Annotated in this window: 42 protein-coding genes and 6 pseudogenes; 22 read left to right on the top strand and 26 right to left on the bottom strand. The window is 58.9% G+C overall.

Going from position 1 to position 57,671, the window contains the following annotated elements:
* Window positions 1–221 precede the first annotated feature (221 nt).
* Together D3M70_RS22825 and D3M70_RS22820 are read left to right on the top strand one after the other, a co-directional pair.
* Window positions 222–659 (top strand): phasin family protein, encoded by a 438-nt coding sequence (locus D3M70_RS22825; RefSeq protein WP_120127888.1) that lies wholly within the window; start codon window positions 222–224, stop codon window positions 657–659.
* A 10-nt stretch (window positions 660–669) separates the two neighbouring features.
* On the top strand, window positions 670–1,575 hold the full coding sequence (locus D3M70_RS22820; protein WP_120127887.1) for a phasin family protein: 906 nt from the start codon (window positions 670–672) through the stop codon (window positions 1,573–1,575).
* A gap of 188 nt (window positions 1,576–1,763) precedes the next feature.
* Here the strand turns inward: D3M70_RS22820 and D3M70_RS22815 are convergent, their stop codons facing one another.
* The 10 genes from D3M70_RS22815 to D3M70_RS22770 all read right to left on the bottom strand — a co-directional run bounded on the left by D3M70_RS22815 (window position 1,764) and on the right by D3M70_RS22770 (window position 15,124).
* Window positions 1,764–2,378: a TetR/AcrR family transcriptional regulator gene (locus D3M70_RS22815; protein WP_120127886.1), complete on the bottom strand. Its 615-nt coding sequence runs from the start codon at window positions 2,376–2,378 to the stop codon at window positions 1,764–1,766.
* A 160-nt stretch (window positions 2,379–2,538) separates the two neighbouring features.
* Window positions 2,539–4,221: a class II poly(R)-hydroxyalkanoic acid synthase gene (gene phaC, locus D3M70_RS22810; RefSeq protein WP_120127885.1), complete on the bottom strand. Its 1,683-nt coding sequence runs from the start codon at window positions 4,219–4,221 to the stop codon at window positions 2,539–2,541.
* Window positions 4,222–4,386: 165 nt separating this feature from the next.
* Window positions 4,387–5,241, bottom strand: coding sequence for a poly(3-hydroxyalkanoate) depolymerase (phaZ, locus tag D3M70_RS22805; RefSeq protein ID WP_120127884.1), 855 nt, complete (start codon window positions 5,239–5,241; stop codon window positions 4,387–4,389).
* A gap of 230 nt (window positions 5,242–5,471) precedes the next feature.
* Window positions 5,472–7,151 (bottom strand): class II poly(R)-hydroxyalkanoic acid synthase, encoded by a 1,680-nt coding sequence (phaC, locus tag D3M70_RS22800; protein WP_120127883.1) that lies wholly within the window; start codon window positions 7,149–7,151, stop codon window positions 5,472–5,474.
* A 350-nt stretch (window positions 7,152–7,501) separates the two neighbouring features.
* Complete coding sequence (locus D3M70_RS22795) at window positions 7,502–7,879, bottom strand: gamma-butyrobetaine hydroxylase-like domain-containing protein (protein ID WP_120127882.1); 378 nt, start codon at window positions 7,877–7,879, stop codon at window positions 7,502–7,504.
* A gap of 162 nt (window positions 7,880–8,041) precedes the next feature.
* Complete coding sequence (gene hslU, locus D3M70_RS22790) at window positions 8,042–9,379, bottom strand: ATP-dependent protease ATPase subunit HslU (RefSeq protein WP_120127881.1); 1,338 nt, start codon at window positions 9,377–9,379, stop codon at window positions 8,042–8,044.
* A 68-nt stretch (window positions 9,380–9,447) separates the two neighbouring features.
* The gene (gene hslV / locus D3M70_RS22785; protein WP_037016051.1) at window positions 9,448–9,978 is read right to left on the bottom strand and encodes an ATP-dependent protease subunit HslV; all 531 of its coding nucleotides are present in this window, start codon (window positions 9,976–9,978) and stop codon (window positions 9,448–9,450) included.
* A gap of 227 nt (window positions 9,979–10,205) precedes the next feature.
* Window positions 10,206–10,898, bottom strand: coding sequence for an SPOR domain-containing protein (locus D3M70_RS22780; RefSeq protein ID WP_120127880.1), 693 nt, complete (start codon window positions 10,896–10,898; stop codon window positions 10,206–10,208).
* Between the two features lies 1 nt (window position 10,899).
* The gene (gene argS, locus D3M70_RS22775) at window positions 10,900–12,636 is read right to left on the bottom strand and encodes an arginine--tRNA ligase (protein WP_120127879.1); all 1,737 of its coding nucleotides are present in this window, start codon (window positions 12,634–12,636) and stop codon (window positions 10,900–10,902) included.
* Between the two features lie 268 nt (window positions 12,637–12,904).
* The gene (locus D3M70_RS22770; RefSeq protein WP_120127878.1) at window positions 12,905–15,124 is read right to left on the bottom strand and encodes a primosomal protein N'; all 2,220 of its coding nucleotides are present in this window, start codon (window positions 15,122–15,124) and stop codon (window positions 12,905–12,907) included.
* A gap of 168 nt (window positions 15,125–15,292) precedes the next feature.
* Between D3M70_RS22770 and rpmE the strand changes: the two genes are divergently transcribed.
* From rpmE to D3M70_RS22755, 3 genes are all read left to right on the top strand, one after another.
* Window positions 15,293–15,514: a 50S ribosomal protein L31 gene (rpmE, locus tag D3M70_RS22765; protein WP_062379238.1), complete on the top strand. Its 222-nt coding sequence runs from the start codon at window positions 15,293–15,295 to the stop codon at window positions 15,512–15,514.
* Window positions 15,515–15,588: 74 nt separating this feature from the next.
* Complete coding sequence (locus D3M70_RS22760; RefSeq protein WP_120128397.1) at window positions 15,589–16,341, top strand: thermonuclease family protein; 753 nt, start codon at window positions 15,589–15,591, stop codon at window positions 16,339–16,341.
* 178 nt (window positions 16,342–16,519) lie between these two features.
* Window positions 16,520–17,788 (top strand): malic enzyme-like NAD(P)-binding protein, encoded by a 1,269-nt coding sequence (locus D3M70_RS22755; protein ID WP_120127877.1) that lies wholly within the window; start codon window positions 16,520–16,522, stop codon window positions 17,786–17,788.
* A 165-nt stretch (window positions 17,789–17,953) separates the two neighbouring features.
* Here D3M70_RS22755 and D3M70_RS22750 read toward each other — a convergent pair.
* Window positions 17,954–19,977: pseudogene (locus D3M70_RS22750) on the bottom strand (penicillin-binding protein 1A); the annotation flags it as partial.
* A 1-nt stretch (window position 19,978) separates the two neighbouring features.
* A pseudogene (locus tag D3M70_RS33590) lies at window positions 19,979–20,351 on the bottom strand (transglycosylase domain-containing protein); the annotation flags it as partial.
* Window positions 20,352–20,614: 263 nt separating this feature from the next.
* On the opposite strand from D3M70_RS33590, the gene D3M70_RS22745 reads away from it, so the two are divergent.
* The 12 genes from D3M70_RS22745 to D3M70_RS22685 all read left to right on the top strand — a co-directional run bounded on the left by D3M70_RS22745 (window position 20,615) and on the right by D3M70_RS22685 (window position 37,502).
* Window positions 20,615–21,679: a pilus assembly protein PilM gene (locus D3M70_RS22745; RefSeq protein ID WP_120127876.1), complete on the top strand. Its 1,065-nt coding sequence runs from the start codon at window positions 20,615–20,617 to the stop codon at window positions 21,677–21,679.
* A complete protein-coding gene (locus tag D3M70_RS22740) occupies window positions 21,679–22,245 on the top strand; it encodes a PilN domain-containing protein (protein ID WP_120127875.1) in 567 nt (188 codons plus the stop codon). Before D3M70_RS22745 ends, D3M70_RS22740 begins: the two co-directional genes overlap by 1 nt.
* Window positions 22,242–22,889 (top strand): type 4a pilus biogenesis protein PilO, encoded by a 648-nt coding sequence (pilO, locus tag D3M70_RS22735; RefSeq protein WP_120127874.1) that lies wholly within the window; start codon window positions 22,242–22,244, stop codon window positions 22,887–22,889. The genes D3M70_RS22740 and pilO overlap by 4 nt, the downstream gene beginning before the upstream one ends.
* Window positions 22,886–23,413: a type 4a pilus biogenesis lipoprotein PilP gene (gene pilP, locus D3M70_RS22730; protein ID WP_120127873.1), complete on the top strand. Its 528-nt coding sequence runs from the start codon at window positions 22,886–22,888 to the stop codon at window positions 23,411–23,413. Before pilO ends, pilP begins: the two co-directional genes overlap by 4 nt.
* Window positions 23,414–23,466: 53 nt before the next feature.
* Window positions 23,467–25,551, top strand: coding sequence for a type IV pilus secretin PilQ (gene pilQ, locus D3M70_RS22725; protein ID WP_120128396.1), 2,085 nt, complete (start codon window positions 23,467–23,469; stop codon window positions 25,549–25,551).
* A 4-nt stretch (window positions 25,552–25,555) separates the two neighbouring features.
* On the top strand, window positions 25,556–26,074 hold the full coding sequence (aroK, locus tag D3M70_RS22720; protein ID WP_120127872.1) for a shikimate kinase AroK: 519 nt from the start codon (window positions 25,556–25,558) through the stop codon (window positions 26,072–26,074).
* 132 nt (window positions 26,075–26,206) lie between these two features.
* On the top strand, window positions 26,207–27,310 hold the full coding sequence (gene aroB / locus D3M70_RS22715; protein ID WP_120127871.1) for a 3-dehydroquinate synthase: 1,104 nt from the start codon (window positions 26,207–26,209) through the stop codon (window positions 27,308–27,310).
* Window positions 27,311–27,320: 10 nt separating this feature from the next.
* Window positions 27,321–28,943 carry an AAA family ATPase gene (locus tag D3M70_RS22710; protein WP_120127870.1) on the top strand — a complete coding sequence of 541 codons (1,623 nt, stop codon included), beginning with the start codon at window positions 27,321–27,323 and terminating at the stop codon, window positions 28,941–28,943.
* 358 nt (window positions 28,944–29,301) lie between these two features.
* Complete coding sequence (gene gltB, locus D3M70_RS22700) at window positions 29,302–33,747, top strand: glutamate synthase large subunit (protein ID WP_120127869.1); 4,446 nt, start codon at window positions 29,302–29,304, stop codon at window positions 33,745–33,747.
* A gap of 120 nt (window positions 33,748–33,867) precedes the next feature.
* Complete coding sequence (locus D3M70_RS22695) at window positions 33,868–35,286, top strand: FAD-dependent oxidoreductase (RefSeq protein WP_120127868.1); 1,419 nt, start codon at window positions 33,868–33,870, stop codon at window positions 35,284–35,286.
* Window positions 35,287–35,409: 123 nt separating this feature from the next.
* Window positions 35,410–36,474, top strand: a complete 1,065-nt coding sequence (gene hemE / locus D3M70_RS22690; RefSeq protein WP_120127867.1) for a uroporphyrinogen decarboxylase — start codon at window positions 35,410–35,412, stop codon at window positions 36,472–36,474.
* Window positions 36,475–36,980: 506 nt separating this feature from the next.
* The gene (locus D3M70_RS22685) at window positions 36,981–37,502 is read left to right on the top strand and encodes a cytochrome b (RefSeq protein ID WP_256659956.1); all 522 of its coding nucleotides are present in this window, start codon (window positions 36,981–36,983) and stop codon (window positions 37,500–37,502) included.
* A 71-nt stretch (window positions 37,503–37,573) separates the two neighbouring features.
* Here the strand turns inward: D3M70_RS22685 and D3M70_RS33585 are convergent.
* Both D3M70_RS33585 and D3M70_RS33580 read right to left on the bottom strand, forming a co-directional pair.
* Window positions 37,574–37,947 (bottom strand): annotated as a pseudogene (locus tag D3M70_RS33585) (MFS transporter); the annotation flags it as partial.
* A 1-nt stretch (window position 37,948) separates the two neighbouring features.
* Window positions 37,949–38,693, bottom strand: a pseudogene (locus D3M70_RS33580) (MFS transporter); the annotation flags it as partial.
* Between the two features lie 213 nt (window positions 38,694–38,906).
* Between D3M70_RS33580 and D3M70_RS22675 the strand changes: the two are divergent.
* On the top strand, window positions 38,907–39,797 hold the full coding sequence (locus D3M70_RS22675; RefSeq protein ID WP_120127866.1) for a LysR family transcriptional regulator: 891 nt from the start codon (window positions 38,907–38,909) through the stop codon (window positions 39,795–39,797).
* Here D3M70_RS22675 and D3M70_RS31775 read toward each other — a convergent pair.
* The 7 genes and pseudogenes from D3M70_RS31775 to D3M70_RS22645 form a co-directional block, all read right to left on the bottom strand.
* Window positions 39,751–40,224, bottom strand: a complete 474-nt coding sequence (locus D3M70_RS31775; RefSeq protein ID WP_133306509.1) for a hypothetical protein — start codon at window positions 40,222–40,224, stop codon at window positions 39,751–39,753. The two genes, D3M70_RS22675 and D3M70_RS31775, sit on opposite strands and share 47 nt — an antisense overlap.
* Window positions 40,225–40,294: 70 nt before the next feature.
* Complete coding sequence (locus D3M70_RS22670) at window positions 40,295–41,116, bottom strand: lipid II-degrading bacteriocin (protein WP_120127865.1); 822 nt, start codon at window positions 41,114–41,116, stop codon at window positions 40,295–40,297.
* A gap of 233 nt (window positions 41,117–41,349) precedes the next feature.
* Window positions 41,350–41,649: an SDR family NAD(P)-dependent oxidoreductase gene (locus tag D3M70_RS22665; RefSeq protein ID WP_256659955.1), complete on the bottom strand. Its 300-nt coding sequence runs from the start codon at window positions 41,647–41,649 to the stop codon at window positions 41,350–41,352.
* Window positions 41,642–41,847: pseudogene (locus D3M70_RS22660) on the bottom strand (3-hydroxylacyl-ACP dehydratase); the annotation flags it as partial. The gene D3M70_RS22665 and the pseudogene D3M70_RS22660, both read right to left, overlap by 8 nt.
* Window position 41,848: 1 nt before the next feature.
* Window positions 41,849–42,087 (bottom strand): annotated as a pseudogene (locus tag D3M70_RS22655) (beta-ketoacyl-[acyl-carrier-protein] synthase II); the annotation flags it as partial.
* A 20-nt stretch (window positions 42,088–42,107) separates the two neighbouring features.
* Window positions 42,108–42,596 (bottom strand): DUF3261 domain-containing protein, encoded by a 489-nt coding sequence (locus D3M70_RS22650; RefSeq protein ID WP_120127864.1) that lies wholly within the window; start codon window positions 42,594–42,596, stop codon window positions 42,108–42,110.
* Entirely contained in the window at window positions 42,593–43,159 is a 567-nt protein-coding gene (locus D3M70_RS22645) for a class I SAM-dependent methyltransferase (protein ID WP_256659978.1), read from the bottom strand. Before D3M70_RS22645 ends, D3M70_RS22650 begins: the two co-directional genes overlap by 4 nt.
* 215 nt (window positions 43,160–43,374) lie before the next feature.
* Between D3M70_RS22645 and D3M70_RS22640 the strand changes: the two genes are divergently transcribed.
* Window positions 43,375–44,154, top strand: a complete 780-nt coding sequence (locus D3M70_RS22640; protein ID WP_120127863.1) for a ParA family protein — start codon at window positions 43,375–43,377, stop codon at window positions 44,152–44,154.
* A gap of 68 nt (window positions 44,155–44,222) precedes the next feature.
* Here the strand turns inward: D3M70_RS22640 and D3M70_RS22635 are convergent, their stop codons facing one another.
* On the bottom strand, window positions 44,223–44,594 hold the full coding sequence (locus D3M70_RS22635; protein ID WP_120127862.1) for a PAAR domain-containing protein: 372 nt from the start codon (window positions 44,592–44,594) through the stop codon (window positions 44,223–44,225).
* 136 nt (window positions 44,595–44,730) lie between these two features.
* Window positions 44,731–45,165: a thioredoxin TrxC gene (gene trxC, locus D3M70_RS22630; protein WP_120127861.1), complete on the bottom strand. Its 435-nt coding sequence runs from the start codon at window positions 45,163–45,165 to the stop codon at window positions 44,731–44,733.
* 298 nt (window positions 45,166–45,463) lie between these two features.
* Here trxC and D3M70_RS22625 point away from each other — a divergent pair, with 298 nt between their 5' ends.
* Complete coding sequence (locus D3M70_RS22625; RefSeq protein WP_120127860.1) at window positions 45,464–46,423, top strand: hypothetical protein; 960 nt, start codon at window positions 45,464–45,466, stop codon at window positions 46,421–46,423.
* A gap of 698 nt (window positions 46,424–47,121) precedes the next feature.
* Window positions 47,122–47,946 carry a hypothetical protein gene (locus D3M70_RS22620; RefSeq protein ID WP_133306508.1) on the top strand — a complete coding sequence of 275 codons (825 nt, stop codon included), beginning with the start codon at window positions 47,122–47,124 and terminating at the stop codon, window positions 47,944–47,946.
* Here the strand turns inward: D3M70_RS22620 and selO are convergent.
* The 3 genes from selO to D3M70_RS22605 are packed head-to-tail and all read right to left on the bottom strand — an operon-like array spanning window position 47,930 to window position 54,588.
* Window positions 47,930–49,393 carry a protein adenylyltransferase SelO gene (gene selO, locus D3M70_RS22615; protein WP_120127858.1) on the bottom strand — a complete coding sequence of 488 codons (1,464 nt, stop codon included), beginning with the start codon at window positions 49,391–49,393 and terminating at the stop codon, window positions 47,930–47,932. The genes D3M70_RS22620 and selO overlap by 17 nt on opposite strands.
* A 48-nt stretch (window positions 49,394–49,441) precedes the next feature.
* Window positions 49,442–52,810, bottom strand: a complete 3,369-nt coding sequence (mscK, locus tag D3M70_RS22610; RefSeq protein ID WP_120127857.1) for a mechanosensitive channel MscK — start codon at window positions 52,808–52,810, stop codon at window positions 49,442–49,444.
* Between the two features lie 35 nt (window positions 52,811–52,845).
* Window positions 52,846–54,588, bottom strand: a complete 1,743-nt coding sequence (locus tag D3M70_RS22605) for a potassium/proton antiporter (RefSeq protein ID WP_120127856.1) — start codon at window positions 54,586–54,588, stop codon at window positions 52,846–52,848.
* Window positions 54,589–54,850: 262 nt separating this feature from the next.
* On the opposite strand from D3M70_RS22605, the gene D3M70_RS22600 reads away from it, so the two are divergent.
* On the top strand, window positions 54,851–57,671 hold a 2,821-nt coding region (locus tag D3M70_RS22600; protein WP_120127855.1), incomplete at its 3' end, for a dermonecrotic toxin domain-containing protein.

The following is a 57,671-nucleotide window of genomic DNA, read 5'->3' as shown; positions in this document are numbered from 1 at the left end:
CTACCTTCTTCCTGTAGGAGCGCCCTTGCCCGCGATGGCAACGACGCGGTCGTCCACACACGCCGCATGCTATTCATCGCGGGCAAGCGCGCTCCTACATCGGTCATCAACACCGCCACCCCAACCTAGGGTGAGCTTTCTAATTTTTCTCTCTACTTTGTGCCCATGCCCCGACTTCCAGCGGGCGGTTCGTCCTATCCCTTTCGAGCGTGAGGTGCGACATGGTCAAAGTTACCTTGAAGAAAAAAATCGAGGCCGAAGAAGCGAAGACGTTTTCTGAGGTCCGTCTCTATGCGCGCAAGATCTGGCTCGCGGGTCTGGGCGCTTATGTGAAAGCAGGGCAGGAAGGCGCCGACTACGTCAAAGAGCTGATCAAGACTGGCGAGCAAACCGAAAAGAAAGCGAAGAAAGTCATCGATGAAAAAGTCGAGGCCGCCAACAGCGAGATCGATTCGGCCAAGGGCGAGGTCAAGGGTGAAATCACCAAGGCCAAAGGACGTGTCGAGGTGCAGCTCGACAAAATCGAAAATGCGTTCGACCGTCGTGTCGCCAGCGCCTTGAATCGCATTGGCATTCCGTCTAAACATGATGTTGAGACACTCTCTGCTAAGCTCGATGAGCTGACGGCATTGCTTGAACGTGTCGCGCGTAAACAATAAGGAGAGCGGGATGGCTGGCAAAAAGAAAACCGAAAAAGAAGGCAGCTCCTGGATTGGCGAGGTTGAAAAATACTCCCGTCAAATCTGGCTGGCTGGTTTAGGCGCTTACTCGAAAATCAGCAATGACGGCAGTAAGCTTTTCGAAACGTTGGTCAAGGACGGCGAGAAGGCCGAAAAAGAAACCAAGGCGACTGTTGGCAAGTCTGTCGACACCGCCAAGGCTTCGACCAAATCCCGCGTCGGTGACGTGAAGGATCTGGCGTTGGGCAAATGGGGCGAGCTGGAAGGGGCTTTCGACAAGCGCCTCAACAGCGCGATCTCCCGGCTGGGTGTTCCGAGTCGCAATGAAGTGAAGGCCCTGCACAGCAAGGTCGATCTGTTGACCAGGCAAATCGAAAAGCTGACCGGCGCATCGGTCACGCCCATCTCGAAAACCGCAGCGGCCAAACCTGCAGCCAAGCCGGCTACCAAAACCACTGCCAAGCCTCTGACCAAAGCGGCGGCCAAACCGGTCGCCAAGGCGGCGAGCACCGTCGCCAAGAAAACCGCAGCGGCCAAACCTGCAGTGTCCAAAGCGGCAGCCAAACCGGTTGCAGCAGCGTCCAAGGCAGCCGCTTCCACCGCCGCCAAGGCGAAAACCGTCGCTGCGAAACCAGCCGCCAAGCCCGCACCGAAGGCTGCCGCAAAACCGGCTGCAAAGTCAGCGGCAAAACCGGCAGCGGCCGCCAAGCCTGCGGCTGCGAAAAAACCGGCAGCGGCGAAAAAGCCAGCGACCGCCAAGGCAGCAGCGGCAGCAAAACCGGCCACTGCACCCACGCCGGCTGCAAGCACTGCCGCGACCGCTTCAGCACCTACCGCTCCAGCCGCTACTCCGTCGAACAGCTCGACCGCGTCGACCCCTTCCAGCCAATCCTGATTCACGGCTGGCAACACCGAAACCCGACCTGTGAAAACAGATCGGGTTTTTTGTTCCTGGAGCATACTCGTCGTCACCGTAGGAGCGCGCTTGTCCGCGAATGGGCCCTGTCAGGCAGTTTTTTTATCTGACACAGCGTATTCGCGGGCAAGTGCGTTCCTGCAACGGGTCCCTCAAGCCGACCTTGTTCAATCCTCCAGATAGTGCCGCGCCAACTGCTCGGCGGCGTGTTGCGCACCCGGTTTGAGGTGTGGCGCGACCAGCATCATGATCTGGTAGACCACCACCCGGGTTTCACCTTCACGGTCAAGAATGCGCTGATAATCCAGCGAGAACAGCAGGGTCATGGTGATCTGTTCCACGAGCTGCCCGAGTGCCTGAGTGTCGCTCGTGACCTGGCCTTCGGCCTTGAGGCGGGCGAGCAACGAGGCCAGCGTGCGTTTGATCGAATTGAGCAGATTGCGTATTCCGCGTGCGAGCTTTGGCAGGCGGCTTGCGAGGTTCGACAGGTCCTGGAACAGAAAGCGATAGTGCGAAAGACGCTCGACGATCAGATGCAAGAAGAGCCAGTAATCCTCGGCATCCAGGCGTGCCTCGGCTGGTGGATCGAGCAGCGGCGCCAATTCGTGCTGAAAGCGCTCGAACAGCTCCATCACCAACGGCTCCTTGCCGTGGAAGTGGTAATAGAGATTGCCCGGACTTATCTCCAGTTCGTTGGCGATTTCCAGTGTCGAGACGTTCGGTTCGCCCTGCTGATTGAACAGCAGCAGGGCACATTCGAGTATGCGGTCGCGGGTCTTCATCCAGTCTTCTTAGTTCAGGGTTCTCAGCAGTTTTAGATCTGTCGCAGAGCAATGATTTGTAGGAGCGCGCTTGCCCGCGAAGGCATCGTGTCAGGCGGCACATTCGTTACTGACATACCGCTACCGCGGGCAAGCGCGCTCCTACAGCAATCGTTCGAATTCAACGAACGCGCACATACGTCCCTGGCGCGGCCTCCATGGGCGGGTAATTCTGGGTGCCCAATGCCGTGAGGGTTTCACGCTGTGCGCCCGACCGCTCCTGAATCCAGTCCAGCCAGCTCGGCCACCAGCTGCCATCGGTGCGTTTGGCATCGTAATACCAGGCGCGAGGATCACTGCTCAGCTTGCCATTCTCGACATAGTTGGCTTTAGAGTTGCCAGGCGGATTGAGGATGCTTTGCACATGGCCGCTGTTGGAAAGCAGGAATCGCCGTTCGCCACCCAGCAGGAGCGTGGAGCGATAGACCACATCCCATGGCGTGATGTGATCGTTGATTCCCGCGACGCTGAAGCTGTCGACCGTCACTTTTTGCAGGTCTATCGGCGTTCCGCACACTTCCAGGCCGCCGGGGTGCGTCAGCGGGTTGTGCTTGAAGAAGTCCAGCAGGTCTCCATGCAGCGCAGCTGGCAGGCGCGTGCTGTCGTTGTTCCAGTAAAGGATGTCGAACGGCGGCGGCGCTTTACCTAGCAGGTAATTGTTGACCCAGTAGCTCCAGATCAGATCGTTGGGGCGCATCCAGGCGAACACCTTGGCCATGTCGCGACCATCCAGCACGCCTCTCTGATAGGAACGACGCTTGGCCGCTTCCAGCGTCTGTTCGTCAATGAACAGCGTCGCCGGGCTCTCGATCTGGCTATCCAGCAGGCTCACCAGATAGCTCGCGCTGGATACCCGTCGCATCTGCCGCTTGGCCTGCAGATGTCCTTGCAGCGCGGCAATGGTCAGGCCGCCGGCGCAAGCGCCCATCAGGTTGACCTCCCGCGCGCCAGTGATGGCCCGGCACACGTTCATGGCTTGCTCGGCGGCCTCGACGTAACTGGACAAGCCCCATTCACGATGACGCACATCGGGGTTGCGCCAACTGATGATGAACGTCTGTAGCCCGTTTTTCAGGGCGTACTGGACGAAGCTGTTGGTGGGGCTCAGGTCGAAGATGTAAAACTTGTTGATCTGCGGCGGCACGATCAGCAGCGGCCGTGCGTACTGTTTTTCGCTCATCGGCTTGTACTGGATCAGCTCCAGCAGCTCGTTGCGAAACACCACTGCACCCGGCGTGACCGCCAGCGTTCGGCCAATCTCGAAAGCGTCTTTTGTGGTCTGGCTGGGCAGGCCATTGTTGTGCATGAAGTCGTCGAGCATGTGGCTCAGGCCCTTCACCACGCTGGTGCCCCCGGAGTTGAACAACTCCTTGACGGCCAGCGGGTTGAGCAGGCTGTTGGTCGGGGCCAGCGCATCGTTGAGCAAGGCGAAGATGAACTGTGCGCGGGAGCGGTCGTCTTCTGACAGACCACAGTCGTCGATCCAGTTGCGCACTTGATGTTGCCAGCTCAGATACGCCTGCAGCCCGCGTCGATAGAGCGGGTTGTGACTCCAGGTCGGGTCGCTGAAGCGACTGTCGTGGGGGTGCGGTTGATGAGGGGTGTCCCCGAGGATCACCCGACCCAGTTGTCCACCGAGGGCGAGCGCGTGACGCGCCGTGTAAACCGGGTGCTTGAGACCTTGCATGGCCACGTTGCGCAACGTCGAGAACAGATCCCTGCCGCGCAGGCCGGTGATCGCGCTTTGCGCATTGATGTAGGTCGCAGGCGTGGGGTAGGGACTTTTCGCCGGTTTGTCTCTCATGGATCAACACTCCTTCGTCAGACCATCAACAAATACATCTGCGCAGGACCCTCAGACAGCGGTCCTGCGCTGCTCTGCGCTTTGGCAATCCAGCCGACAGCGCAGTCAGTGAAGCGACTTCCTTACGGGTGACTGCTCGTGAATCCCGGCAACGTCCTTTTCGGTTTAGCGCACGATGGGTGCAGGTTGCGGATGCATGACGGCGCGCTGCCGTTCTTGCTGGAGGAACTTCATGATGATGGGCGCGACAGCCTCGGCCCGAGTGATCAAAAACAAATGACCATCGTCGATTATGTGTAGCTGGGCGTTGGGGATGCGCCAGGCCAGTAGTCGCATATTGATCAATGGGATCAGCGGGTCGTCGTCGCCAGCCAGCACCAGTGTCGGCTGGCGGATCTTGTGCAGCCAGTGAATGCTGGTCCAGCCCATGCCGGCGAAGAGCTGCCAGTAGTAGCCCATCTTTCCGGACGAGCGGACCTTGGCCGCATGGTTGGCGGCCAGGTGCGGGTCGCGACGGAAGGCCCCGCCGTAGATTTCCGGCGCGATGCGGATTACATGAGAAGGCTGGATATAACGCCTGGGACTTGCCATCAGCCAAAGCACTTTTGGCTTGCCGGGCACCATCACTGCGCCCGCTGCCGTCGCTGCGAGCACGAGTTTCTTGCAGCGCTCGGGGTAGTCGTGGGCGAACTGCTGGGCCAGCGCGCCGCCCCAGGAGACGCCGATCGCGTTGACTTGCCCGTAGTCCAGATAGTCGAGCATGCGTGCAGCGAGTTTCGCCAGCCCCGGAAACCGATACGGGCGGCTGGGCGTCGATGAACCACCGACGCCGGGGACGTCGAAGGCGATGACTTCAAGGTCCGGGTCCAGTGCATCGACGAAAGGAAACACCAGTTCGAGGTTGGCGCCGATGCCGTTGAAAATCAGCAGCGGCGTCAGATGACTCTTGCCGGGGCGCACGGCCGTGCGGATGTTGTGGCCATCCAGATCGATGGTGCGAAATACAAACGGTTGCGGCATGCGCGAAGCCCTGTGGGTTAAACGCCGGTAATGCTGTCCTGCGCGTTTTCCGGTCCTGAAACCGCCTGGGCGGTTCCTGTGTGTTCGATGCTTGCCGTTCCATTTACAACGCATACCCCGTAGGAGTGCGCTTGCCCGCGATGAACGCAACGCGGCCCTTCTCATACACCGCGCCATCGTTCATCGCGGGCAAGCGCGCTCCTACGCCGTGCGGGCGACGTCAAAAGCGATTAGCGCTCATGCACATACGTTCCTGGCGACGCTTCTCCAGCCGGGTACGCCTTGTTACCCAGTGTAGCGGGGGATTTCTTCAGTTTTCCGGAGCGCTCCGCCTGCCATGCCTGCCAGTGCAACCACCAGGAATCCGTGTGCTTGGTCGCGTCTTCCTGCCAGCGTTGGGCGTCGTCCGGCATTTCCGAGTTGGTCATGAACCGCGCCTTGGGGTTGCCCGGCGGATTCAGAATGCTCTGGATATGCCCGCTGTTGGACAGCACGAACTCGGTTTTGCCGCCAAACAGCCGTGCCGACTTGTAGCACGACACCCAGGGCGTGATGTGATCGTTGGTGCCTGCGAGGCAGAAGACGTCACTTTTGACCTGTTTCAGATCGATAGGCGTGCCGCAGACTTCCAGCGCGTTCGGGCGAATCAGCGGATTGTTCTTGAACATCTCGATCAAGTCACCATGAAACGCTGCGGGCAGACGGGTGGTGTCGTTGTTCCAGAACAGAATGTCGAACACCGGAGGCTCGTTGCCCAGCAGGTAATTGTTGACCCAGTAGTTCCAGATCAGGTCGTTGGGGCGCATCCAGGCGAAGACTTTCGCCATGTCCTTGCCCTCCAGCACGCCCGCCTGATACGAGTGACGTTTGGCCGACTCCAGCGTCTGCTCGTCGACGAACAGCGCGACCTGAGTATCCAGCGTGGTATCGAGCACGCTCACCAGCAGGGTCAGTGCGTTGACCTTCTGCTCGCCGAGGGCGGCGTAATGACCGAGCAGTGCAGTGCAAGTGATGCCGCCCGAGCAGGCGCCGAGCATATTGACGTCCTTGCTGCCGGTGATCTTGCAGACCACGTCCACCGCTTCCTTCACCGCGTCGATGTAGGTCGACAGGCCCCATTCGCGCTGGGCCTTGGTGGGATTGCGCCAACTGATGATGAACGTCTGGACGTTGTTGCGCAGGCAGAAGCGCGCCAGGCTTTTATCCTGGCTGAGGTCGAAAACGTAGAATTTGTTGATCTGTGGCGGCACCACCAACAGGGGGCGTTCGTGAACCTGTTCGGTGATCGGCTTGTACTGAATCAGCTCCAGTACGTCATTGCGAAACACCACGGCTCCCTCGGTGGTGCCCAGATTCTTGCCGACCTCGAAAGCATCCATGTTGACCTGGCTCGGCATGCCGCCGTTGTTCACCAGATCCTTGGCCAGGTGCGACAGGCCGTCGAGAATGCTTTTGCCGCCGGTCTCGAAGAAGCGCTTGACCGCCGCCGGGTTCGCCGCGCCGTTGGTGGGCGACATGGCCTCGGTCATCAGGGTGATCACGAAGTGACCACGGCTGATGTCTTGAGGCGTCAGGCTGCTGTCGTCGATCCAGTCGTGCAGTTCCTTGCGCCAGGCTAGGTAGGTCTGCAAGTAGCGACGATAGAGAGGATTCTGGCTCCAGGCCGGGTCGACGAAACGACGGTCGTCGCTGTCGGGCACCAGCGTGGATTTGCCGAGCAACACGTTTTTCAGTTCAAGCCCGAAGTGGGCCACGTGTTTGGCGCTGTGGAAGGGTTGCCTGATGGCCTGGGTCAATACCATGCGTGCCGTGGTGAGCAAATCCTTGCGCCTCAGGCCTACGACAGGGTTCAACCCCAAGGTGTGTTCAGAGGCTTGACGCGGCAGATCATCATTACTCTTGTTACTCATCTACGACGCTCCATTGTCCTGAGACGAGCACTGACATCCCGGTGAAAACACGCCACGGGCAAATGCCAGTACTGCTCTCGGGTGACCGATGATTAACACAACGGGTGTGAACGCTGACGCAAGGCACCGCATTTTTGGTGGCGCTACGAGCGACTGCTACGAACAACACCGGCACGCTTCTGCTAATTCCCCGATGCAGAGAGCTTGCCAGAATCATTGGTTACGCGAGATTTCAAAAAATCGCAAGCAGGGTCAGTCATTGACCGCTGCGCGGAACATTGAAACAAAAGTAATTAGAAAGTGCGTCCTAAAACGCCCATCGGTAGCGAGGGCGCGGACTAGAGCGCTGCTTAAAGCATCAGTCGAATGACTTGCTCGGAAGGATCGCGGGATTTGCCTGCCGCTTTGAGTTCGGCCAGATAGTCTTCCCACAATTGCGTCTGACGTAGCGCCAGTTGCTCGAGGTACTCCCAAGTGAACAGCCCGCTGTCATGGCCGTCGTCGAAGGTCAGTTTTAGTGCGTACTGCCCGGCCGGTTCTATCTTCGTCAGGCCAACACCCAGTTTGCCGAATTGCAGAATCGGATTGCCGTGTCCTTGTACCTCCGCCGACGGCGAATGCACTCGCAGGAATTCAGCGGGCAGGTGGTATTCCTCATCCGGGCCGTATTTCAGGCTGAGGATTTTCGAGGCTTTGTGCAGCTGGATGGCGATGGGGATTCTGGGCATGTGTGGGCCGGGTCAGGTCAGCGATGCCGTCCCTGTAGCAGTCCGGCTGGCCGGCGGTGGCGTTCTGGAAACCGCTGCCGCCGGCAAGCCGGACTGCGACAGGTCGATGGTTGCAGCAAGGATATGCTTTGGGCATATCCAGCAGCAACGTGGCCGAGAACTTTAGAGAATGTAACGAGACAAGTCTTCGTCTTCGGCCAACTCGCCCAGATGGCTGTTGACGTACTCGGCGTCGATCTTGATGGTCCCGGAATCCTGCGCGGTCGCAAGATCGCCAGCGCTGAAGGACACTTCTTCCAGCAGGCGTTCCAGCAGGGTATGCAGGCGACGGGCACCGATGTTCTCAGTCTTCTCGTTCACCTGCCAGGCGATTTCGGCCAGGCGCTTGATGCCCTCAGGCAAGAACTCGATGTTCAGGCCTTCGGTCTTCAGCAGCTCGCGATACTGCTCGGTCAGCGACGCGTGTGGCTCGCTCAGAATCCGCTCGAAGTCCTGCGGGCTCAGCGCTTTGAGTTCAACGCGGATCGGCAGACGACCTTGCAGTTCGGGCACCAGATCGCTTGGCTTGCTCAGGTGAAATGCGCCGGACGCGATGAAGAGAATGTGGTCGGTCTTGACCATGCCCAACTTGGTGTTGACGGTGCAGCCTTCGATCAGCGGCAGCAGGTCGCGCTGTACGCCTTCGCGGGACACATCGGCGCCGCCGACGTTGCCACGTTTGGCGACCTTGTCGATCTCGTCGATGAACACGATACCGTGCTGCTCGACCGCTTCGAGGGCTTTGCCCTTGAGTTCTTCGTCATTGACCAGACGGCTCGCTTCTTCATCGCGGACCATCTTCAGCGCGTCCTTGACCTTCAGCTTGCGGCTTTTCTTCTTGCCCTTGCCCATGTTGGCGAACAGGCTTTGCAACTGGTTGGTCATCTCTTCCATGCCGGGTGGCGCGGAGATATCGACACCGCCCATTTCCGCAACTTCAATCTCGATTTCCTTGTCGTCCAACTGACCTTCACGCAGGCGCTTGCGGAACAGCTGACGGGTGTTCGAGTCGTTGCTGGAAGAGGCGTCTTCGTTGAAGCCGGCGCGTGCCGGAGGCAACAGGGCGTCGAGAATGCGATCCTCGGCAGCATCTTCAGCGCGATGACGGACCTTGGTCATTTCCTGTTCGCGCAGCAGTTTCATGGCGGCATCTGCCAGATCACGAATGATCGACTCGACGTCACGGCCTACGTAACCGACTTCGGTGAACTTGGTGGCCTCGACCTTGATGAACGGCGCATTGGCGAGTTTGGCCAGACGACGGGCTATCTCGGTCTTGCCGACGCCAGTGGGGCCAATCATCAGAATGTTCTTTGGAGTGACTTCAACGCGCAGCTCTTCAGGCAACTGCATCCGGCGCCAGCGGTTACGCAGCGCGATGGCGACGGCGCGCTTGGCATCGTCCTGGCCGATGATATGGCGATTGAGTTCGTGGACGATTTCACGGGGAGTCATGGACATGGTTTTCAACGGTCCTCGGGGCGTGATGAGTTCAACGGGCCGCGATGGATTGCGGCCCGCGACAGGGCTCACTCGGCGAGGTCCTGCTCCTCAATGGTGATGTTGTGGTTGGTGAATACGCAGATGTCGCCAGCGATGTGCAGGGCTGTCTCGGCGATTTCCCGCGCCGACAGTTCGGTCTTCAGCAGCAGGGCGCGAGCGGCGGCCTGAGCGAATGCACCGCCGGAACCCATGGCGATCAGGCCATCTTCAGGCTCAACGACGTCACCGTTACCGGTGATGATCAACGAAGCGTCCTTGTTGGCGACGGCCAGCATGGCCTCCAGCCGGCTGAGGGAGCGGTCGGTACGCCAGTCTTTGGCGAGTTCCACAGCTGCGCGAACGAGGTGGCCCTGGTGTTTTTCCAATTGTGCTTCGAAGCGTTCGAACAGGGTGAAGGCGTCGGCAGTGGCGCCAGCGAAGCCGGCGATGACCTGGCCGTGATAAAGGCGACGGACTTTCTTGGCGTTGCCTTTCATGACGGTATTGCCCAGGGAAACCTGGCCGTCACCCGCCATGACGACTTTGCCTTGGCGGCGCACTGAAACGATGGTGGTCAAGGGGAGAGTCTCCACGCTGCGGGGCGAAAATGCCCTGATGGAAACTCATATGGGGGTGGGGGCCAGTATTTCAACTGCCAGGCGAAGTGAGGGATGAATGGTGGTTTGTCGCTGCGCCGCTTTCTGTAGCGGTCCGGCTTGCCGGCGGTTGCGCCTTCAAGATCGCCACCGCCGGCAAGCCGGACTGCTACAGAGGGGAATGTAATCTGCTGCTTTGATCGTTAGATCTACCGACTCTGGCGCTGTTGCAGCAACAGATTGCTGAATCCGCCACCGGCCAGTTGCTTCTGCGCGGTCGTCAGCTGTTCACGGTTGCTGAACGGGCCGACCAGTACGCGATACCAGGTTTCATCCTTGACCGTGCCCGACTCCACTGTCGCCGCCTGACCCAGCAGGATGATCTGCGCACGCACCTTGTCGGCGTCGGTCTGTTTGCGGAACGAGCCCGCCTGCAGAAAGAACGTCGTCACAGGCGCAGGTTTGGCCACTGCTGGCGCTGGCGGCGGCGTCAACCCACTGAGTGCGGCCTGGGCGCGAGCAGTGTCGATCTTCGCTGCCTGTTCAGGCGTGACCGGTGTCGTTGGTGCAACGACGGGCGGTGGAGTCTTCTCCGGCACCGCTTCGTTCGGCACGATGACTTCCGACTCAGGCAATAGCGTGTAGAAGTCGTACTTGGGCTTTACCGGCGCGGTCGGGCTCGGCGGTGTCTTGTTCGCCTCGGCGATCTTCGCAGCCTTGGCATCAGCCTTGACCCGCTTGATGTCGTCGCCGCTGCCGGGCTCCAGTTTCATCAGGAAAACGATGAACGCGCCGACGGACAGGCCGATCGCCAGCCACAGCCATCCCGGAATCGGCTTCTTTGCGGGTGCCTCGTATCGGCTGGCGCCGCGCTTGGGAGCAGGTTTCTTTTTGACTGCCAACTTACATACGCTCCAGAGTTTCCAGACCCAGCAGTTGCAGGCCTTGCTTGAGGGTGCGACCGGTCAGGTGCGCGAGGCGCAGACGGCTTTGCTGTTGCTCGGGGTTTTCCGCGTTCAGGATCGGGCAGTTCTCGTAAAAACTGGAGAACAGCCCGGCCAGATCGTACAGGTAAGCGCACAACACGTGGGGAGTGCCTTTCTCGGCGACGTTGTTCACGGTCTCGCCAAACTGCGCCAGACGCGCAGCCAGGTCCTGTTCATGCTCGGCTTGGAGGATGATCTGGCCTTTGCTCTCGTCGAACGCTTCGCCCAGCTTGCGGAAAACACCGGAGACGCGGGTGTAGGCGTACAGCAGGTAAGGCGCCGTGTTGCCTTCGAAGCTAAGCATCTGATCGAAGTTGAAGCTGTAGTCGCTGGCCCGGTGCTTGGACAGGTCGGCGTACTTGACGGCGCTGATGCCCACGGCCTTGGCGATGGTACGAAGTTCGTCTTCAGCGACTTCAGGGTTTTTCTCTTTGACGAGGACGTACGCGCGTTCTTCCGCTTCGTCCAGCAGGTCGACCAGCTTGACGGTGCCGCCGTCGCGAGTCTTGAAAGGACGGCCATCGGCGCCGTTCATGGTGCCGAAGCCCATGTGTTCCATCTGCATGCCGTTGGTCACGAAACCTGCGCGACGCGCCACTTCGAAGACTTGCTGGAAGTGCAGGGCCTGACGCTGATCGACGAAATACAGCGCACGATCGGCTTTCAGGACGTTGCTGCGGTAACGCACGGCTGCAAGGTCAGTGGTGGCGTACAGATAACCACCACCGGCCTTCTGCACGATCACCGGCAGCGGGGTGCCTTCAGCCGTTTTGAATTCTTCGAGGAAGACGCACTGGGCGCCGTTGCTCTCCACCAGCAGGCCGGCTTTTTTCAGGTCGGCAACCACGTTCGCCAGATCGTCGTTGTAGGCACTTTCGCCCATGACGTCTTTGGGGGTCAGCTTGACGTTCAGGCGCTCGTAGACTTCCTGGCAGTGCGACAACGAGATGTCCTTGAAGCGAGTCCACAGCTTCAGGCACTCAGGGTCGCCAGCTTGCAGCTTGACCACCAGACCACGGGCGCGCTCGGCGAATTCTTCGGATTCGTCGAAGCGGCCTTTGGCGGCACGGTAGAAGTTTTCGAGGTCAGACAGCTCGTCGCTGGTGGCTGGGGTTTCCTGCAGATACGCCAGCAGCATGCCGAACTGGGTGCCCCAGTCGCCAACGTGGTTCTGGCGGATCACGGTGTCGCCGAGAAATTCGAGCACGCTGGCAACGCCGTCGCCAATGATGGTCGAGCGCAGGTGGCCGACGTGCATCTCTTTGGCAAGGTTGGGTGCTGAAAGGTCAACCACTACGCGCTGGGCAGGGCCATTCTTGCGCACCGACAATGCGGCGTCGGCCAGCGCGGCGTCCAGGCGTGACGCCAGGGCCTGGGTGTTCTGGAAAAAGTTGAGGAAGCCGGGGCCGGCGATGTCGACCTTGCTGATCTGCTCGTCGGCAGGCAGCGCGGCGACGATTTTTTCGGCCAGATCGCGGGGCTTCATGCCTGCCGGTTTGGCCAGCATCATCGCGATATTGCTGGCGAAGTCGCCGTTTTTCTTGTCCTTGGCGTTTTCCACCTGAATCACCGGCGTCAGCCCTTCCGGCAAGACGCCTTCGGCGACGAGTTGGCTCAGAGCTTGTTGGATCAGCTGGCGAATGGTGTCTTTCATGATGCTCTCTTTCGACCGCAAGCGCGGCAGCGCTCGATGCGCGGGTGGAAAAACTGGGCATTATCCGTTGCCGGGGCCACCTTGCCAACCGCGATGGATGCGCGGTTAGGCGAACGGTATCAATTTGTAGGAGCGCGCTTGCCCCGCGATGACGTAGTCACATTCGGCATCTTCGGTGGCTGACCTACCGCCATCGCGGGCAAGCGCGCTCTTACAGGAGCCGTAATCACATGCAGGAGTGAGCTTGCTCGCGATCGCATTTCGGCAATCAATAAAGATCCACCGGGTCCACATCCAGCGACCACCTGACCTGTCGTCCGCTCGGCATGTTCTCAAGGGCCAGCATCCAGGTCGCCAACAGTTTGTGCAGTGGCGCGCGGGCGTTGGCCTGTACCAGCAATTGCGCGCGGTATCGACCCGCCCGGCGTTCCATCGGAGCAGGAACCGGGCCCAACAGTTCAATCCCGCCCAGCGCCATTTCCTTCAACAGGTGCTCCGCTTGCGTACAGGCTTCATCAAGAAAGCCTTCGGCCTGTCCCGGTTTGTGCGCTTCGGCGCGCAGCAATGCCAGATGCGAGAACGGTGGCAAACCGGCGGCGCGACGTTCACTCAACGCCTGTTCGGCGAACGCAAAATAGCCCTGCTCGGTTAGCTGGATCAGCAGCGGGTGGTCAGCCAGATGCGTCTGAATGATCACCTTGCCCGGTTCTTCGGCGCGTCCCGCGCGACCTGCGACTTGTACGATCAGCTGCGCCATCCGCTCGCTGGCGCGGAAGTCCCCAGAGAACAGCCCGCCATCGGCATCCAGAATCGACACCAGCGTCACGCGGGGGAAGTGATGCCCCTTGGCGAGCATCTGGGTGCCGATCAGGATGCACGGCTCGCCCTTCTGGATGGTCGCGAACAGCTGATTCATCGCGTCCTTGCGCGAGGTGCTGTCGCGGTCGACGCGCAATACCGGATAGTCCGGGAACAGAATTGCCAGTCGTTCCTCGGCGCGCTCGGTGCCTGCACCGACAGGGCGCAAATCGACTTTTCCACAGGCCGGGCAGTTGCGTGGTACTCGCTCGACGTGACCACAGTGGTGGCAACGCAGCTCGCCTGAGCGCTGATGAACGGTCATGCGCGCATCGCAGCGGTTGCATTCCGAGAGCCAGCCGCAGTCGTGGCAGAGCAGTGTCGGAGCAAAACCTCGACGGTTCAGAAAGACCAATACTTGCTGACCGGCAGCCAGAGTTTGCCCGATGGCCTGCTGCATGGGGCCGGAAATGCCGCTGTCCAATGGGCGGCTTTTGACATCCAGACGCAGGAAGCGTGGCTGTTGAGCGCCACCGGCTCGCTGATTCAGGCGAAGCAGTGCGTAACGCCCGGTGTAGGCGTTGTGAAGGCTTTCCAGAGATGGGGTGGCCGAGCCCAGCACAATCGGGATGTTTTCCTGGCGTGCGCGAACCAGCGCCAGATCGCGTGCGTGGTAGCGCAGGCCTTCTTGCTGTTTATAGGAGCCGTCGTGTTCTTCATCGATGATGATCAGGCCGGGGTTTTTCATCGGTGTGAACAGCGCTGAGCGGGTCCCGATAATGATGTCCGCCTCGCCGTCCCGTGCGGCCAGCCAGGCGTCCAGTCGGTCGCGGTCGTTGACCGCCGAGTGCAGCAGCGCAATGCGTGCGTTGAAGCGTTGTTCGAAACGCGCCAGAGTCTGGGGGCCCAGGTTGATTTCCGGGATCAGCACCAACGCCTGCTTGCCGGCTTCCAGCGTTTCCCGGATCAGTTGCAGATAGACCTCGGTCTTGCCGCTGCCCGTCACCCCCGCCAGTAATGACGCATGAAAGCTGCCGAAGCCAGAGCGAATCGCTTCGCAAGCGGCGCGTTGCTCTGTGTTCAGCGGCAGCTCGGGTTGCGCCAGCCAATGCTCGTGTCGAGCCATCGGCGCATGGCCGCGAACCTCGACCGTGACCAATTCCTTGGCCAGAAGCAGATTCAGGCTTTCACGGTTCAGCATCAGCTTGCTGAGTAGCTGATGGGCAACGCCGTGGGGGTGCTGGGCCAGCGTCCTGAGTGCTTCTTTCTGCTTCGGTGCCCGAGCGATGCGCGGGTCGTCGAGGCTGGCGCCCGGCGCGGTCTGCCAGAAGCGCTCCTGGCGGGCCTCGGCCGGCTCGCCCTGACGCAACAGCATCGGCAATGCCCAGTTCAGGGTGTCGCCCAGGCTGTGCTGGTAATACTGCGCGGTCCACAGGCAAAGCTTGAACAGCGCGGGCGGCAGTGGGGCTTCGACATCCAGCAGGGCAATGGCGGGCTTGAGCTTGTCTGCGGGGACTTCGCTGTGATCGGTGATCTCCACCAGGATCCCGATCATCTCCCGACGGCCAAACGGCACTCGCAAGCGCATGCCCGGCTGCAAGGCGCTGCGGGCAATCCCGGCGGGAGCGCGGTAGTCGAACAGGCGACGCAGGGGCGAGGGCAGGGCGAGGCGCAGAATGGCGTCGGGCACGCGGGGGATTTCCTGTTACGGAGTATGACCAAGGGCGCGATCTTAGCAGACGACCGGCGTTAACGTTCTCTTGCGTGATTTGCGCTGTCTGTTAATATGCCCGGCCTAAATCCGTGCGGTATTCAACAATAGTGTTGGGTGGCGGCACGCTAGCCTGAGGAAATACCGATGAAAGCTGATATCCATCCAGTTTACGAAGACGTCGTTGCGACCTGCAGCTGCGGCAACGTCATCCACACCCGTTCCAACCTGGCCAAGCCTCTGAGCCTGGACGTTTGCAACGAGTGCCACCCGTTCTACACCGGTAAGCAAAAGACTCTGGACGTTGGCGGTCGCGTCGACAAGTTCAAGTCGCGTTTCGGTGCGTTCGGCGCAACCAAAGCGAAGTAAGAGTGGATTTTCTGGATCGCTCCCCGAGCTATTCCAGGCTGCTCAAGAAGGCGTCCCTTGCGGGCGCCTTTTTTATGTCTGCGATTTGGCTTTCATCCGCTCAGGCCCTGTGCCCCGCGCCTGCCTCGTTGCCAGTTGCGCAGGTCCAGCGCGTGGTCGATGGCGACACCGTGCGCCTGAGCGATGGGCGCAGCGTACGCATGATTGGCCTGAATGCGCCAGAAACTGGCAAAAAAGGTCAGTCCGCGCAGCCGTTTGCCGAAGCGGCCAAGCGTCGCCTGCAAGTGCTTGTCGATCAAAGCGATGGTCAAGTCAGTGTGCGGGTCGGTGAGCAGGCCACCGATCACTATGGCCGAACGCTGGCCAATCTCTATGGGCGCAATGGTGCCAACCTGGAAGCGCAACTGCTCGCTGAAGGTCTGGGCTATCTGGTGGCGGTGTCGCCGAACGTCGCGCTGGTCGACTGCCAGCAGGCGGCGGAGAAGACTGCTCGTCAGGCCGGTTTGGGGCTGTGGCGCAATTCGCCGGTGCAGTCGCCGGATCAAATCGACACGGGCGGCTTTGCCGTGGTGTCCGGTGAGGTCAGCAATGTGCAGCGCAACGGTGGCGGGGTCTGGATCGAATTTCAGAATTCACTTGTGCTGCGCATCGCCCCTAATCTGGTCAGTCAATTCGATCTCGCTTCGCTTCAGCGTCTGAAGGGCCGCAAGGTCGAAGCTCGCGGGTGGGTGGTAGATCGTTCTCGTCGCGGCGGCCTTAAATCGGGTCAGGCGCGCTGGATGATGCCAATTACCCATCCGGCAATGTTGAATACAACCTTAAATTAAATTGTGGACATTTTTCGCGGGCATTGTCTTCATTGAGGCCCTTGTATTTCGCGGCTCTACGCTGAAAGTCGTAGATGCGGCCCCTTGACACAGGTGACCCGGCAGTCTTGTTAGGACTTTCTGACTTGCGTATGCTCGTTCGTCCGTCTGTCCAACAGCAAAAAAGCGGAATGCCCACATGTCAGATTTGAAAACTGCCGCTCTCGAATATCACGCCAACCCTCGCCCTGGGAAACTGAGCGTCGAACTCACCAAAGCCACCGCGACAGCTCGTGATCTGTCGCTGGCTTATAGCCCGGGCGTCGCTGAGCCTGTGCGTGAAATCGCACGTGATCCTGAACTCGCTTACAAGTACACCGGCAAAGGCAACCTTGTCGCCGTCATCTCCGATGGCACCGCCATCCTGGGCTTGGGCAACCTCGGTCCGCTGGCTTCCAAGCCGGTAATGGAAGGTAAAGGTGTGCTGTTCAAGCGCTTCGCCGGTATCGACGTATTCGACATCGAAGTCGATTCGGAAAGCCCGCAGGCGTTCATCGACACCGTCAAACGTATCTCCATCACTTTCGGCGGCATCAACCTGGAAGACATCAAGGCGCCTGAGTGCTTCGAGATCGAGAAGGCGCTGATCGAGCAGTGCGACATTCCGGTTTTTCACGATGACCAGCACGGCACCGCGATCGTTACCGCGGCCGGCATGATCAACGCACTGGAAATCGCTGGCAAAACCCTGAGCGACGCGAAAATCGTCTGCCTGGGCGCCGGTGCTGCGGCTATCTCCTGCATGAAATTGCTGGTAAGCATGGGCGCGAAGATCGAAAACATCTTCATGATCGACCGCAATGGCGTGGTTCACTCCGGTCGTTCGGATCTGAACCAGTACAAGGCGCAGTTTGCTCACGCGACTGACAAGCGCACCTTGGCCGACGCACTGGATGGTGCTGACGTATTCGTGGGTCTGTCGGGTCCTAACCTGCTGAGCGCTGAAGGCCTGAAATCCATGGCGGCCAACCCGATCGTGTTCGCGTGCTCGAACCCTGACCCGGAAATCTCGCCGGAACTGGCTCACGCCACTCGCGACGACGTGATCATGGCGACCGGCCGTTCGGACTACCCGAACCAGGTCAACAACGTGCTGGGCTTCCCCTTCATCTTCCGTGGTGCTCTGGACGTTCGCGCCAAGCGCATCAACGAAGAAATGAAGATCGCCGCAGCCAACGCCCTGCGTGAACTGGCCAAACTGCCAGTGCCTCAGGAAGTCTGCGACGCCTACGGCGGCATCAAGCTGGAATTCGGCCGTGAGTACATCATTCCGAAGCCAATGGATGCGCGCTTGCTCGGCCTGATCTCCGATGCCGTTGCCAAAGCCGCCATCGCGACCGGCGTGGCTACCCAGCCGTATCCGAAACACTACCCGCTGAAAAGCGTGGATGAAGTGTTCAACGGCTGATGGCTGACTGAGCAAAAAGAAAAAAGCCCTGCAGATGCAGGGCTTTTTTGTGGCTGCGAATTTTGTTTTGGCTGTAGGAGTAAGCTTGCTCGCGATTGCGCTACCTCAGTCACCCTGGAGGTGTCTGGCATGCCGCCATCGCGAGCAAGCTCACTCCTACAAGTATCAGAACAAGTCGATAGGCGCTGACTCGTCTGCTGGCAACGGGCTGCCTGGTGCCGGGCTGCCGTTCAGCTCGTTCACGCTTGGCGGGGTGTCTTCGCTTTTGAACAGCTCGAAGAACGCGCCTGCCGTACTTGGCGTGGCAGAGCGGCCACTGACCGGGTCGATTCGCAGGCTGAGGATGCCGTCTGGTTCGGCCTGAACGTGGGGCGGCTTGTCCTTGAGCGCGGCACTCATGTAGCTCATCCAGATCGGCAATGCGACGGTACCGCCGAATTCGTGACGACCCAGGCTTTCTGGCTGGTCGAAGCCTGTCCAGACCGTGGTCACGTAGTCCCCGTTGTAGCCGGAGAACCAGGCGTCTTTCGATTCGTTGGTGGTGCCCGTCTTGCCGGCGATGTCAGGACGATTCATCGCGAGCGCGCGTCGGCCGGTGCCGCGCTTGATCACATCCTGCAGCATGCTGTTGAGGATGTAAGTGGTGCGACCATCGACGATGCGCTCGGCCACGGCGGGTGCCGGTGGAGCGCCGTTGGTGTCCAGTGCGTTCGGTGCCGTGTTGGCCGTCAGTGCCGGTGTTTGCGGCGCAGCGAAAGTCGATGCATCGCTGACGGCTTTCTCGCTTACCGCTTTAGGGTTCGGGTCGTTGGCCGGAACGGTCGGGGGATTGGCGACGAAGAGGGTCTTGCCTTCGCGGTCTTCGATCTTGTCGATCAGGTACGGGCTGATCTTGTAGCCGCCGTTGGCGAACGTGCTCCAGCCGCTGACGATTTCCATCGGCGTCAGGGTTGCGGTGCCCAGTGCCAGTGACAGGTTTGGCGGCAGGTCTGCCTTGTTGAAGCCAAAGCGGGTGATGTAGTTGATCGCCGTGTTGACGCCCAGGCTTTGCAGCAGACGGATCGACACCAGGTTGCGCGACTTGTACAGCGCTTCGCGCAGGCGGATCGGCCCCAGGAAGGTGCCGGTGTCGTTCTTCGGACGCCAGACCTTGTCGACGGCCTCGTCGACGAAGACGATCGGCGCGTCGTTCACCAGACTCGCGGCGGTGTAGCCGCTGTCGAGTGCGGCGCAATAGAGGAACGGCTTGAAGCTCGAGCCTGGCTGACGCTTGGCCTGCATGGCGCGGTTATAGTTGCTCTGCTCGAAGGCAAATCCACCCACCAGTGCGCGAATTGCACCATTGTGCGGATCCAGCGAAACCAGTGCGCTCTGGGCTTGGGGGATCTGGCTGAACTTCAGCGAGTTGTCAGGCTGACGCTGCACCCGCACCAGATCGCCGACGTGAGCGACGTCCGACGGCTGCTTCGGATTAGGCCCGACGCTGTTGGTGTTGAGGAAGGCTTTCGCCCACTTCATGCTGTCCCAGGCGACGGTTTCTTCCTGCTCGCCGTTGCGGGTCAGTACGCGGATACCGTTCTTGTCGATCTGGCTGACGATGGCAGGCTCCAGACCGCTGATCGGACGCTGTTTGGTCAACTCCTGCGCCCAGGCATCTCGTGTCAGGCCCGGGAAGCGGCTTTCAGGCCCGCGATAGCCGTGTCGCTGGTCATACTCGATCAAACCATCCTGGACCGCCTTGTTGGCGTCTTCCTGAAGATTGCTCGGAACGGTAGTGGTGACGCGGAAGCCTTCTGTGTAGGCTTCGCTGCCGTAGCGACCGACCATCTCGGCACGCGCCATTTCAGCGATGTACGGTGCGTTCACTTCAGGGCTCTGAACGTGATAGCTGGCGTTGATCGGTTCGGCAAGTGCGGTCTGATAGGTGTTCTGGTCGATTTTGCCCAGTTTGAACATGCGGCCCAGGATCCAGTCGCGACGCTCTTTGGCGCGCACCGGGTTGGCCAGCGGGTTGAATCGTGATGGGGCTTTGGGCAGTCCGGCAATCATTGCCATCTGCGCAACGCTCAGGTCGCGGATGGATTTTCCGTAATAAACCTGAGCCGCGGCTTCGATACCATAGGCACGGTTGCCCAGGTAGATCTTGTTCACGTAGAGCTCGAGAATCTCGTCCTTGGTAAGTTGGCGCTNCGGTGGTTTTACGTGAAAAGCTGCGCTCGCTGGTCAGGAAATAGTTTTTCGCGACCTGCATGGTGATGGTCGAACCGCCGGACTGAATGTGCCCGCTCTTGACCAGTTGGCTGGCGGCGCGCATCAGGCTGCCAGGGTCCACGCCGTAATGGTTGGCGAAGTTATCGTCCTCGGCGGACAGCAGCGCATGAATGAAATTGGGCGGAATATCGGCGAAACGGATCGGAGAGCGGCGCATTTCGCCGAACTCGGCAATGAGCTTGCCATCGCTGCTGAACACCCTGAGAGGGATCTGCAGCTGAATATTGCGCAGCGCGTCGACCGAAGGCAGATTCGGCGAGAGGTAGAGGAAGGCGCCGCTCAAACCGAGCAGCAGCCCGCAGACGATAGCGACAAAGGACCACCAGAAAAACTTCAGCAGGCGTATCAAGGCTTTTGGATTTCCAGAAAAAAGAATGAGTTAAGCGCAGGCATTTACAAATGAACACGCCTTGAAGCTTTGCTACACGAAAAAAACGCTGGGCATTATAAGCATTTTTCGTCGTCGAGCGTTATTTGCGCTACTGTCAAGGCTGTCGACAGTGGTGTTGGACAAAAAAATATCCGTAAGTGACGGAAACGCATAGGGAATCGGTTGTGTTCGAACTCTTCAGTAAGAAGGCCAATACCCTTCTAGGGATCGATATTAGCTCCACCTCGGTAAAGCTCCTTGAATTGAGTCGTTCCGGTACCCGCTACAAGGTCGAATCCTACGCGGTCGAGCCGCTGCCGGTGAATGCGGTGGTGGAGAAAAACATCGCCGAGCTCGAAGGTGTTGGCAATGCTTTGACGCGGGTGCTGGTCAAGGCCAAGACTAACGTCAAAATCGCGGCGGTTGCCGTCGCGGGTTCGGCGGTCATCACCAAGACCATCGAGATGGATGCCGGTCTTTCCGACGACGAGATGGAAAACCAGCTCAAGATCGAGGCTGACCAGTACATCCCCTATCCGCTGGAAGAAGTTGCCATCGATTTCGAGGTCCAGGGGTATTCAGCGCGCAACCCTGAGCGCGTCGAAGTGTTGTTGGCCGCCTGCCGCAAGGAAAATGTCGAAGTGCGCGAAGCCGCGCTGGCGCTGGCCGGTCTCACCGCTCGTGTCGTCGACGTTGAAGCCTATGCCCTGGAGCGCTCGTTCGGCCTGCTTTCCGCCCAACTGGGTCAGGATCACGAGCAACTGACCGTTGCGGTGATCGACATCGGCGCCACGATGACCACCCTCAGCGTGCTGCACAACGGCCGCATCATCTATACCCGCGAACAACTGTTCGGCGGGCGTCAACTGACCGAAGAAATCCAGCACCGCTACGGCTTGTCCCTGGGCGAGGCCGGTCTTGCGAAAAAACAGGGCGGGTTGCCCGACGATTATCAGTTGGAGGTCCTGCAGCCCTTCAAGGATGCGGTGGTTCAGCAGGTGTCCCGGTCCCTGCAGTTCTTCTTTGCCGCAGGTCAGTACAACCGCGTCGATTACATCATGCTCGCAGGCGGTACCGCGTCCATTGCCGGTCTTGATCGCCTGATTCAAGAGCGTCTGGGCACTCCCACCATGGTCGCTAACCCGTTTGCCGACATGGCGTTGAGTGCCAAGGTCAACGCGGGGGCGCTCGCCAGTGATGCACCGGCATTGATGATCGCTTGCGGTCTGGCTTTGAGGAGCTTCGACTAATGGCGCGGATCAACCTACTCCCCTGGCGCGAACAGCAACGCGAAGAGCGCAAGAAGCGCTTCCTGATTGCCCTCGTTGGCGTACTCGTCGCCGGCATCGGCGCGATTTTGCTGGCTGATCAATATTTGAGCAGCGCCATCAGTCACCAGAACGCCCGTAATCAGTTCATCAAGACTGAAATCGTCCAGCTCGATGCCCGTATCAAGGAAATCAGCGAGCTGAAAGCCCGCCGCAAACAATTGCTCGAACGGATGAAGATCATTCAGGACTTGCAAGGCAACCGGCCGATCATTGGTCGGATCTTCGACCAGCTGGCGCGGACGCTGCCTGATGGTGTGTATTTCAACGAAGTGAAGATGACCGACAAGCTGATCAGCATTTCCGGCGCGGCCGAATCGAATAACCGAGTGTCGGATCTGCTGCGTAATCTGGAAGCTTCCGACTGGCTCGAAGCGCCGAGTCTGACCGAGGTGAAGGCAAACACTGCCGGAGCGGTCGACCAGGCCAACACTTTTCAGTTGACCGTGCGTCAGACGCAGCCTGCTGTAGATGGAGTCAAGCCATGAAGGTGAATGAATGGCTGGACAGCCTGCGCAAGATCGACATCAACGATCTGGACCTCAATAACCTGGGTTCCTGGCCTGCTGCGGTGAAAACCATTGCCGGCGCCTTGTTGCTGGTGCTGGTTTTGGCCGGAGGTTACTTTTTCTATATTCAGGACATGCAGGCCCAACTGGATGTGGCGCGCAATGACGAAGCGACGCTCAAGGACCAGTTCTCCAGCAAGGCATTTCAGGCGGCGAACCTGACGGCGTACAAGACCCAGATGGTGGAGATGGAAAACACCTTTGGCGCACTGCTGCGGCAGTTGCCCAGTGATACTGAAGTCCCTGGGCTGCTGGAAGACATCACTCGCACGGGGCTGGGTAGCGGCCTTGAGTTCGAAGAGATCAAGTTGCTGCCCGAAGCCGCTCAGCAGTTTTACATCGAGCTGCCGATACAGATCACTGTCACGGGCACGTATCACGATCTGGCAACCTTCGCCAGCGGCGTTGCCAGCCTGCCGCGCATCGTCACGTTGCATGATTTTGAAATCAAACCGGTGGATGCCAAATCCCCTGGAAAACTGCGCATGAACATCCTCGCCAAGACGTATCGCTACAACGATCAGGGGCTTCAGAGCACCGATAACAAAGGACCGGCGAAATGAGGGCGGTGCATTGGTTGTGCATCGGCGTCGCGCTGATGGGATTGGCAGGTTGTGACGGTTCGAGTGATTTCGACGATCTGAAGCAGTTCATGGCCGAGGTGCGCGCGCGTCCGACGGGGAACATCGAACCGATGCCCAAGTTTCGTCCGTATGAGGCGTTTACCTACGCGGCCGCTAGCCTGCGCAGTCCGTTTCAGCCGCCGATCAAGGTCGATCTGGTCAATCGCCAGAAAGGCTCGCGTCTGGTCCAGCCGGATCCGACACGGGTCAAACAGTTCCTCGAAGGCTTCAATATCGACGGCTTTGAAATGGTCGGCACGCTGAGCAACGAAACCGGTACCTTCGCCTTGCTGCGTGGCGCCGGAGGTGTGCATCGGGTCAAAGTCGGTGATTATCTGGGCCGCAATGACGGTCGGATCGTCGCCATCACCGAGTCGGCGGTGCAGGTCATCGAGATCGTGCCTGATGGAGAGGGGGCGTGGCTTGAGCGGCCGCGCAGCATATCCCTGAAAGAACGCTCATGAAGATGGCAAGCAAGCGATACACCTTCGGATCTGCACAGTGGTGGAATGTGAACATGAACAGGATTCTTTCGATTATCGGCGTGTCGCTATGGATGGCGATGCTTTCACCGATTCTCCAGGCGGCTAACCTCAAAACGCTGGACGTCGCCGCACTGCCGGGGGACCGGGTCGAGTTGAAACTGTCCTTTGACGGCCCGGTGGCGGCCCCGCGTGGCTACACCACTGAGCAGCCAGCGCGTATCGCACTGGATCTGCCGGGCGTGACAAGCCAGCTGGCAATCAAGAGTCGCGACCTGGGATCGGGCAACGCCCACAGCGTCGTGGTGGTCGAAGCCAAGGATCGCACCCGTGTGATCATCAACCTCACCACGCTCGCGCCTTACAGCTCGCGGGTCGAGGGCAATAACCTGTTCGTGGTCGTGGGCCAGGGCGCCGCTGCCGCGCAGGGTTCGCAGCCGAGCACGGCTCAGGGCGCGCCGCGGGTCAGCGTCCCGACTGTAACAGCAGCCCAAGCCAGGCCGGCTCCGCGGTCTTATGCACCCGCCCCGCGTTCGGTGAAAAACGTCGATTTCCAGCGCGGCGAACTGGGTGAGGGCAATGTCGTCATCGAGTTGAGCGATCCGGGCATTGCGCCGGACATTCAGGAGCAAGGTGGAAAGATTCGTGTCGATTTCGCCAAGACGCAACTGCCCGAGCCTTTGCGTGTTCGCCTCGATGTGAAGGACTTCGCCACGCCGGTGCAGTTCGTCAATTCCAGCGTCAGCGGTGACAAGACCAGCATTTCCATCGAACCGTCAGGGACGTTCGACTACTCGGCCTATCAGACCGACAACAAACTGACCATCAGCGTGCGCCCACTGACCAACGAAGACCTGGAACGTCGTAACGCCGAAAAGCTGGTTTACACGGGCGAGAAGCTATCGCTGAACTTTCAGGACATTGACGTGCGCTCGGTGCTGCAACTGATTGCCGACTTCACCAACCTCAACCTGGTCGCCAGCGACACCGTTCAAGGTGGTATCACACTGCGCCTGCAGAATGTGCCGTGGGATCAGGCGCTGGATCTGGTGCTCAAGACCAAAGGCCTGGACAAGCGCAAAGTGGGTAATGTGCTGCTGGTTGCGCCGGCCGACGAGATTGCGGCCCGCGAACGCCAGGAGCTGGAGTCGCTCAAGCAAATCGCCGAGCTCGCGCCATTGCGACGTGAACTGCTACAGGTGAACTACGCCAAGGCTGCCGACATCGCCAAGCTGTTCCAGTCCGTGACCAGTGGCGAGTCCAAGACTGACGAGCGCGGTTCGATCACGGTGGATGAGCGGACCAACAACATCATTGCCTACCAGACTCAGGACCGCCTGGATGAGCTGCGTCGTATCGTTTCGCAGCTGGATATTCCGGTGCGCCAGGTGATGATCGAGGCACGTATCGTCGAGGCCAACGTTGATTACGACAAAGAATTGGGTGTGCGCTGGGGCGGTTCGAGCACGCGTGGGAACTTCACCGCCGGTGGTAGCGGAACGGTGACCGGTGCCGGCGCCACCAATGGCCCGTACGTGGATATGGGGGTTTCCGACCCGACGTCGTCGATCGGTCTGGGTTTTCTGACCAATAACACGATCCTGGATCTGGAACTCTCGGCGATGGAAAAGACCGGCAACGGTGAAGTCGTTTCCCAGCCCAAAGTCGTCACTTCCGACAAGGAAACCGCGAAAATCCTTAAAGGTACGGAAGTGCCGTATCAGGAAGCCAGCTCCAGCGGTGCGACGTCGGTGTCCTTTAAGGAAGCCTCGCTGTCGCTGGAAGTGACCCCTCAGATCACGCCTGACAACCGCATCATCATGGAAGTGAAGGTCACCAAGGATGAGCCCGACTACGTGAATACAGTGCTCGGTGTGCCGCCGATCAAGAAAAACGAAGTCAACGCCAAGGTCTTGGTTTCCGACGGCGAAACCATCGTTATCGGTGGCGTGTTCTCCAATACTCAGAATAAAGTCGTCGATAAGGTGCCATTTCTGGGCGATGTGCCGTATGTTGGCCGCCTTTTCCGGCGGGATGTGGTTACAGAGTCGAAATCCGAACTGTTGGTGTTCCTCACTCCGCGTATCATGAACAACCAGGCGATTGCTGTGAGTCGTTGATTCTGTGCGAAATTTAATACTTGTAGGGCCGATGGGGGCTGGTAAAAGCACCATCGGTCGTCTGCTGGCCAAAGAGCTTCGACTGCCGTTCAAGGATTCCGACAAGGAAATCGAACTGCGAACGGGCGCCAATATCCCGTGGATTTTCGACAAGGAAGGCGAAGCAGGCTTTCGTGATCGCGAGCATGCCATGATTGCCGAGCTCTGTGCCCTTGATGGCGTGGTGCTCGCAACCGGTGGCGGCGCGGTCATGCGCGAGGAAAACCGCCGCGCATTGCATGCTGGCGGCAGAGTGGTCTACCTGCATGCGTCGGTGGAGCAGCAGGTCGGGCGAACGTCTCGCGATCGCAATCGGCCTTTGTTGCGCACGGCCGATCCCGCTAGGGTGCTGCGCGAACTGCTCGCCATTCGCGATCCGCTGTACCGGGAAATAGCCGACGTGATCATCGAAACCGATGAGCGGCCACCTCGAATGGTGGTTCTTGACATCCTTGCGCTGTTGGCCGAGCTTCCTCCCCGTTAAAGCGCAGACGGAAATGCGCTATCCTCGGCGACCATAAAAAGCAGGGTCGCCAATCGGCCTTGCGCCATAGCCGGTATCGCAGCTTTCGAACGCGCGCACGGGCATCAAATTGTTAGAACAGCGTGGGGACACATGCAGACACTTAAGGTCGAGCTCGGCGAGCGTAGCTACCCGATTCATATTGGCGAAGGCTTGTTGGATCGGCCCGAACTGCTCAAGCCTTACATTGCTGGCAAACAGGTGGCGATCGTTTCCAACGCTACCGTTGCCCCGTTGTACATCGAACGCCTGACCAGGTCGCTGGCGGGTTACAACGTCCTGCCGATCGTTCTCCCCGATGGCGAAGCCTTCAAGAACTGGGAAACCCTGCAATTGATCTTCGACGCGCTGCTCACCGCACGCCATGATCGTCGCACGACGGTCATCGCTCTGGGTGGGGGGGTGATCGGTGACATGGCCGGCTTCGCCGCTGCCTGTTATCAGCGCGGGGTGGATTTCATTCAGGTCCCCACCACGCTGCTGTCCCAGGTGGACTCTTCCGTCGGCGGCAAGACCGGCATCAATCACCCGCTGGGCAAGAACATGGTCGGTGCTTTCTACCAGCCGAACGCGGTGCTCATCGACACCGCGTCACTGAACACACTGCCTGAGCGTGAGCTGTCCGCCGGGCTGGCCGAGGTCATCAAATACGGCCTGATTTGTGACGAGCCTTTCCTGACGTGGCTCGAAGATCATATGGACAAGTTGCGCGGCCTGGATCAGGTCGCGCTGACCAGCGCCATCGAGCGGTCCTGTGCGGCCAAGGCGGCCGTCGTGGGCGCCGACGAGCGGGAATCCGGTGTGCGCGCCACATTGAATCTGGGTCACACCTTCGGCCACGCCATCGAAACCCACATGGGTTACGGCGTCTGGCTGCATGGAGAGGCGGTGGCGGCAGGTACGGTCATGGCGCTGGAGATGTCCGCGCGTCTGGGCTGGATCAGTGAGCAGGAACGAGATCGCGGTATCCGTCTGTTTCAGCGCGCCGGGTTACCGGTGGTTCCGCCTGAAGACATGACGCCTGAGCATTTCCTTGAGCACATGGCGGTGGACAAGAAGGTGATCGATGGCCGTCTGCGCCTGGTACTGCTGCGCCGTATGGGCGAAGCGGTGGTGACTGACGAATATCCAAAAGAAGTACTACAGGCCACACTGGTCGCGGACTACCGCGCCTTGGTGGATCAGCTTAGAGGTTAATGAGAAATCCATGACTAGTTTGCACGCCGATGAGGCCTTTCTCGGTCACTATCAATTGAGTCATGACCCCTTTGCCACGCGGGTCCCCGGCTTCAAGTTCTTCCCTGCCCAGCGCAAACCGGTGCTGGGGCAGTTGCATCATCTGGCCCGTTACAGCCAGTTGCTGTTGCTGGTAACCGGTCCTCATGGCAGCGGCAAGACCCTGTTGCGTCAGGCGCTGGTCGCGAGCACCAACAAGCAATCGGTCCAGAGCGTGGTGGTTTCTGCCCGTGGCGCCGGTGACGCCTCTGGCGTGCTGCGTCAGGTGGCTCAGGCCCTGAACGTCGCGCAGCCTGAAATGAAAGCGATTCTGTCGCAGGTCGTGCAACTGGCCCTGACCGGCCAAGAGGTCTACATCCTTGTGGACGATGCCGAACAACTTGGCGAATCCGCACTCGAAGCGTTGTTGGGATTGGCGGCGGGCACTCCGGAAGGTCGTCCGCATGTCTTCCTGTTCGGCGAGGCTTCGATCATCGATCGACTGGATCAGTTGTGCGCCGAGAGCGGCACGGAAGAAGAACGCTTCCACGTCATCGAACTGGCACCGTATACCGAAGAAGAAACCCGTGAGTATCTGGCGCAGCGCCTGGAGGGTGCCGGTCAAGGCATCGAAGTCTTCAGTGCCGAACAGATTACCGATATTCACGAACAGTCCAATGGATGGCCGGGTGCGATCAACCAGGTCGCACGCGACTCGATGATCGAAGCCATGATCGCCAGCCGCTCTGCGGTCAAGCGTCCAAGTATGGGGTTCAAAATGCCTAAGAAACACGTATTGGCTTTGGGTGGGGTTGTTGTTGCAGCAGTGTTGGCCGCGTGGCTGATTCCGGGTCGTAACAACGCGCCGGCGACGGCACCGGCCAATTCCCAGGCGCAATTGCCACTGGGCCAGGGCCAGGCGCCTGCGCAACAGTCGAACAACGGTGGCCCGGCCATCGAGTTCGCCGGTAACTCGCAGCCAATGCCGCTACCGTTGGTCGGTAATTCGCAGCCTGTGATGCGCGGTCCACTGGCTGAAGCCGCAGGTTCGGGCGAGGGTGACGGCGAAGATGGCGGCGCAGCTGCCAATCAGCCGCTACAACCGCCAACCGTGACTACCACTGCGCCGCCTGCGGGTGCTACGCCGGGTCCGGCTCCTGCCATGGCCCAGACGCCGGTTCCGACACCTCGTCCGACACCAGCGCCAGCCGCCAAACCGGCGCCTGCGCCTGCGGCCAAACCCGCGCCAGCTCCGGCTCAGGTCGCTACTGCCAAGCCAGCTCCGGCACCGGCAGCGAAACCGGCACCCGCCGCTCCTGCGTCCTCGGGAGGCACCTGGTACTCAGGTCAGGCCCCGACGCATTACGTGGTGCAGATCCTCGGCACCAGCTCTGAAGCTACGGCTCAGAACTACGTGAAAGAGCAGGGAGCCGAGTACCGCTACTTCAAGAAAACCCTGCAGGGCAAGCCTCTGTATGTGGTGACTTACGGCAGTTTTGCAGACCGCAATGCGGCACTCGCCGCCATCAAAGTCTTGCCAGCGAAGGTTCAGGCTGGTAAACCTTGGCCTCGTACTGTCGGCAGTATCCAACAGGAACTCGCCGCAGCTCGCTGATAACGTAGCGACCTTACCCGGGTCGCTCGATTAGCTCCCCCGAACTCACGCTTGAGCGTGCTGCCAATGAGCAGCGCGCCTGGCGGTGTCTGCGTCTCAGGCACTTATTGAATTTCGGGCTCTCATTGGTCAGACTCGCAACAAAGCTCTGGCTAGCACGAGAATCGTTTTAAAACCTTTCATGAATGCGACATAAATTTGCGACGTTTCGTCGCTAAATTTGTGAGGCTTTGTGTCGGTGTGTACAATGACCTCCCTTTTGCTCCCGCAAAGCTGGCGTACGTTCAGCGTGGACGGTAAATGGTTGAATTGAAAAGAAATTTGCCTCTCTGAGAGGCAGCCTGGTGAGAATGTGTCTATGAAAGCAGGTCTGTACCATCCAGAAGAATTCAAGGATAACTGTGGTTTCGGCCTGATCGCCCATATGCAAGGCGAGCCCAGTCATCACCTGTTGCAGACGGCTATCGAAGCCCTGACCTGCATGACCCACCGTGGTGGGATCAACGCCGACGGCAAGACCGGTGACGGTTGCGGGCTGTTGATTCAGAAACCTGACACGTTCCTGCGCGCCGTGGCCCAAGAGCAATTCGGCGCCGAACTGCCGCGCCAGTATTGCGTGGGCATGGTCTTCCTCAACCAGGACGACGCCAAGGCCCAAGCGGCCCGCGAAAACATGAATCGCGAAATTCTCGCCGAAGGCCTGACCGTGATCGGCTGGCGTGAAGTGCCGATTGATACCAGCGTGCTTGGGCGCCTGGCCCTCGAGCGTCTGCCGAAGATCGAACAGGTGTTCATCGGTGGTGAAGGCCTGAGTGATCAGGAATTCGCGATCAAGCTGTTCTGCGCCCGTCGTCGCTCGTCGGTGTCCAACGCCGCCGATACCGATCACTACATCTGCAGCTTTTCGCACAAAACCATCATCTATAAAGGCCTGATGATGCCGCGTGATCTCACGGCATTCTATCCAGACCTCAACGACGAGCGCCTGCAGACCGCGATCTGCGTGTTCCACCAGCGCTTCTCGACCAACACCCTGCCGAAATGGCCGCTGGCTCAGCCATTCCGCTTCCTCGCCCACAACGGCGAGATCAACACCATCACCGGTAACCGCAACTGGGCGCAGGCCCGTCGCACCAAGTTCACCAACGAACTGATGGACCTGGATGAGCTGGGCCCGCTGGTTAACCGTGTGGGTTCCGACTCCTCGAGCATGGACAACATGCTGGAGCTGATGGTCACCGGCGGCATCGACCTGTTCCGTGGCGTGCGCATGCTGGTGCCACCTGCATGGCAGAACGTTGAAACCATGGACCCGGATCTGCGGGCGTTCTATGAATTCAACTCCATGCACATGGAACCGTGGGACGGCCCGGCTGGCATCGTGATGACTGAAGGTCGCCACGCCGTCTGCCTGCTTGACCGTAACGGTCTGCGTCCGGCGCGTTGGGTCACTACCAAAAACGGCTACATCACCCTGGCTTCGGAAATCGGCGTGTGGAACTACACCCCGGAAGACGTCATCGCCAAGGGTCGCGTCGGGCCGGGTCAGATCTTCGCCGTGGACACCGAAACCGGTCAGATCCTCGACACCGACGCCATCGACAGCCGTCTGAAGTCGCGTCATCCGTACAAGCAATGGCTGCGCAAGAACGCGCTGCGCATTCAGGCGACGCTGGAAGATCACGACCACGGTTCGGCGTTCTACAACCCGGACCAGCTCAAGCAGTACATGAAGATGTTCCAGGTCACGTTCGAAGAGCGCGATCAGGTGCTGCGTCCGCTGGGCGAGCAAGGTCAGGAAGCCGTGGGTTCCATGGGCGACGACACGCCAATGGCCGTGCTGTCGCGCCGTGTGCGCACGCCATACGACTATTTCCGCCAGCAGTTCGCGCAGGTGACCAACCCGCCGATCGATCCGCTGCGTGAAGCCATCGTCATGTCGCTGGAAGTCTGCCTCGGTGCCGAGCGCAACATCTTCCAGGAATCGCCTGAGCACGCCTCCCGCGTGATCCTCAGTTCGCCGGTCATTTCCCCGGCCAAGTGGCGCTCGCTGATGAACCTGGATCGGCCAGGTTTCGACCGCGCCATCATCGACCTGAACTACGACGAAGCCACCGGCCTTGAAGCCGCTGTGCGCAATGTCGCCGATCAGGCAGAAGAAGCCGTGCGCGCCGGTCGTACCCAGATCGTGCTGAGCGACCGCCATATCGCACCGGGCAAACTGCCGATCCACGCTTCGCTGGCCACCGGTGCGGTTCACCACCGCCTGACCGAAAAAGGCCTGCGCTGCGACAGCAATATCCTGGTTGAAACCGCGACAGCTCGCGACCCGCATCACTTCGCCGTATTGATCGGTTTTGGTGCGTCGGCGGTTTATCCGTTCCTGGCCTATGAAGTGCTTGGCGATCTGATCCGCACGGGTGAAGTGCTGGGCGATCTGTACGAAGTCTTCAAGAACTACCGCAAAGGCATCACCAAGGGCCTGCTCAAGATCCTGTCGAAGATGGGCATCTCGACCATCGCGTCCTATCGTGGTGCACAGCTGTTCGAGGCCATTGGCCTGTCCGAAGCCGTGTGTGACCTGAGCTTCCGTGGCGTGCCAAGCCGCATCAAGGGTGCGCGTTTCGTTGACATCGAAGACGAGCAGAAAGCCCTGGCCGCAGAAGCCTGGAGCCCGCGCAAGCCGATCCAGCAAGGCGGCCTGTTGAAATTCGTCTACGGCGGTGAGTACCACGCCTACAACCCTGACGTGGTTGCGACCCTGCAAGCCGCCGTGCAACAGGGTGACTACAGCAAGTTCAAGGAATACACCGCGCTGGTGGACAACCGCCCGGTGTCGATGATCCGCGACCTGTTCAAGGTCAAGGAGCTCGATACTCCACTGAGCATCGATGACATCGAGCCACTGGAAGCGATCCTCAAGCGTTTCGACTCGGCGGGTATCTCGCTGGGTGCGTTGTCGCCGGAGGCTCACGAAGCACTGGCCGAGGCGATGAACCGCCTGGGTGCGCGTTCCAACTCCGGTGAGGGCGGTGAAGACCCTGCCCGCTACGGCACTATCCGCAGCTCCAAGATCAAGCAGATCGCGACCGGCCGATTCGGTGTGACGCCTGAGTATCTGGTCAACGCCGACGTGCTGCAGATCAAGGTCGCGCAAGGCGCCAAGCCTGGTGAGGGCGGGCAATTGCCAGGCGGCAAGGTCAACGGTCTGATCGCCAAACTGCGTTACGCAGTGCCGGGCGTCACCCTGATTTCGCCACCGCCGCACCACGACATCTACTCGATCGAAGACTTGTCGCAGCTGATCTTCGACTTGAAACAGGTCAACCCGTCGGCCCTGGTCTCGGTCAAGCTGGTGGCGGAAGCGGGCGTTGGCACCATCGCAGCCGGTGTGGCCAAGGCTTACGCCGACCTGATCACCATCTCCGGTTACGACGGCGGTACCGGTGCATCGCCGCTGTCGTCGATCAAATACGCGGGCGCTCCGTGGGAAATCGGCCTGGCCGAAACTCACCAGACCCTGCGCGGCAACGATCTGCGCGGCAAGGTCCGGGTGCAGACCGATGGTGGTCTGAAAACCGGTCTGGACGTGATCAAGGCTGCGATTCTCGGCGCCGAGAGCTTCGGTTTCGGTACAGCGCCAATGATCGCGCTGGGCTGCAAATACCTGCGTATCTGCCACCTGAACAACTGCGCCACTGGCGTTGCAACCCAGAACGACAAGCTGCGCAAGGATCACTACATCGGCACTGTCGACATGGTGATCAACTTCTTCACCTACGTGGCTGAAGAAACACGCGAGTGGCTGGCGAAACTGGGCGTGCGTTCGCTGGAAGAGCTGATCGGCCGTACCGATCTGCTGGACATCCTGCCGGGCGAAACCGCCAAGCAGCAGCATCTGGACCTGACGCCTCTGCTGGGCAGCGACCACATTCCGGCCGACAAGCCTCAGTTCAGCCTGGTGGATCGCAACCCGCCGTTCGACAAGGGCCTGCTGGCCGAGAAAATGGTCGAGTTGGCCAAATCGGCCATCGAGTCCAAATCCGGCGGCGAGTACGCACTGGATATCTGCAACTGCGACCGCTCCATCGGCGCGCGGATTTCCGGCGAAATCGCCAAGCTGCACGGCAACCAGGGCATGAAAGACGCTCCGGTGACCTTCCGCTTCAAGGGCACGGCCGGTCAGAGTTTCGGCGTCTGGAACGCTGGCGGTCTGAACATGTATTTGGAAGGCGACGCCAACGATTACGTCGGTAAAGGTATGACCGCAGGCAAACTGGTGATCGTGCCGCCGAAAGGCAGCCCGTTCAAAACCCAGGAAAGCGCCATCATCGGCAACACCTGCCTGTACGGTGCAACCGGCGGCAAGCTTTTTGCTGCGGGCACCGCGGGCGAGCGATTCGCTGTACGTAACTCTGGCGCCCACACCGTGGTGGAAGGCACAGGCGATCACTGCTGCGAATACATGACCGGCGGCTTCGTCTGCGTTCTGGGCAAGACCGGCTACAACTTCGGTTCGGGCATGACCGGTGGTTTCGCCTACGTGCTGGACCAGGACAACACGTTCGTTGACCGGGTCAATCACGAACTGGTTGAAATCCAGCGCATCAGCGGCGAAGCGATGGAAGCCTATCGCAGCCACCTGGAGCGTGTTCTGGCCGAGTACGTGACGGAAACCGACAGCGAGTGGGGCCGTAATCTCTGGGAGAACCTGGATGACTACCTGCGCCGCTTCTGGCTGGTGAAACCGAAGGCCGCGAGCCTGAAGTCGCTGTTGTCCAGCACCCGCGCCAACCCGCAGTAAGGGCAGCTGTCAGCGGCGTGGTTTCACGCCGCACGTTAACGGCAGTGCGCGAGTGCCTGCGAACATGATTTTTGCAACTTGAGGCTTGCCGCCTGAAGCTGCGGTTAGAGGTTCTAGAGAATGGCTGAACGTCTCAGTAACGACTTCCAGTTCATCGATGTCGGGCGTAAAGACCCGAAGAAGAAACTGTTGCGGCAACGCAAGAAAGAGTTCGTGGAAATCTACGAACCCTTCAAACCCCAGCAGTCGGCCGATCAGGCCCACCGCTGCCTGGGCTGCGGTAACCCGTACTGTGAATGGAAATGCCCTGTGCATAACTTCATTCCCAACTGGCTCAAGCTGGTGTCCGAGGGCAATATCCTTGCGGCCGCCGAGCTGTCCCACCAGACCAACACCCTGCCGGAAGTCTGCGGCCGCGTGTGCCCGCAGGATCGTCTGTGTGAAGGTGCGTGCACCCTCAACGACGGTTTCGGCGCAGTGACCATTGGTTCGGTCGAGAAGTACATCACCGACACCGCGTTCGCCATGGGCTGGCGTCCGGACATGTCTCGCGTTGTGCCAACCGGCAAGCGCGTGGCGATCATCGGCGCGGGCCCGGCTGGCCTGGGTTGCGCCGATGTGCTGGTGCGCGGCGGCGTGACCCCGGTGGTGTTCGACAAGAACCCTGAAATCGGCGGTCTGCTGACCTTCGGTATTCCTGAATTCAAGCTCGAGAAGAGTGTGCTGAGCCACCGTCGAGAAGTCTTCACCGGCATGGGTATCGAGTTTCGTCTCAATACCGAAGTCGGCAAGGATGTCTCGGTCGAACAACTGCTCGAAGAATACGATGCCGTGTTCATGGGCATGGGCACCTACACCTACATGAAAGGTGGTTTCCCGGGTGAAGACCTGCCAGGCGTGCACGATGCGCTGGACTTCCTGATCGCCAACGTCAACCGCAACCTGGGCTTTGAAAAGTCGCCGGAAGATTTCGTCGACATGAAAGGCAAGAAGGTCGTGGTGCTGGGTGGTGGTGACACCGCGATGGACTGCAACCGTACCTCGATACGTCAGGGCGCCAAGGCAGTGACCTGTGCCTATCGCCGCGACGAAGAGAACATGCCGGGTTCGCGCAAGGAAGTGAAGAACGCCAAGGAAGAAGGCGTCAAGTTCCTCTACAACCGTCAGCCGATCGCCATCGTTGGCGAAGACAAGGTTGAAGGCGTGAAAGTCGTCGAGACGCGTCTGGGCGAGCCTGATGCCCGTGGCCGTCGCAGCCCCGAGCCGATTCCGGGTTCCGAAGAGATCATCCCGGCCGACGCCGTGGTCATCGCTTTCGGTTTCCGTCCAAGCCCGGCGCCATGGTTCGAGCAGTTCAACATCGATACCGACAGCCAGGGTCGCGTGGTTGCCCCAGAACAAGGCAAGTTCAAGCATCAGACCAGTAACCCCAAGATCTTCGCCGGTGGCGACATGGTTCGTGGTTCCGATCTGGTGGTGACCGCGATCTTCGAGGGCCGTAACGCGGCTGAGGGGATTCTGGACTATCTGGGCGTCTAAACGCTCCTACCGGTTGCATCTCTGATGCGACAAATCGCCCCCATAGACAAAAGGCACGGTACTTACCGTGCCTTTTGCGTTGGTGTCTGAGAAAATGCCGGCACTTTTTTTCCGGATGCCGCCATGACTGCCCTGAAGAACGACCGTTTCCTTCGCGCCCTGCTCAAGCAACCCGTTGACGTCACGCCGGTATGGATGATGCGGCAGGCCGGTCGCTACCTCCCGGAATACCGCGCCAGCCGCGCCAAAGCCGGGGACTTCATGAGCCTGTGCAAGAATCCGGCGTTTGCCTGCGAAGTCACCCTGCAGCCTCTTGAACGTTATCCGCTGGACGCCGCGATCCTGTTCTCCGACATCCTCACCGTGCCCGATGCCATGGGCCTTGGTCTGTACTTCGAAACCGGCGAAGGCCCTCGTTTCAAGAAGACTGTCAGCACCCTGGCCGACATCGAAGCGCTGCCGATCCCCGACGCCCAGCAAGATCTGGGTTATGTCATGGACGCGGTCAGCACCATTCGCCGCGAACTCAATGGCCGCGTGCCGCTGATCGGCTTCTCCGGCAGCCCATGGACACTGGCGACCTATATGGTCGAGGGCGGCTCGTCCAAGGATTTCCGCAAATCCAAGGCCATGCTCTACGACAACCCGCAAGCCATGCACCTGCTGCTGGACAAGCTGGCGCAGTCGGTCACCGCTTACCTCAATGGCCAGATTCTGGCGGGCGCGCAGGCGGTGCAGATCTTCGACAGCTGGGGCGGAAGCCTCTCGGCGGCGGCCTATCAGGAGTTCTCCCTGGCCTACATGCGCAAGATCGTCAGTGGCCTTATTCGCGAACACGACGGGCGCAAAGTGCCGGTCATCCTGTTCACAAAAGGTGGCGGGCTGTGGCTGGAAAGCATCGCGGATGCCGGCGCTGACGCACTCGGCCTGGACTGGACCTGCGACATCGGCGAAGCCCGTCGTCGCGTTGGCAGTAAGGTCGCACTGCAAGGCAACATGGACCCGACAGTCCTTTACGCAAATCCGCAGGCCATCCGCCAGGAAGTTTCCAACATCCTCGCCAGCTACGGCAGCGGCACCGGTCACGTGTTCAACCTTGGCCATGGCATCACCCCTGAAGTCGATCCGGCCAATGCTGGCGTGTTCATCGAAGCGGTGCATGAGATGTCGGCGAAATACCACCAGTAAGCACTGATATGCAGTAACAGAACGCCCGGTCATGCCGGGCGTTGTTGTTTTCGGGCATTGACCATCGATGGAAATGTCTGCGCCGTTTCAATCGTGATCTGAAATTATCCCGTAATAAATAACGGAATCTTCGCCGCAATCGCGAGGTGATTTCCTACATCTATCTATTTAGGTTTCCGTACAATTTTTTCGCCAAGTCTCGTAGGTCGGTTGAGAATGAAACTCTCCGGCGCAGCGGCACCGTTACAAGGACGATCGGCTTTTGATTACATGGGATTAATCAATGACTAAACCGAATAATGCAGCTATAGCAGTCACCTCACTCGCCATCCTCGCCGCATCAACGGCCCCGCCGAACCTGACCCCACAGAACTGTCTGAATGATCCGCCTCCCCGGGCTTCTGCCTTGCGCAAGGGCCTCCATCACAAAAATGCCCATTGATTTCCTGATGTTAAAAAACATCGCGGCAGCGACTTTATGACGCCTTTTAACAGGAGTGTTCTCTATGGAAATGCCTTGTTCTTATTCGCGGTTGCAGATAGTCCTTCATTGGTTGTCTGCAGCCGTTATCTTGTGGGCGCTGGTGACGGGAAGTTTATTGAGTGTTGTCGACGTTGATGATGCGTTTAAATCCAGTGTCGCGAGTTTCAACGTGTCGCTCACCAGTTTGTTTATTCCACTGTTTATCTTGAGAGCCTGGTTGGCATTTTCGCCTTCACCGGGGGGGCGGACGTTTGCAGCGAGCCCCTCACAGCGCTTGGCGCGTATCGCGCACTGCGCTATTTACGTGCTGACCGCCGTGGTATTGCTGACTGGCGTACTCATGATGAAAGAGCCTGCCGATGTTTTTGGCCTTGTTCGTTTCGGACCGGTGCTGACTCAGCCTGAACTGCATGAATGGTTCACCCGGTTGCACATCGGGAGTTGTATCGCACTGGCGGCGTTGCTTGCGCTGCATACTGCAGCGGTCATCAAGCACCAGATGAGCGGGAATCCAGTCTTGAAACGAATGTGGTTTGAGCAATAGTCGTCATTTGCATTGCAAAGCGAGATGATCAATTGAGCGCCAGAATCGCCTGGACGCTCATTGATGAACACTCAGATCTGAACATTGGCCGCCAACGGCGGCACTTTCGCCAGTTTGCGCGCGACCCACAACGCGACCAGCAGCACCACGCCGATGAACAGGCCGATGCCGTTCCATCCGGCGTAGTGCCAGAACACGCCGCCGCCGGTGCCTGCAACACTGGAGCCGACGTAATAGCTGAACAGGTACAACGAAGAAGCCTGACCCTTGGCCTTGATCGCGCGACGGCCGATCCAGCTGCTGGCCACCGAGTGCGCGCCGAAGAAACCGAAGGTGAACATCAGGACGCCGATCACCACGACCGCCAACGGAGTGAACATGGTCAGCGCCAGCCCGGCCAGCATCAGCACGATCACGGCCCACAACACATTGCGGCGCCCGAGCTNCCACCGAGAACAGTCCTACCACGGCCTGACTCAGATTGTAGGGATCGGCCAGCAGTCGATAGCCAATGTAGTTGAACAGGGTGACGAAAGCGCCCATCAGCAGGAAGCCTTCGAGAAACAACAGCGGAAGACCGGCGTCTCGGAACTGCAGGACAAAGCCGTCCAAAAGGCTTCGGGCATTGAGGGGGCGGGCGCGGAAGTTGCGCGAAGGCGGCAGAATCTTCCAGAACACGCAGGCGGCTGCGAGAGCGATCAGCCCCATGATCGACAGCGCGGTGTGCCAAGTGACGTAGTCGCTCAATACGCCTGTGATCAACCGGCCGCTCATGCCGCCGATGGCATTGCCACCGATGTACAGCCCCATGGCCAGGCCGATGTGTTGGGGATGAATCTCTTCGCTCAGGTAGGTCATCGCGACAGCCGCCAGGCCACTCAACGAAAGCCCGACGAATGCGCGTGTCACCAGAACGCCTTCCCACGTAGGCATGACGGCGCTGGCAATAGTGAAAATGGCGGCGGAGAACAACGAAAAGACCATCACCGGCTTGCGGCCAAGGCGGTCGGAAATCGGCCCGGTGATCAGCAGGCCGATGGCGAGCATGGCGGTGGCTACCGACAGGATCAAGCTGCTTTGCGCGGCATTGATGGAGAACTCTCGAGAAAGCACCGGCATCATCGGTTGTACGCAATAGAGCAGGGCAAACGTGGCGAAGCCGCCGGAAAACAGCGCGAGCACGGTACGAATAAAAGCGGGCGTGTCTTTCTCGATGTAGGTATCACCCAGCGGGATAGCGGCTTCGATCATCTCGGACTCAGACGCGGCGGGGGTTGCAGCAGTATTCACGGTGAACCTCGGAGGAGCGGGGCGGCGGTGTGAAAAAGAATATAGCCAGCTAACGATTCCTTCCAATATATTGTTCGACCTGTTTGATAGGTTTTGCGACCTAATGAGAAGTCCATGGAATTACGTCATCTTCGCTACTTCATCGCGGTCGCTGAAGAACTGCATTTTGGACGCGCTGCGGAGTCACTGGGCATCTCCCAACCGCCGCTGAGCCAGCAGATACAGGCGCTGGAACAAGAGCTCGGCGCGCGCCTTTTCGAACGCACTAACCGACGAGTCGAACTGAGCGAGGCCGGCAGACTGTTCCTCGACGAAGCACGGCTGGTTTTGGCACAAGTCGAAAAAGCGTCCGACGTGGCCCGTCGTGCGCAATTAGGCGAGTTAGGGGAATTGAAGATTGGCTTCACCGCTTCGGCGCCGTTTACTTCCAGCATTCCCCAAGCGATTTTCGCCTTCCGACAGCGTTATCCCGCCGTGCATCTGGCGTTGCAGGAGATGAGCAGCAAAGAGGTCGCTGAGCGACTGGAAGAAGAGTCGATGCAGGTCGGCATCATGCGCCCATTGCCGTTGCCGGATTCATTGGTGGCGGTAGAGTTGCTCCGCGAGCCATTGGTGGCGGTGTTTCGTTCCGATCACCCCTTGGCATCAGGCAGCGAAAAGGGGATGTACCTGAAAGACCTGGCGACCGAACCTTTCGTATTTTTCCCTCGCACATATGGCAGCGGTTTGTACGCGCAGTTGCTGAGCCTGGCGCGGGAGGCGGGCTTTAGTCCAATGTTCACTCAGGAAGCGGGCGAGGCAATGACCATCATCGGCCTGGTGGCGGCAGGGCTTGGCGTGACGGTGTTGCCAGCGTCCTATCAGCGGATGCGCATCGAGGGTGTGGTCTATCGCACCCTGCTGGATCCGGAGGCAACCTCGGCGGTGTGGCTGGTGCAGCGCAGGGATCAGAAATCGCTCATGGCCAAGGCATTCGTGGAGCTGGTGACGCGCAAGGCGGGGTGAGCCTAGGGCTGGTAAGTGTTTTTCGGGGAAAGCCGAGTGTCAAATAACCCAGCAGCAATAGGTGCGAGGTCGCGGGGACGATGAAGATCAGGAAATTGGATAAGCCGTCTGCGGCAATGTAAAGATTGAAGGTTGTCAGACCAAACGTTGGTAGATACGTAATAAATAAAATATACCTGTCGATTGACGTGAAACTGATCTGCCGCTTCAGAAGCAGATAGGCGCCACTGATAATTATAGGTATCAGGCAAACGCCGGAGAGGGCAAGCGCTACAATCAGATACTTGGAATAGTCCAATACAGCTTCTGCGGTGTCATAATCCTGATGTTGTTGCGCTACGTGATAGGCGGGCAGTAAGAGTGAAAGCCAGCAACCGAGGATAAGGACAGCAACGATCAGCGGATGTTTTAGGTAGGGCCTGTTCACAGGATCGCCTCTTTCATAGAGCGTTAATTGTGTGAGATCAGCCCATCTGCTACGCAAATGGGCCAACTGATTACTGAGCGTGATTCAACGGAAGAGCGCCAGAGATACTAATCTCGTAAGATTTTGATTGTTCGCTTTGCATGATCATGTTGAGAGCTGATGTTGCTGATTCGGCCAGCCATGATCGGTGCGTGGAAGCGTTGGCGTCATAGGTGTCGTGGTAAGCCCTGGCTTCTCCGGTGAAGGTAAAGTGCTGATTGTCATGTTTATGGACAACACCGGTGATTTTAAGCGTGATATTGCCCAAGTAAGCTCCCGTAATTGCAGAATCGATTGCGGTGTTATATGGAATTTTCTCAATGTATATTGGCGAACTGCCTATTCGAGCATTGTCAATCATTGCCTTCAGCCCAGGGAGCTTTGAGGGCGTAGGCTGAATGCCGATGTTCGCAATGCTGACCCGTAATGGGGTGCCCTCGCCAGATAAAGCATGCGCCAGCGCCTTCATGGGAGAGAATATGCCTCCAGACAGCTCGCCTTCGGTCACATTGATAGGTTCACCTCGCACGCTCGCCTTGTTTAATCCTTGAAGCCAGGCATCCGCTGGCGTGGCGTTAGGATTAATGCACATGTATTGATCTGCATGATGTGCAGCGATTAAGTCCTCTTTCAATGCGCCGGCCAATTGAGGGTTAGCTGATTGTTGCTCCAGCAAAGCGTTGATCATTCCCTGCCAGTTCCCCTCCAGATAAAACTTAGATCGCTGGATTGCAGCAGAGCCTCTGCGAACATGCGGAGGGAAGGCTGGACCGCCGGAATTTCCTTTGTTACCAGGTCGGCGGTGAGGTGAGGTTGCGGTGATATTAATATTTGGAAGTTTGATACCGTTCATTAACAGAGTCCATGCTGAATGTTAAGGATTGCCGTTAATCTTTATCGCGTGAGTCTGTAGAGGTTAAAGATTAGGCTTGATTTATACAATCAGACATTCGTTGGAGATACAACGCGAATTGGAATGAACAGAAGTTTCCTACGTATTTGTCAGATATTTGATGAGGTTTGTACGTAGTCAGGGAAGGGCCCGCTGACATTCGGTGTTTTCGGGGGAGAGCGTTTTTGGATGGGTCATTCAGCAAACCTGCGTCGAGCAGTGCGGGTCAGACCTGCGTTGCACACCACGCCGTAATAGGCGCCGTGGGTTTCCACGTCGGCTTCCAGGATTTCCTTGCAGGCACGGTCGGCAACGTCGAACTTCAGCACACGCGCTTGCTGGCCTAGCGCTTGAGTCTCGGCTTGTACGGCTTGGGCCTCGGTGCGACCGCTGCGGCAGTGCAGCACGATGTCGTAACCGGCCCGCGTTAGACGCAGAGCGATGGCGCGGCCGATGCCACGGCTGGAGCCGGTGACCAGGATTGATTCAGTCATGTGCGGCTCCTTCGGCCAGATAGCCTGCCGATTGCGGCGGACAATAAACGTTGAGACGGGCGCTGGCCTGAATGTCGGGACCAGTGAGATGGCACTCGAACACCCCATGCCGCTGTCGTCCTGCAAGGAGCGTTGGGCGTGGATGAGCAGTTCGCTGCCCACGGCTAAGTGCTCAACGTTGCACTCAAACTTACGCGTACAGGTTCATGTCGAGCAGGCGCCGGGCGCTGAGCAACGCGCAGGCGCTGGGAGTGCAGGCGGTGGAAATCACGTAGATCGGCCGCCGAGGCCCAGCCACGCCGCGAGGAAGTTGGCACGGGCGCCGAGTTCCTGCTGGCGATAGTCGTAGCTCGAGGGAAACGCTTCATCTTGCAGAGAGCGGGCGATTCCGCGACTGGCCTCGTCGATCCCAGAAGTGCTGGTGCCCAGGATCACGCCCCGTGCATTGAGGTAGGCCATCATTTCGAAGCCTTGCCCTGGAGCGGGCTGACGACGTATTTCAGTTCGCCGCTCTCCAGCGTGATACGAAAGATGCCTTCAGAGGCGTAATCAACCTGCCAGCGATCGTCGAGCGTTCTGCCATGGGGCAATAGCACCACGCCGGGGTAGTCGAAGCGCACTTCTTTCTCTGAGGTAAGGGCGAACAGTACGGCAGCGAACAGCTCTCGGGCTTCGGGATTGGGTGGCAGCAAGCCGTCCGCTTTCCAGGTGTCCTCTTGCAGGGTCTGACGCGCCAGTGGGATCCCCAGCGGATCCATCAAGGACCAGCGCAGGCCATGACGCTCCTTCTGAACCACCAGCAGCCAGTCCTGGCGCTTGCCATCCTGCTCGCGCTGAACGTGCAGTTGTTGCGGGAACTTGATGTGCGGAATTTGCGCGGGTAATGGCGCATGGCTGGTGCAGGCGCTCAGCAGCAACACGCAAGCCAGCAGAAGTGCACGGATCATCGATTTTCACCTTCAAAGGGTGCCAGCAGCGGTTTACGTGCGACGACGTTGATCAGCGTCTCTTCACGTTCGCCAAAGGGCTTGGGTTTGACCAGTTTCAAACGCTCCAGCAGGCCGAAGTCTGTGGCACGGCTCCACCACAGATAGGGGTAGGACACGTTCTGTACGGCAAATTGAAAACCTTCTGCGCGCAGCATGTCCAGATATTGCGCCGCGCTCTTCTGCACATGCATCGGATGGCGGAAGAACCAGCGGATCACCCAGGTATCGATGTAGGCCTCGGTGGATTCGGCGAACAGCAGGTAGCCGCCCGGCTTGAGCACTCGGTGGAACTCGGCAAGGGCTTTTTCCTGCTCGACCAGATGATGGAATGTCTGGTGACAGAAGACCATGTCGACGCTGGCATCCGCCAGCTTTAAAGCCGCGCAATCGCTGCCGATCAACTCGACCGCCAGGTGGCGACGTGCCGCTTTTTCGCCGCTGAGCTTGAGGCTCAGAGGATCGGCATCGACGCGCAGCGTTCCCCGTAGGCTGAACGGCAGGATCAGCAGCACAACGATCAGTACGCAGGACAACAGCTTCAGCTCGGCGGCGCTGACCTGAGTGGCAGCGAACACTTTGTTTAGGATGCATCAGGCCGATTAGGTCGGGGCTCTTAGTCCAGTCGTCTGATTTTTCCGAGAGACTCGCCCTAAAGATCCCAATTGCCTAGACTCGGGACCATTCATCGGGTCGCTTGGCGACCCTTCTCTGCAGGACAGCAACAGGGAGTTTTCAAATGCGGCGTGTGGTGTTCAATCAGAAAGGCGGCGTTGGCAAATCGAGCATCGCGTGCAATCTGGCGGCGGTCAGTGCCCATGAGGGTTACAGAACCCTCTTGATCGACCTCGACGCTCAGGCCAACTCGACGCAGTATCTCACTGGCCTGACGGGCGAAGAGATTCCCATGGGCATTGCAGATTTTTTCAAGCAGAGCCTGTCGTCCGGGCCATTTTCGAAAAAGAACCAGGTCGATATCTACGAAACCCCTTTCGACAATCTTCATGTCGTCACGGCAACCGCCGAGCTCGCGGACCTGCAGCCCAAGCTGGAAGCCAAACACAAGATCAACAAGCTGCGCAAGTTGCTCGAAGAGCTGGATGAGGACTACGACCGGATTTATCTCGATACCCCTCCAGCGCTGAATTTTTATGCGGTGTCGGCACTGATCGCGGCTGATCGCGTATTGATTCCCTTCGACTGCGACAGCTTCTCCCGCCAGGCCCTGTACGGGCTGCTCAAGGAAATCGATGAGCTGAAAGAGGACCACAACGAAGACCTGGAAGTAGAAGGCATCATCGTCAACCAGTTTCAGTCCCGGGCCAGTCTGCCGCAGCAGATCCTTGATGAACTGATCGCCGAAGGGTTGCCGGTACTACCGGTTTACCTGAACAGTTCGGTGAAAATGCGTGAATCGCATCAGGCCAACATGCCCCTGATACACCTCGATGCGCGGCACAAGCTCAGCCAGCAGTTCGTCGAATTGCACCATTTGCTGGAGAGCAAGACGGCGCATTGAGTGTGACGGCCTCCGATCAGCGGTGCGGATGGCTGGCGGCCCGATAGATCCGCCAGTCAGCCATGCGGCTACATAGGGTCTTCCTCGGCCCAGCGTTTTCTGAGTTGCCTGGCGCGTTTGCGTGCTTTTCGCGCCTGGTCCTTGGGAATTCCGATGGTCGCCTTCATGTCGGCGTTCAGATGATCCTGACTGGCGATCAAACGGTTGTTTCCCGCCGGACACCCACACCGCACTGCCTGGCCGTGGGTCGCGACCGCCATCAGATGATCGATGAAGGTGGGATTGCCCTCAGCGATAAAACCCACCTTCTGGCATGTCGGGCACCACACCGGGTCCCCCATCCGCGCAAGGCGCCGATCCTCCCAGGTCTGAGTGCCTGACGTGCTTAAAACCGTTCCGCCCGTTGTGGTTGAATCGCCCTCTCGGATCACATTTGTCATCGATCACTGCTCCAGGATGCCGGTGATAGAGGCCCATCCTAGATGTTGATATCGATGGCGAGCGGGCCAGTCAGCAGTTTCAGAAGATCCCTACGTCGCTGGCTGCCGAGGGCTTAGGGCGCTGGCGAAGCGGCTGTCAGATGCCCTGGCTTGCCAACCAGGCGGTCAATTGCTGGAGTGGCAGGGCACCGCTCTGTCGCGCCACTTCGCGACCGTTCTTGAACAGGATCAGGCTGGGGATCGAGCGAATGCCAAGCTGCGCCGAAAGTTGCTGATTGGCTTCACTGTCCAGCTTGGCCAAGCGCACCCGCCCGCTGAGCTGCGCAGCGGCTTGTTCGAACGTCGGGGCGAAGGATTTGCATGGTCCGCACCAGTCCGCCCAGACATCCACCAGCAGCGGCAGATCCCCCTTGATCTGACTGGCGTAATCGCCTTGCGTCAGATTGAACGGCTTGCTCAGCAACACCGGCTGCTTGCACCGTCCGCATTTGGGCTGATCACCGAGCCGGTCGGAGGGAATTCGGTTAAGACCATTGCAGTGAGGGCAGGGGATGAGCAGGGCGTCGGACATGATAGTCACCGGGAAAGAGGCTAATGATCGGTAAGTGGAGGCTGGGCCGGGTTTTATCAAGCGTTGTGACTACAGTCAGGTTTTTCCGAACGGGTGTAATAGCGTTCATTATCTATTCAGGTCTGCTGCGGCCCCCTAGGTGCCGGCTTTGGAGATTTGATGTTTCAGCTTTCGTGCCTAAGAGCACCCCATTCGGGTAACTGTCCACCATCCTACCCTCTCGTTAGCCTCTGATCAGGGGCGACTTCTCCACACCCGGATGCATCGGCCCTGTCCATTCCGTTGCCTGGGAGCGCCGATGATCAATCACATACAGGCTGCAGTTTCGGCCATCGTTTCGAGTAGAACACCAGCGCCTGCCGCGACCGACAAGTTTGAAGACGGCGAAAAACCACCTGTGGACAAAACTGCAAAAGCTGCGGCCGACAAGGCGACTTTTTCTACGCTCGCAGGCCAGTTGAACGACGCAGCGGCGCGTGCGGCGAAGCGTGACGCGGTCATGACCCATGCAGAGCTTGGCAAATATGGCCTTAATCGCATCAATGAGTTTCTGATCGAATCACCGAAAGCCAACAGTTTCACCCGGGCCATGGAAGTCCCGCATACGACCAATCCCGAATTGCTGGATCGTGCGCGGGAAGCCACAGCTTTCGTGACCCAGACCCTGGCGGGGCACCAGAATACGAAGAGTCCGTTCGAGAAATTCTCCCGTGAACAGTTGAATCACATCGCCTACGACGACAGTGGCATCTTCACGCTCAATGAGCGACGCGCCGCCTACCAGGGCGTGCAGAAGATGGATGACGCATGGCGCAAGGTCGCGATCCCCGAAGGCATCATCGAGCAGACTCGCACCGGCAAGGCGTCGAAGTTCTACAGCGAAGCCCTCAGTTACTTCGAGTCGCTGCCGGCGATCGAGAAAGCCGTCGATTATCCTCAGGACGCCGAAGCCACCCTCAAAGCGAAAATCAAGGCTGACCAGACCCTGCCAAACCTGCTCGGCACTTCGAGTCGACAGGCCGCGGACCGCAAGCTGACGCTGTACGACATCCTCGCCGGTATCGTCGACACCCGTAAGGACAAGGTCGACCCATCCAACGTTGGGTGGACGAAAAAATTCACCTCGCGCACGTCGCCGGTGCCCACGACGTGGACTGAAGCGTTATTAAAAAAAGAAGCGTCAGCTCTCAAAACGTTGACGCCTACCGTGGCGACGCAAACTGTAAAAAAAGAATCTATCAACAACGAATCATCATGATTTCCGTTTGCCCTGCTTATAGGCGCATAACCATTTTTAAATTTGAATGATGGCTGGCTCAAGGGCGAATCTTCATTTTGAAGTGACCTTGTTTAACGTCTGTGTTCAAAAGAGCTATTCGTTCGAACAGTTGCGACGAGCGCTCATGCCTGATTAGGTAGGTTGTAGGTCTAGTCAACAGAGTGTTTCAAATGAGATGTGTAAAATCGTTAAGTCTGGGTGCGGTCTTACTGGGTCTTGCTTTCGCGGGTGCCGTGCAAGCTGGGCCGCAAGTAAAAATAACGTTCAAAAATAATGGGGCCATGGGAGCCGTCTATGACATAGCAGGCAGCAGTGCATATAGCTACGCCGAAGCAGTTCCCAAACCATTGTTAAATATCCGCGCTGGTGAAACCAATAGCTATTCGGTGAAGGGTGGATTGTCTGCCGACGTGACATCGGCTGTTTTCCAGTACCGCATGGGAAATAAGGTCTGCAAGTTCAAGACAAGCTACGTGAAACTACCGGGACGAAGTGGAGGTGTCCCTAGATGGAATAAAAGCGCGGAGCCCGGCGGTGGCGCGCGTTGCGACATTAGAATTACATCAACTGACGTAAGGACGCATGATTGGTCGGTTGATTTCATCATGCGATAGCGGTTACATCCCCGACCTGCCATGTGGGTGCGGGTCGGGGTGTTTACAGTCGAGAATAAATCAATGATTAATAATGTTTCAGCTGATCGCTTTTTGCTCACTTCGGCCAATAGAGTTTCAGGGAGCGACTTGTCTCTAACAAAGCTACCTGTCGCGATATCGTCCAATTCTTCGTCACCGTTGTCGATATTGTCCAGACAGCTCGGGGAAAGTTCCGTACGTGCCGACGCTCGCGACAGAACACTGACTCGTGAGCACTTGGGCGTAGAGGCAGAAAGACTCATCAACCAGATATTCGGTGATGTCTATCAGTCCGCCAAACACCTGCACAATGAGGAACGGCCGGACACCAGCGACCCGGAACTCTTGGAGCGTGCTCGGTTAGCTACTGACTATGTAATGAGATCCGACCAGCATAATCGCAGTGTTAGAAATCCATTTGCGGGCCTCACGAGGGATCAGCTCAACCTGATTGCCTATGATGAAACCGGTCCTTACACCATCAATGAGCGTAGAGCGGCGTTCTATGCCGTCAGTGATATTGAGTCGCAATGGAATAAGCGGGTCATGCGTATCTATGACCAGGAGGCTGCCGAAAACATTGTTAACCGGCCCGGATTCTGCCGCGAAGTGCTGTCTCACTACCGCAGCCTGTCGGCAATTGAACAGGCGCAATATCCCGACGATTACGAGATGAAATTGGAGGCTCGGATCAACGAAAAACAAGAGGGTGTCAAGGGCAACGACAAGCTATTTGCCCTTTTTGAATTGCTTGAAATCATGCTCCGATCAAAAAAACCAAATGGCCCTAGAGATGAAGGAGCTGACAATGAGTCACTCGCTACCCTAGCCAGCGGGGCGGCTTCCTCAATCACGACGAACAACTAATCTCCAGATGCTTGCCCCAGTCCGGCGGACGCTGTGCGTAACTTTCCATCCCGGCCTGTTCTTCGAACGGCTTGCACAGCACTTGGTGCAGGCGGCGCACTTCGCTGTAGTCGCCTTGCTCGGCGGCTTCGATGGCACGCTGGGCCAGGTAGTTGCGCAGGATGTAGAGCGGATTGACGGCGTTCATTCGCGTGCGGCGTTCGTCCTGGCGGGTTTCCGGGTCGCGGCCGATACGCGCCTTGTAGGCCTGGGCCCAGGCGTCGAAGCCCAGCATGTCCACGAAGTCGTCACGCAGGCGGCTGACGGCAATTTCGGCTGATTCCTCACCCAGTCGGCGGAAGAACAGGCTGTAGTCGACGCCGCTGTTCTGCATCAGTTGCAACAGGCGGGCGATGAGGTCGGCGTCCTCTTCTTCTGCGGTGGTGAAGCCCAGTCGACGACGCATCAGGTCCAGGTAGTGCGCCTGATACAGCGGCAGGAACAGGCCCAGTGCCTCGCGCAAGGCCTCGACGCTGATGAACGGGGTCAGCGCCTGTGCCAGCGCGCTGAGGTTCCACTGGCCGATGGGCACCTGATTGCTGAAGGAGTAGCGGCCTTCGTGGTCGGAATGATTGCAGACGAAATGCTGATCGAAGTCATCGAGGAACGCGAACGGACCGAAGTCGAAGGTGATGCCCAGAATCGACATGTTGTCGGTGTTCATCACGCCGTGGCAGAACCCATACGCCTGCCACTTGGCGATCAGCTCGGCCTGACGTTCGACGATGGTGCTGAACATCGCCAGATACGGCTCCGGCTGCTCCAGGCACTCGGCGTAGTGAAGCGACAGCACATGGTCTGCCAGCTCTTTGAGCTGATCGTTCTGCTGGGTGTAGAAGAAATATTCGAGGCTGCCGAAGCGCACATGACTTTGCGCCAGACGCAGCACCATCGCCGCGCGCTCCTGGGTCTCGCGCCAGACCGGTGTCGTGGACCCGATCACGCAACCGGCGCGACTGGTGGGAATGCCCAGGGCATGCAGCGCTTCGGAGGCGAGAAACTCGCGGATCGAGGAACGCAGTACCGCGCGCCCGTCACCCATTCGTGAATAAGGTGTCTGACCGGCGCCTTTGAGGTGCAAGTCCCAATGCTCGCCCGCTTCGTTATAGACCTCGCCGAGCAACAAGCCACGTCCGTCACCCAGGCGCGGGTTGTAGGCGCCGAACTGATGCCCTGAATAGACCATGGCCCGCGGATCGGCTTCGGCCCACAGCTTGTGGCCGCTGAACAGCTCGGCGAACACCGGCTCCTGGGCCTGCGTCGGGTCCAGATCCAGCAAGGCGAGCGCTGCATCACTGGCGACCACCAGGCGTGGTTCGGCAATGGGCTCGGGCAGCACGGACGTGGAAAACGCGTCGCCCAGGCGGGCGAAGCGGTTATCGAAGGTCAGCTCGTCGAGGGCTTTCAAGGGATGCCTCCAGCAGAATGTCCGATCATTCTGCTGGGATTTGCCGGGTCAGTCGAGTTTCACGTCCGGCGGCTCCGGTACATCCTTGGGCGCAGCCGGAACGGCGGCCGGCGCGGCGATGCTCTTCTGCTCTGGCTCGATCGGCACCATCTTGTACTCCTGCCCCTGCATGTTCTTGAGGTAAACCTCCATCTGCCGGAACGAGATGTTGATCTTCTGCTTCTTGAATTCCTTGTTGATGAAGCGGTTGATCTCGTCGAGCACCGGGTTGCGGTCGCCGAGGTCGCGCACGTGCATGCGCAACTCGTGATCCAGTGTGCTCTCGCCGAAGTTCAGGAAGTAGACGATCGGTTCAGGCTCTTTCAGGACGCGAGGGTTGTCCCGCGCAGCCTTGAGCAACAGCGTGCGCACCAGATCCAGATCGGAGCCGTAATCCACCCCCAGTTTCAGGGTCACGCGGGTGATGGTGTCGGTCAACGACCAGTTGATCAGTTGCCCGGTGATGAACGTCTTGTTCGGGACAATGATGTCCTTGCGGTCGAAGTCGGTGATGGTGGTCGCACGAATGCGGATCTTGCTCACCGTACCCGACAGATTGCCGATGGTGATCGTGTCGCCGATGCGCACCGGGCGCTCGAACAGGATCATGATGCCGGAGATGAAGTTGGCGAAAATTTCCTGCATGCCGAAACCCAGACCCACCGACAGCGCCGCCACGAGCCACTGCAGTTTGTCCCAGCTGACCCCCAGCGCCGATAACGTCGAGACGAAACCAACCCCGGCGATGGTGTAAGACAGCAATGTGGTGGTGGCGTAGGAACTGCCCTGTTTGAGGTTCAGTTTCGACAGCACGAGCACTTCCAGCAGGCCGGGCAGGTTGCCCGCCAGCACGAAGGTGATGCCGATGATCACCAGCGCGCCGATGAGGTCGCCGAGGCTGATCGGCACCATGCTCATATTGGCGCCAGTGCCGCTGGTGTATTCGTACAGCGTGATGTTGTCCAGGTACGAGAACACGGTGATCAGGTCGGCCCAGACGAAGTACAGGGCACCGACGAAGCCGGCCAGCAGCACCAGGCGAATCAGCCTCAGCGATTGCTGGTTGACCTGCTCGATGTCGAGCGTCGGTTCCTCCACCGGTATTTCGCCGTCGCCCGCCTCTTTGGCGGCCTGACGTTTGCTCAACGCCCGCTGATACGCCAGACGTCGCGCCGCAACGCCCAGGCCGCGAACGAAGGCAGCTTCGATCACCAGCCACATCATCAGCACGTAAAGGGTGTCGATCAGCCGGTCGCTGAGTTTCAGCGCGGTGTAGTAGTACCCAAAACACACGGCAACGAACAGCGCAACAGGCAAAGCGGTGAACGCAAGGCCCACTGCGCGACGGAACAACGAAGCGTTCTGGTGAGTGGGGCTGGTGAGGAGCAGGCGCGCCAGCAGCCAGGTCATCATCGCGTAACAAGTCAGCACCACCGCAATGCCGATCACGTCATCGGCCAAGGCAGAGGGCTCGTGTTCAGCGACCGCGACCACAGTAACCAGCGCCAGAACCACCAGACCCAGACGACGAATCCAGCCGCGCAGGAATTCCACCTGTGGCTTTTCCCAGCGGAAGTGCAATTGCGCTACGCCGCCTGGTGCCAGGATGCGATACGCGGTGTAGAACACCAGCCACGCCAGCGAGATCTGCAACAGCGCTGCGCCCAGATTGACGTTCTGCTCGCGGGCATCGATCTGCAGAGCCAGCGCGCACGACGCCAAGGCGAGCGACAACGGCATCGCCAGCAGAATATTGATGAAGATGGCCAGCGGTGTCTGCCATTGGCGGTCGCGCTTGAAGTGCCCGATGTCGGCATGCAGCCGGTTGAGCTTGTCGTACAGCGCCTTGCGCTTCCACATAAGCGCACCGATCACCAGCAACAGTGGCAGGAAGATCAGTGGTCGCTGGGTCAGCCCGTCAGCCAGTTCGGTGACGCTGGAGGTCCATGGCAGGGTGGTGATCTGTTTGACCAGGCGCGGCTGGACTCGTTCGAACCACTCGAAATCCAGCGGCTTGTTGCTGGGAATCCAGAACATCTGCTCGTCCAGGGTCTGGCGCAGATTGATCGCGGTACTGACCAGTTGTTTCTGGTTGAGCTGCAAGGTGATGGATTCGTTGAGCAGCGCGCTCAGTTCACGGTTCAGACGCTCCAGCAGATCAGTGCGCGTCGTTGCGAGATCCAACAGGGTCTTGCGCAGAGCCGGGGTCACGTCCTCTGGCTTTTGCGTGGCGAGCAGGGTATCGACGTAGTTGGTCGGATTGCTCATCTGCTCGCGCTGTTGATTGACCTCGAACTGATACAGACGAATGTCGGCGATTTCATCGGCCAGACCACTGTCGAGTTTCAGTTTGGGCAGCGCCTGCTTCTGTTTGTAAAGAATCTTGGAGAGCAGCAGGCTGCCGCTCAGCACGTTGATCTGCTCATCCAGCGCCTGATCCGTCTGGGTGATGGCGTCGAGCTGAGTCTTGGTCTTGAGGTTCTGCTGCGTGAGTTCGTTGAGGCGATTCGTGCCACGCAGGAGGTAGTCGGAAAGCTTGAGGTTGGCCGCACTTTCGGTGGCCAGCAAGCTGCTGCCGCCGGCCTTCTGCGCCTCGATCGACAGTTGCGTCACGGTTTCCTGAGACTGGGCGCGGCGCTTGTCGTTGATCAGGGTCTGCAAGTCCTGGATTTCCTGATCCTGACGCGTGACCTTCTCGGTCCACAGATCATGCTGACTGCCGCCCAGATCCTGCAGTTGGCTGTTGCCCGCCAGCTCCTGACGACGCAAGGCAATCAGCGCGTTGATTGACGCCAGTTCGGCGTTCAACTGGTTGCGCTGGTCGGCGCCGATGGCCTTGCCCCCATCCTTGCCGGACTTGAGGATGCCATTGATGGTCTGGATGCGGGTCTGACTGGCGCTGATTTCGGCCTGCGCGCGCTCCGGTCGGGTCTGGGCAGTAATGGTCAGGCTGTTGGCATCGTTCAGGGCTTTCTGCAGATCGGCCTGTTGCGCACTGCGTTCGCTGAGCAGTTGCTCAAGCTGCGGCACGCTCATGTTGGCATACCGCTGAGCAACCGGTATCTGGCGTATGCCTTTGAGGCGCGTCAATTCCTTCTGATTTTCGAGCGTCTGCTTCGGCGCATCCGCCAACTGCTTTTTCAGGTCTTCCAGCTTCTTCTGGTTGTCCTTCTGACTGGCGAGAAACCCGAGCGTCTGCTCCAGCACCCCTTGCAGGGCTTTCTGGTCATCGGGCGACAGTTTGCGGTCGGCGATCTTGTCCAGGCTCTGCTGGACAGCTTCACTGGAAGGTGGAGAAGTGTCGGCGGCAAAGGCCGGGACGTTGGAAAGGCAAAGCCCCAGCAAGGCTGAGGCAAAAAAGGTACGCAGCGTGAACATAGACACCGGGTCGAAACATCAGAAAGAGGAGCAGTTTAGAGGAACAACCCGGGACCCGGGCGGCTTCCTTCGGGGAATCTGACGCCCACTTTAAGGATCTTGTTCCCTTCCATAACCGCAACTGTCCAAATAGTTCCATTCCATTCGATCTGGTCGCCGACGATTGGCGCCCCGCGATTCTTCTGAATGATGAACTGGCTCAGCGGCATGTTCGAATCCAGGCCGTCGAGTTTCAGACCGTACAAAGCCGCGACAGCCCCGAGCTGAGCGTCTCCCTCAAGGACGAAGTCACCGAAGAAGCGCAGGTCCAGACCTCGTTGAGGTGCCTGACTGAAGAGCTTGCCGAGTGCCGGAAGGTCATGCTCGTGACCGATGACGCACAGAAGATCGCCGGTCTCAAGGACCGTACTACCCGACGGATGGAGCAGTTGCTGACCCCGAAAAAGGGCTGCGATACGCGTGCCTTCCGGCATTTTCAGCTCACGCAGCGCTGCGCCGATGCACCATTTTTCTGCGCCGAGCCGGTAAACGAACAGCTCCCATTCGCTGGTCACGTGAACTTCCAGCGCCGCGCGCGAGATCGGAGCGGGATCAGGCGGAACCGTCACTTTCAACCATTTGGCGACCCAAGGCAGGCTTGTGCCCTGGACCAGCAGCGAGACCAGAACGATGAAGAATGCGAGGTTGAAGTAAAGCTGGGCGTGGGGCAGCCCCGCCATCAGCGGGAACACCGCCAGAATGATCGGAACAGCGCCCCGCAGGCCGACCCAGGCAATGAACGCTTTTTCGCGGCCGTGGAACACGCGGAACGGCAACAGGCCGGCCAGTACCGAAAGAGGACGCGCCACCAGAATCATCCACAACGCCAGACCCAGCGCCGGCAGGGCAATCGGCAGCAGATCGTGAGGCGTGACCAGCAGGCCCAGCACCAGAAACATGCCGATCTGCGCCAGCCAGGCCATGCCATCAAGCATATGCAGGATGCCGTGACGGCTGCGGATCGGCTTGTTGCCCAGCACCAGGCCGCAGAGGTAGACCGCAAGGAAGCCGCTGCCATGAATGGCGTTGGTCAGTGCAAAGACGGCCAGACCGCCCGCGATGACCAGAATCGGATACAGACCGTTTGCCAGATTGATGCGGTTGACCAGTTGCAGCATCATCCAGCCACCACCCAGGCCGATGATGCCGCCAATCCCGAACTCCTGAATCAGATGGCCGAGCAGGCTCCAGTGCAGGCCGGTCTGGCCGCTGGCGAGCATGTCGATCAGAGTGACGGTGAGGAACACTGCCATCGGATCGTTACTGCCGGATTCAATTTCCAGGCTGGCGGTGACCCGTTCGTTCAGGCCTTTGCCGCCGAGCAGCGAGAACACAGCCGCTGCGTCCGTGGAGCCGACGATTGCGCCGATCAGCAAACCCTGAATGATGTTCAGATCAAACAGCCAGGCGGCGATCATGCCGGTCAGCCCGGTGGTGATCAGAACCCCGACCGTCGCCAGTGATAGCGCAGGCCAGAGTGCCACACGGAAACTGGCGACACGCGTTCGCAGGCCACCGTCGAGCAGGATCACTGCCAACGCCAGGTTGCCGACCAGATAGGCCGTTGGATAGTTGTCAAAGATGATGCCGCCGCCGTCGACCCCGGCGGCCATGCCGACCGCCAGAATGATCACCAGAATCGGGATGCCGAGTCGTGACGACAGCGAGCTGACCAGAATACTTGCACCCACCAGCAACGCGCCGATCAGGAACAGGCTGTTGATGGTCGTGGCATCCAAGGGCGGTACTCCAGACAAAAGCAAAAAGTAAACGTATTCACGGGCTGACCATGCAGTCCGCGTGCCAAGGGATTTAACCCGTTGAATTGGCTGGCTGTCAAAGCTTATGACGCAGGCGTGTGGCCGTGATGACACTCCAGGCGCCCGATCATACTGCCTACACGCTTGGTCACACGGCGGCTGCGGATCTATATATAGATACCGCATCGAGGGTAAGAGGAGCTTTAGTCTGAACGCTCCATTTACCGACAGGATGTCGAATATGAATGAGAAACCTGACCTGCGCCCCCACCAAGGCAATCCGAATTCTGGCGCGCAAGAAACGTGCGCGAAATCGAGGCCGACGGAACTGGCCGAACGTGGCATATCGAGAAGCGATCATGAAAACAGCGTGGTCATTAAGGTAGGCCCTGAAACCGCTACTTATGTCGATGATGCCGGGCAAGCCGTCGCGGGCGTACCCTCGGAAAATTTGTTGCTGCAAACATGGCTGAAAAATCAGCATGTGGTGTACGAAGCTCCACATGCCTATGCACGCGACTGCGTCAAAGGGTTCGTTCAACAGCATTTGCACGAAGATTGCGACCCGGACGAATTACTGCTCGTCACTCTTTACATCTACGAGATAGATACAGCGCCACAGCGGGCGAACATCGCTTTTTCAATGACGCTGACCGATGCCTTGCTGCGCAATTGGCAGCAAAAAGGCAATGGCCAGTTTTTTGATCATCTTGGCCATCCACGTGAATACAGGCAGGGAGGCTATTACTCCCGCATTTCCCAGACGCCGCTGCCGCTCGCTGATTGCTTCGCCTATGAAGCGATTTACCGCAAGACCTCACCTCAGCGGTTTGATCCTTCGACGCATGTGCCAATCGATCCCGTCGTTTTCAAGCAATTTGTGTGGGACGCGGATTTGCAGGCGCATTATCTGAAATCGCTGAACAGCTTCTGGGAGCTTCACGGTGAGGATTACAACCTGCTTATCAAGGCGGCGGTGCTCGAGTCGGCCTATGTGCAGCATTCAGAAGGCACCTTGAGCGCCCAGGACAAGGGGTTGGTCCTGCGTTCCACAGGGCTCGAGCCTGATCAGGCCTGGGAAACCCTGACGCTGGAGCACTTCACGCATGCTCCGATGTCCTCGCGCATCACATTTCGGGAGCTCATTCTCTATCGCTATGTCGCGACCGATATCATTGTCATTCAGGATGAGTATACCGACCGGCTCGTCGTGTACATCCCCGGCAACTCGTCGCCGCTTCACGGTTTCGATGGCATATCTGCGCTGCGTGACTGGATCGTTTTGCAATGCAAGGACTCGCGTCGCAGGAAGTCCCTGGAGACTCATTTCCGAGCGGAGGACAATCCCGACGGTGCGTTCCTGAGCGGGTTGCACACGGCCCTTGCAGGCTTGGCGGCGCATCCCGACCGGCTAAACGATGCAACGGGACACTGGTGGCCGGACAGGGAAATAAACTTGGGAGCCGCGATAACTCCTTGGCCCTTCTCCCATTTCAAAGCAAACCTGCAGGACCGTCTTGCCTCCGACGGCAAGCAGCTCATACACAGCCAGGCTGATTACAACAAGGAAATGGCCTCGCAGATGCTGACCAATGCGATCCTCGCCACGGGGGTAATCGCGATGGTGGCGCCCGTTTTGTGGATTCCTTTGGTGGCGATGTCTTTGGCGCTGATAGGCATGGGTGTCGATGAGGTGGTGGAAGGCCGAACCGAAAATGAAAAAGAGGACGGGATCGGCAGGATCGTGTTTGGTGTGCTGAACGCCGGGCCAATCATTGCGATTGAGGGCGGTTCGGCGATCGCCGGGTTGGCGGCACGGGCGGGAGACGGTCTGGCACCGGGCGCTGCTGACGAGGTCGGGCAGATGGTCGGCGCACGCAGCGCTGAAGAGCGAGCGGCTGATCTGACCTTGCATGCTCAGTCGCAAGATGCCCGCAATGAAGACGCGCTGGAGCGTGCCGCCGAAACATCGGAAGAACGGCAGTCACGACTCGATCAGGAAGAGCAGTCGAGGCTGGCGGACCAGGCTCATCGCCAATCGACCTTCGACAGCGCAGTTGCCTTTGGGGTCGAGCCTGAAGGGCTGCGTTCGTTGACGCTAGAACTGAGGGCTGAGCTTGCGAAGTTCGAATACACCGGCTCCTTGCCGCCTCCCGGCGCAGCGGGCGAGTGGTCGGTCGACGATTTTGGTGCTGTTTATACCGCCAACAATAGCGAAACGGGGGGCTCGCATTGCTTTGCGCGGGTTCATGCCAAGGTCTATCGTGTTGAACGAGTGGAGTCTGTTGGGCAGTACCGAATAGTTTCGCCTGACCCCACGTGCGCGGACGAATTGGAAATCCATGGCCCATACGTAAAGCCTGTAAAAGGGTACTACTCCGATATCGACATCAGGCCGGGGCTGCGAGGGGGGGAAAGCCTTGCTGACGCATCATCCGGGCTTGATTCGCTGCCAGGGGCATCAAAGCCGGGCATTGTTCTGGCGCCGGGCCAACACAGCCCCACCACCATTGAAATTCCCATGGACGGAATAGAGGTGCAGTCAGGCTTTGACGACGACTACAAACCGGCCGACCAGTATTGCCTTCGATACAAAGGAGAAAAAATCCGGGTTCGTTACGACGCAGACCGGGGGTGTTGGCAAAGAAGTGACTATGAGTTCTATTGGCGTGACAACAAGGGGAGCTGGAAAAGGGGCCGCGAGAAAGACTATCTCAGAGTCCGGAAGCGGCTCAACTTGGGCGTAAGTTCTGAAACGTACAAATTTCCGGTTTTGCCTGGTTACCCTGAGCAGCCTCAGGCGATCGAGCTTTCAGTTCATCAGATATCGCTGGGGGACAGGCTTCCCCGTGCCGAGTTGATCGAGACGATGAAGTCGAATATGAGGCTGAGCCCGAACGTCAACTTCACATTGCATATCGACATAGAAAGTAATGAGATTCTCGAAGAGTTGCTGCCCAAGGCACAGTTACAAAGCGAGTTCGCCGAGTTGCCGAACGTGACTGTCTCAAACCTTCAGGACGAAGTTTTTTTTCAGGCATTCACCCAGCAACCAAAAACGT

The sequence above is a fragment of the Pseudomonas sp. LS-2 genome (assembly GCF_003605735.1).
Lineage (GTDB): Bacteria > Pseudomonadota > Gammaproteobacteria > Pseudomonadales > Pseudomonadaceae > Aquipseudomonas.
This window is presented reverse-complemented; position numbering and strand designations above follow the sequence as displayed.

What these genes read in the sequence shown, in the direction of transcription:
- D3M70_RS22825 (WP_120127888.1), top strand. Translation starts at nt 222, where the DNA reads ATGGTCAAAGTTACCTTGAAGAAAAAAATCGAGGCCGAAGAAGCGAAG.
- D3M70_RS22820 (WP_120127887.1), top strand. Translation starts at nt 670, where the DNA reads ATGGCTGGCAAAAAGAAAACCGAAAAAGAAGGCAGCTCCTGGATTGGC.
- D3M70_RS22815 (WP_120127886.1), bottom strand. Translation starts at nt 2,378, where the DNA reads ATGAAGACCCGCGACCGCATACTCGAATGTGCCCTGCTGCTGTTCAAT.
- phaC (WP_120127885.1), bottom strand. Translation starts at nt 4,221, where the DNA reads ATGAGAGACAAACCGGCGAAAAGTCCCTACCCCACGCCTGCGACCTAC.
- phaZ (WP_120127884.1), bottom strand. Translation starts at nt 5,241, where the DNA reads ATGCCGCAACCGTTTGTATTTCGCACCATCGATCTGGATGGCCACAAC.
- phaC (WP_120127883.1), bottom strand. Translation starts at nt 7,151, where the DNA reads ATGAGTAACAAGAGTAATGATGATCTGCCGCGTCAAGCCTCTGAACAC.
- D3M70_RS22795 (WP_120127882.1), bottom strand. Translation starts at nt 7,879, where the DNA reads ATGCCCAGAATCCCCATCGCCATCCAGCTGCACAAAGCCTCGAAAATC.
- hslU (WP_120127881.1), bottom strand. Translation starts at nt 9,379, where the DNA reads ATGTCCATGACTCCCCGTGAAATCGTCCACGAACTCAATCGCCATATC.
- argS (WP_120127879.1), bottom strand. Translation starts at nt 12,636, where the DNA reads ATGAAAGACACCATTCGCCAGCTGATCCAACAAGCTCTGAGCCAACTC.
- rpmE (WP_062379238.1), top strand. Translation starts at nt 15,293, where the DNA reads ATGAAAGCTGATATCCATCCAGTTTACGAAGACGTCGTTGCGACCTGC.
- D3M70_RS22760 (WP_120128397.1), top strand. Translation starts at nt 15,589, where the DNA reads ATGTCTGCGATTTGGCTTTCATCCGCTCAGGCCCTGTGCCCCGCGCCT.
- D3M70_RS22755 (WP_120127877.1), top strand. Translation starts at nt 16,520, where the DNA reads ATGTCAGATTTGAAAACTGCCGCTCTCGAATATCACGCCAACCCTCGC.
- D3M70_RS22740 (WP_120127875.1), top strand. Translation starts at nt 21,679, where the DNA reads ATGGCGCGGATCAACCTACTCCCCTGGCGCGAACAGCAACGCGAAGAG.
- pilO (WP_120127874.1), top strand. Translation starts at nt 22,242, where the DNA reads ATGAAGGTGAATGAATGGCTGGACAGCCTGCGCAAGATCGACATCAAC.
- pilP (WP_120127873.1), top strand. Translation starts at nt 22,886, where the DNA reads ATGAGGGCGGTGCATTGGTTGTGCATCGGCGTCGCGCTGATGGGATTG.
- pilQ (WP_120128396.1), top strand. Translation starts at nt 23,467, where the DNA reads ATGAACAGGATTCTTTCGATTATCGGCGTGTCGCTATGGATGGCGATG.
- aroB (WP_120127871.1), top strand. Translation starts at nt 26,207, where the DNA reads ATGCAGACACTTAAGGTCGAGCTCGGCGAGCGTAGCTACCCGATTCAT.
- D3M70_RS22710 (WP_120127870.1), top strand. Translation starts at nt 27,321, where the DNA reads ATGACTAGTTTGCACGCCGATGAGGCCTTTCTCGGTCACTATCAATTG.
- gltB (WP_120127869.1), top strand. Translation starts at nt 29,302, where the DNA reads ATGAAAGCAGGTCTGTACCATCCAGAAGAATTCAAGGATAACTGTGGT.
- D3M70_RS22695 (WP_120127868.1), top strand. Translation starts at nt 33,868, where the DNA reads ATGGCTGAACGTCTCAGTAACGACTTCCAGTTCATCGATGTCGGGCGT.
- hemE (WP_120127867.1), top strand. Translation starts at nt 35,410, where the DNA reads ATGACTGCCCTGAAGAACGACCGTTTCCTTCGCGCCCTGCTCAAGCAA.
- D3M70_RS22685 (WP_256659956.1), top strand. Translation starts at nt 36,981, where the DNA reads ATGGAAATGCCTTGTTCTTATTCGCGGTTGCAGATAGTCCTTCATTGG.
- D3M70_RS22675 (WP_120127866.1), top strand. Translation starts at nt 38,907, where the DNA reads ATGGAATTACGTCATCTTCGCTACTTCATCGCGGTCGCTGAAGAACTG.
- D3M70_RS22670 (WP_120127865.1), bottom strand. Translation starts at nt 41,116, where the DNA reads ATGAACGGTATCAAACTTCCAAATATTAATATCACCGCAACCTCACCT.
- D3M70_RS22665 (WP_256659955.1), bottom strand. Translation starts at nt 41,649, where the DNA reads ATGACTGAATCAATCCTGGTCACCGGCTCCAGCCGTGGCATCGGCCGC.
- D3M70_RS22650 (WP_120127864.1), bottom strand. Translation starts at nt 42,596, where the DNA reads ATGATCCGTGCACTTCTGCTGGCTTGCGTGTTGCTGCTGAGCGCCTGC.
- D3M70_RS22640 (WP_120127863.1), top strand. Translation starts at nt 43,375, where the DNA reads ATGCGGCGTGTGGTGTTCAATCAGAAAGGCGGCGTTGGCAAATCGAGC.
- D3M70_RS22635 (WP_120127862.1), bottom strand. Translation starts at nt 44,594, where the DNA reads ATGACAAATGTGATCCGAGAGGGCGATTCAACCACAACGGGCGGAACG.
- trxC (WP_120127861.1), bottom strand. Translation starts at nt 45,165, where the DNA reads ATGTCCGACGCCCTGCTCATCCCCTGCCCTCACTGCAATGGTCTTAAC.
- D3M70_RS22625 (WP_120127860.1), top strand. Translation starts at nt 45,464, where the DNA reads ATGATCAATCACATACAGGCTGCAGTTTCGGCCATCGTTTCGAGTAGA.
- D3M70_RS22620 (WP_133306508.1), top strand. Translation starts at nt 47,122, where the DNA reads ATGATTAATAATGTTTCAGCTGATCGCTTTTTGCTCACTTCGGCCAAT.
- mscK (WP_120127857.1), bottom strand. Translation starts at nt 52,810, where the DNA reads ATGTTCACGCTGCGTACCTTTTTTGCCTCAGCCTTGCTGGGGCTTTGC.